The organism is Pseudomonas sp., assembly GCF_049300855.1.
GTDB lineage: Bacteria > Pseudomonadota > Gammaproteobacteria > Pseudomonadales > Pseudomonadaceae > Aquipseudomonas.
In genome coordinates, this window is record NZ_JBAQKH010000045.1 from 57,672 (window position 1) to 112,664 (window position 54,993).

Sequence of the window (54,993 nt, forward strand, 5' to 3'; positions counted from 1 at the left end):
GAAACTGTGGGCCATTTCCGCAAGTTCTGGCGGCATTTGCGCTTCCGGCAGTCGGGCATTCAGCGATTGTGCAGAAATCCCACGGGCGACCGCGCTCATACGCCGCAACGGACGCAGACCGCTGCGGGCAGCCCAAGCGCCGAGTAATGCGGTGGCCAGTGCCGAGAGGCCGACGGTCAGCCAGATCAGATGCTGCATGCGTTGCAGGAAGTGCTGGTGATGGGTGATATCCAAAAGCAAGGTCAATTGCGGCGAAGCGGGTTTGTCCGGGTAGAGCGGGGCGTTGAGCACGCGATAGTCCGCGCCGTCGTTGGTGATCGTCGACAGACCTGTTTGCTGCGGTAAATCCTTGGGGATTTGCGTCGAACTGTCGTACCAGCGCTGGCCGTCTGCACCGGTGATGCGCAGCGACAAATCGGCCTGACGGCTGAGCTCATCCGCCAGTCGAGCTTCACGCTGAGCAGGCTGAAGATCCTGCAGCGCGCGGCGCAGACCGATCAGTTTGCCATCCAGTTGTTGCTGGTCGAGTTCGATGAAATGCGCCTCGCTGGCGCGGCTGAACAACACCCCGGCGAACAGTGAAACCACGGCGGTGCAAGCGGCAAACAACAAGGCCAGGCGTGAGCTGAGGGACAAGCGGCGCATCAGGCGCTGCGCTCTTCAAGCACGTAACCCATGCCGCGTACGGTGTGGATCAGCTTGTTGGGGAATTCGTCATCGATCTTCAGGCGTAAACGGCGGATCGCCACTTCGATGACATTGGTGTCGCTGTCGAAATTCATGTCCCAGACCTGTGAGGCGATCAGCGATTTCGGCAGCACTTCGCCTTGGCGACGCAAGAGCATTTCCAACAAGGCGAATTCCTTGGCGGTCAGGTCGATGCGCTGGCCGCTGCGCTCGACCCGGCGGCGGATCAGGTCCAGGCGCAGATCGGCCAGTTGCAGGCTGGTTTCCTGTGGCGTGGCGCTGCCGCGACGCAACAGGCTGCGCACCCGCGCCAGTAGTTCGGAGAAAGCGAAGGGTTTGACCAGATAATCATCAGCGCCCAGTTCGAGGCCGTGAACCCTGTCTTCCACGGCGTCTTTGGCCGTGAGAAAAAGTACCGGCGTATCCAGCCCGGCGCTGCGCACTGCGTGCAAAATCTGCCAGCCGTTGCGGCCCGGTAGCATCACGTCGAGGATCAGCAGCGCGTAATCACCGCTCAGCGCCAATTGCTGACCGCTGTTGCCGTCGGCCACCAGTTCCGTGTTGAACCCGGCCTCGGTCAGGCCCTGGCGTAGGTATTGGCCGGTTTTCGCTTGGTCTTCGACGATCAACAGTTTCATGGACGACTCGGTTTTGTTCGGGGGGGTAAAAACGCAAGCTTTATACAGTGAGCGCAGGCGACAAACGCCAACCTGACAAAGTTGTAATCTGCCTGTCAGGTAGATGCCAGCGCAGGCCGGCTAAAGTTTCCCACAGGCTGAACTTTATCTTGTTGGAGAACGACCATGTTTTTACGCCAATCCCTGACGTTGGCTGCCTGTCTGTTGGCGCTGAGTTCATCAGTGTGGGCCGCGCCAGCTCACACCTACGAGTTTGGCCAGCCAGCGCCTGTCGCCAAAGCCACGCGCAGCATTGAAGTGGTATTGAACGACATGTCGTTCGACCCCAAGGCGATTCAGGTCAAGGCTGGTGAGACCGTTCGCTTTGTGCTGGTGAATAAAGGTCAGTTGTTGCACGAATTCAACCTCGGTGATGCAGCGATGCATGCCAAACACCAGCAGGAAATGTTGCAGATGCAGCAAAGCGGCGTGCTCACGCCTACCGGCATGAAGGAAATGTCCCACGATATGGCGGGTATGGATCACGCGGCGATGGGTCATGGCATGAAGCACGACGACCCGAACAGCGTGCTGGTCGAACCGGGCAAAACCGCCGAGTTGACCTGGACGTTCAGCAAGGCAACCAGCCTGGAATTTGCCTGCAATATTCCCGGGCATTATCAGGCGGGCATGGTCGGCAAACTGACTGTCAGTCAGTAAGCACTCAAAGGCGCGGGCAAAGGCTGGTAGAATCCGCTGATTCTTCAGTCAGGTTTCCGCCATGCATCCCGCAGCCGAACACTCGCCGCTGGGCAAATCCAGCGAATACATCGCCACCTACACGCCGTCCCTGCTGTTCCCGATTCCGCGCACCGCGAAATGGGCCGAGCTGGGCCTGACCGCCGACACCCTGCCGTATAAAGGTGTGGATTTCTGGAATTGCTTCGAGCTGTCGTGGCTGCTGCCGTCGGGCAAGCCGGTGGTGGCGATCGGCGAATTCAGCATTCCGGCGGATTCGCCGAACATCATCGAATCGAAGTCGTTCAAGTTGTATTTGAACTCGCTGAACCAGACGGCGTTTGCCGACATCGCCACGTTGGAAGCGACGCTGGTCAAGGATTTGTCGGCCGCTGCCGGCAAACCGGTGGGCGTGCGGGTTCGCAGCTTGAAGGACGTTGAAGCGGAAGGCGTGGTGGCGTTGCCCGGCGTGTGCATCGATGATCTGGAGATCAGCGTCAGCAACTATGAGCATCCGCGCCCGGAACTGCTGCGTTGCGATGATTCGCGGGTTGTCGAAGAGACGGTGTATAGCCACCTGCTCAAATCCAATTGCCCGGTAACCAGTCAGCCGGACTGGGGCAGCGTGGTGGTGGAATATCGCGGCTCGGCGCTGGATCATGCGAGTCTCTTGGAATATATCGTCAGCTTCCGTCAGCATTCGGACTTCCATGAGCAGTGTGTGGAGCGGATTTTCCTCGATTTGCAGCGTCTTCTGAAACCAGAGAAGCTGACGGTATTTGCCCGTTACGTGCGTCGTGGTGGTCTGGATATCAATCCGTATCGCAGCACTGAAAGCGTACAGCTGCCGAACCACCGGCTGGTGCGTCAATAAAGATCCGGAATGTGCGATATCCCCTGTGGGAGCGAGCAAGCTCGCTCCCACAGGGAAGTGTGTTTCAAGTCCGGAAATGAAAAAGCCCTGCCAGTGATGGCAGGGCTTTTTTGTATTTCGGAGATCTTAAATTCCCATGCTGACCAGCGACTGCACAATGTTGCGCAGGGTGCCAGCGATGGTGGGATGGGCAACTTCAAAGCGTTCAACGGCGAGGTTCACGCCGTCGGCAATGTTCGAATCTTTGGTCTTGGTTTCGAGTTCAAGTTCCAGTTCAATCTGCGCCATCAGCGCATGCAAATCCTCACGCTCGACTTCCGACAGCGGCGGATTCTGCTCCAGCTGCTCGCGCAGGGTTTCGAGCTGTTTTTGCAGTTCTTGGGCGGGCATGGTGTTTTCCTTTTATCAGTAGGCACTGGCATTGACCGCAGCCGCGCGCCAAAGGTCTATGGCTGACCTTTAGATTAATCCACTCCCGGCAAACCTGCATGATCCCGGTCAGGGCTTTTCGCCTTTGAGCCGACGCAGATTGATGTCGGCGAGACAGGTGCCGAGCTCGCCCAAGTGATCGATCACTGAATGCACGCCTAGGGCGAATAGCTGCATCGTCGCCTTGCCACGCAGTTGTTCGCGTTCTTTCTGGCTCAGCGCTTGCCATTCTGCCGGCGCCAGGCCGCACAGCGAGCCGCAGGAGGCGAGGCCGATGGTCCACAGTCCGGCATTCAGGCCGGCTTGCAGCAGACGCGGTTCACCGCTGACCAGAACGCAACCGTCGAGACTGCTGACGTTGAGATCCATCAAGGCTTGCCAGCAGGCGTTCGGCGCGGGCCACGGGTTGTTTGTTGCTGAATGTTGCGCGGGTTTGATCCACGCCGGTAGCGAGGCCGACAACGGTTGGGCGAGGGCAGGGGGCAGTTCATCCAGCCAGGCGCAGGGAATGTGCTGGCGCTGCAAGCTCTGCAGGCTGTCGAGTGCGCCCGGCGTGGCCTCGGCGTACTCGGGCAGGGCGATGGTCTGTTGCCGGGCACGGGCGCCGAAATCCACCAGACAACCGCTGAGTCCGAACAGCACAGCGGTCAGGCTGGACGCGGTGAGGGGCAAGGTTTCAGCGTGTGTCATGGCAGCGTCCCTGAAATAACGATCAGGCTAGGGCGTGTCAGTGACAGTTGGATGACAACGGTGTGAAGGGCAACTCAGGAAGCGTCCTACAGACAGCTTCATTGCGCGCACTGTCCAAACGGCCTTTTGCGCTTATACTAGCGGCCTGAACACCCGGACCCAGATGTCCGCGACAGTACAAATCCAAGGAGTTTTTCTATGCGCTGGAGCAATCCGCTCGCTCAGCTATCTGTATGTGCCGGCCTGTTGCTGGCTCCGTTCGCCACTCAGGCGGCAACGGAAGAAGACCCTTGGGAAAGCGTCAACCGTCCAATCTTCCAGTTCAACGACTTCGTCGACACCTACGCGCTGAAGCCTCTGGCGCAGGGCTATGAGTTTGTCACGCCGCAGTTCCTCGAAGATGGCATTCACAACATGTTCCGCAACGTCGGTGACGTCACCAACCTGGCGAACAACATTCTGCAGGCCAAACCGGCTGCTGCGGGCGTCGATACCGCGCGCCTGATCTTCAACACCACGTTCGGTCTGCTCGGTTTCTTCGACGTCGGCACCAAGATGGGCCTGAACCGCAGCGATGAAGACTTCGGTCAGACCCTCGGTTACTGGGGCGTGGGCAGCGGTCCGTATGTGATGCTGCCGCTGATGGGCCCAAGCACCCTGCGTGATGCGCCGTCGAAGTACGTCGACAGCTACACCGGCATGTATCGCTACATCAACGATGTACCGGTGCGTAACTCGATCTTCGGCCTGAACATCGTCGACACCCGTGCCAGCCTGCTGTCGAGCGAGAAGCTGATCAGCGGCGACAAGTACACCTTCATCCGCAACGCTTACTTGCAGAACCGCGAGTTCAAAGTGAAGGATGGCCAGGTCGAAGACGATTTTTAATCTCGACCGGTAAAAACAAAGGCGACCTTCGGGTCGCCTTTTTTGTGTGCAGCTATTTCATTTCAAGGATGCTCAGGCCGAGCCTCTGGCTGTCGCCTTCCTGCGCCTTGACCCACACCACTTCGGTCTCCGCCTCGAGGCCGCTGAGCGCCGCGTGATCGGAGTCGATGCGCACGCGCAAACGGTCTCCAACCGCGAACTGGCGCGGTGCTTCGACCTGCATGCCGCTGCTGGACAGATCGATACAGGTCGCTGAAACCTGATCGCCTGCATGAATCAACACGACATCGGCATCGACCCGCATGCGGATGAAATCGCGCTTTTCGCTGTAGTCCCGACCGGTTTGACTCATGGTTCCGTCCTTCCATTGGGTTACGGTTTGAGCTGTTCTTATAACTCTCGGTGATTTGACAAGTAAAGTCGTCAAGCGACCATCGGCGCATGCTTGAAACGCTCTGCGGATGGGAGTACCGTCTGCGCCTTAGAAGGGCACCTCTGGTGCAACCGCGTTTGCAGACAATGCTCGAAAGCGGTGCAGCAGAGAGGCTAGAAAGCGAATCCAGTAGTCTGCGCAGGGCCCGATGCCCCGCCAACTACGCCAACCTAATTCTGGCGCCGTTTGCCCACATGCCAAAAACCAGTGCCACGCTGCTGATAATCGATGATGACGAAGTAGTGCGCGCGAGCCTCGCGGCCTATTTGGAAGACAGTGGTTTCAGCGTCCTGCAGGCCAGCAATGGCCAACAGGGTCTTCAGGTATTCGAGCAAGACACGCCCGACTTGGTCATCTGCGATCTGCGCATGCCGCAGATGGGCGGTCTCGAACTGATCCGTCAGGTCACCGAGCGGTCGCCGCAAACGCCCGTCATCGTGGTGTCGGGTGCCGGCGTGATGAACGACGCGGTCGAGGCCCTGCGCCTGGGCGCGGCGGATTACCTGATCAAGCCTCTCGAAGATCTGGCTGTGCTCGAGCACTCCGTGCGCCGGGCCCTGGATCGTGCGCGCCTGCTGCTGGAAAACCAGCGCTACCGCGAGAAGCTGGAAAAGGCCAACCGCGAGCTTGCGGCCAGCCTGAACCTGCTCCAGGAAGACCAGAACGCCGGTCGCCAGGTGCAGATGAACATGCTGCCGGAAAGCCCGTGGAGCATTGACGAGTTCAAGTTCGCTCACCAGATCATCCCGTCGTTGTACCTGTCGGGTGATTTTGTCGACTATTTCCGGGTCGACGAGCGCCGGGTTGCGTTTTACCTGGCGGATGTATCCGGTCATGGCGCCTCTTCAGCCTTCGTCACCGTGCTGCTGAAGTTCATGACCACGCGCTTGCTGTTCGAATCCAAGCGCAACGGCACCTTGCCGGAATTCAAGCCTTCGGAAGTCCTTGGTCATATCAACCGGGGGCTGATCAGTTGTAAGCTGGGTAAACACGTCACAATGGTCGGTGGAGTCATCGACGAGGAGACCGGTTTGTTGACCTATAGCATCGGCGGCCATCTGCCGTTGCCTGTGTTGTACACGCCTGACAGTGTTCGTTATCTGGAAGGACGTGGTCTGCCGGTGGGGCTTTTCAACGAAGCCACCTACGAAGATCACGTGCTTGAGCTGCCACCGACGTTCAGCCTGACGCTGATGTCTGATGGCATTCTGGATCTTTTGCCAGAACCTACGCTCAAAGAAAAAGAAGCCGCTTTGCCTCAACGGGTGAAGTCGGCGGGCGGCAGCCTGGATGGTCTGCGGCAAGTGTTTGGATTGGCCACGCTAGGGGAGATGCCGGATGATATCGCCCTGTTGGTGTTGAGCAGGAATCTTTAATGAGTACCGGTAGAATCCAGTTCGCCGAGCAGGATGGCACCTTCGTCCTGAAGTTCGTCGGTGAAGTTCGCCTGACCCTGTGTTCGGCGTTGGATGCGACTATTGAGAAAATCTTCACCGCGCTGAATTTCAACGCGATCGTGATCGATTTGACCGAAACCCGCAGCATCGACAGCACGACGTTGGGCTTGTTGGCCAAACTGTCGATTCTGTCGCGGCAGAAGGTCGGCCTGTTGCCGACTGTCGTCACCACCCACGATGACATCACCCGTCTGTTGCAATCGATGGGGTTCGAGCAGGTGTTCAATATCGTCAACCACCCGGTGCCATGCCCGGAGTGCCTGGACGACCTGCCGGATCAGGACCAGTCGGAAGAAGTGGTGCGGATCAAGGTACTCGAAGCGCACAAGATCCTCATGGGCCTGAACGATTCCAACCGGGAAGCGTTCCATGACCTGGTGAATGCCCTCGAAAGACACTGATCTGATGAAGTGATGTTGTCTGGGCTGGCCCCTTCGCGAGCAAGCTCGCTCCCACACTGGATCAGCGTCGTTCACAAATCCCCTTGTGGGAGCGAGCTTGCTCGCGAAGGCTCCAGATCAGTCAGCGCGGCTCTCAATGCAGAATAAAAAAGGGCGAACCTGTGAAGGTTCGCCCTTTTTGCATGTCGCTAACTCAAATCACAGCTTGGCCTGCAACAGCGCCTCAAGCTTCTCCTGATCGCGAGCAAACTGACGAATGCCCTCAGCCAGTTTCTCGGTGGCCATCGCGTCTTCGTTGGACAACCAGCGGAACTGCGCTTCGTTGAGGCTCAGACGGGCTTCACCGGCGTTGCCCGGTGCCAGTTTGCGCTCCAGCTTGCCGGTATCGGCGGCCAGTTTGTCGATCAGGTCCGGGCTGATGGTCAGGCGGTCGCAGCCGGCCAGTTGCTCGATTTGATTGAGGTTGCGGAAGCTCGCGCCCATGACCACCGTCTTGTAGTCATTGGCCTTGTAGTAATTGTAGATGCGGGTGACCGACTGCACGCCCGGATCATCGGCGCCGGTGTAGTCGTTGCCGTTGGCCTTCTTGTACCAGTCGTAGATGCGGCCCACGAACGGCGAAATCAGGAACACCCCGGCGTCAGCGCAAGCGGCGGCCTGAGCGAAAGAGAACAGCAGGGTCAGGTTGGTCTGGATGCCTTCCTTCTCCAGCACTTCGGCGGCGCGGATGCCTTCCCAGGTCGAAGCGATCTTGATCAGCACACGGTCGCGGCCAATGCCGGCCTTGTCGTACAGTTCGATCAGGCGATGCGCGCGTTTCAGCACAGCATCTTTATCGAACGACAGGCGCGCATCCACTTCGGTAGAGATGCGGCCGGGGATCACTTTGAGAATTTCCTGACCGACCGCAACGCCGAAACGGTCGCTGGCCAGGCCGACATCGCCCTTGCAGTCGCTGACGCAAGCGTTCAGCAGTTCGGCATAAGCGGGAATGGCGGCCGCTTTGAGCAGCAGGGAAGGGTTGGTGGTGGCGTCGACCGGTTTGACTCGGGCGATCGCTTCGAAGTCGCCGGTATCCGCAACCACGGTGGTGAATTGTTTGAGTTGTTCCAGCTTGGAAGTCATGGGCGTGCTCTATCCTATGGGTCTGATGACATTACCCGAGCGCTGACGGTCACTCAAGGGCGTGTACGTGTATCGATGGCCCCTGCGGCAACAACCTGAAAACGATTGTTTGAAAGGTGGGGCGGGCTATCGATGAATACGATGCCAAAACAACCAACAGGTTCAAAGCAACCGACCTGCGTACAGGCCGGTTGTGCACGCATTATTGGGCGTTCAACAGGGCTTCGACCGACATGCGTGCCGGTTTCGGCTGCCCGTCGGACGTCAGCAGGCCGAAGTTCTTCTCGCGTTCGTTGCTGCCGGTGTCGCTGTTTTTCCATTCGTAGATGGAGGTCAGCGGGATGTTGAGTTTTTTAACATCGCCGATAAACGCGTTGATCTTGCTCGCTTGCCCTTCAGGCCCGCCATTGGACGCGAGCGCCGAGATCCCCCATTCACTGATGACCCCCGGCAGGTGGAAGTTCTGCTGAATGAAGTTTTGTGCGTTGCTGATCTGCGTGGCGGTCATGCCATAGGGGTGATAGGACACCGCGCTCAGGCATTTTGGGTATTCGCTGACGATGCGATTAAGCGCCACCGTAGAGGCCGAGCCTGCGCTGGGTGGCCGGGCGAAGCCGAAACCGATCACCGGCGTCGATGGCGGTTGCCCTTGCAGCGTCTTGCACACGGCGCTCATGAACGGCACAAACGTGGTGTCGAACTTGCCCGTCGGCCAATAGGTTTCCAAGTCCGGCTCGTTCCATAACTCAATTGCGACCATTTGCGAGCCGTACGACTGTTCCAGGCCGGTCACGGCTTTGGCGAAGCCTTCACCGGCGCGGGCCAGTTCGGCGTTTGAGGTGGCGGGCAACGGCTTGATCGCGCGGACCGTCAACAGCACCTCCAGTCCCGCAGATTTGGCCGCTGCAAAAGCGTCGCTGACTTGTTGCTGATAAGCCTTGGCCGTCAGGCTTTCGCTCCACACGCCGAAGCGGACAAAACCGAAGCCTGCCGTTTTGATTTGTGCGGCGTCGGCCGCCGTGAAGTTCTGGATCTTCACCTGAACGCCGATGTTTTTGGCGGGAAGGTTAGGGAACAGTTCGCTGGCGTGGACCTGCGTTGCACCCAGCACTATCAGCGCGAGGGCGCCGAGTTTTTTGAGATGTACGGATTTCATGTCTGCTCTCCCGAAGAGAAGTGACAACTACGAATGTTTTATCTCGTTACTCAATTTTCGAGTGAGGTGATGGCACTTAGTGCACGAATGTTATTTTTTGTCGGAAAACAATTACCCGAAAATCACAGTTATTTTTAGTCCGTTAATTGTGGTTGGGGCGCTTTTAAACGCTGTGGTACTTAATGCTTCGGTACTAACAGGGCGAATCTATTTCTGAGTGCAGGAAGATCTTGAGGGTTCATTCAAATGCTCTCGGGATGTTGGCCGTTTGACATTACACAGGAAAGTAAAACCTTGTTCAGAAAGATCCTTGTTGTTTGCGTGGGCAACATATGCCGAAGTCCAACGGCAGAACTGATGCTGCGCAACGCGCTGGCCCCCTCGGCCATCACCGTGTCCTCCGCAGGCCTGTCGGCGCGGGTTGGCGAGGGTGTCGAAGCCTCCGCCCGCCAAGTGCTGGAAGACCATGGGCATAGTGCCGAGGGCTTCACGGCACGGCAATTGACCGCGGACATCGTCAATGAATCAGACCTGATTCTGGTGATGGAAAAGCAACATGTAAATCAAGTATTGAAGATTGCCTCTCACGCCAGAGGCAAAGTGTTTTTGCTCGGCAAGTGGCAGAGCGAGCGCGAAATACAAGACCCGTATCGTCAAGGCAAGGCCGCTTTTATTCATGCCCATGCATTGATTGAAGATGCTGTCAGCTCATGGGCACAACGCCTCGCGCGTTGATGAATATTCTTCAGATCAATGAATGGTAAGAACAGACTTATGCAGTTACCGTCCGTCATCGGCACCCGCGACAATGATCAAGACAGTATTGATCTTCTCGGCATATTCGGCAGTTTGATCGATCAGAAGTGGTTGATCGGTGCGCTCACCGGCGCCTTCATGGTCACCGGGGTGGCCTACGCAGTGTTGGCCACCCCGGTTTACCTGGCGAACGCGCTGGTGCAGGTCGAGCCGAAAAAGAACGACATGCTCGGCTTCTCCGACCTCAACAGCATGCTCGGTGGGCAATCGCCGTCGGTGACCGAAATCGGCATCATCAAGTCCCGCGCGGTGATCGGCAAAACCGTCGATGACTTGCGCCTGGACATCGATGTCACCCCCAACACCTTCCCGATGATTGGCGGTTTTCTCGCCCGCCGTTATCGCGGCGAAACCGAGACCAGCGTCGCTGCGCCGCGTTTCGGCTTGAACAGTTATGCCTGGGGCGGTGAGCGTCTGGAGTTTGCCCGGCTCAATCTGCCCAAAGAACTGCTCGGCAAGAAACTCACCCTGATCGCGGGCGAACAGAAACACTTCCAGTTGCTCGATGACAACGACAACCTGCTGGTCGACGGCGTCGCCGGTGAAGCGTTCGCGCAGGACGGCGTGGAAGGGCAGATCACCCAGTTGCAGGCCAACCCCGGCACGCGTTTCGAAGTGGTGCGCAACCCACGGATCGTGACCATTCAAGGTTATCAGGACGCGCTGGATATCTCTGAGCAGGGCAAGGAGTCGGGGATCATTCGTCTGGCGCTGGCCAGTTCCGACGCCGCGGAAGCGGTGAAAATCCTCAACAAGATTGCCGCGCTGTACGTCGATCAGAACGTGCGTCGCACTTCGGCGGAAGCGGCGCAGAGCCTGGCCTTTCTGCAAAGTCAGTTGCCGCAGGTCAAGCGTGATCTGGCCAAGGCCAGCGATGCGCTGAACGCCTATCAGACCCACGGCAAGACCGTGAACATCTCGCTGGAAACCCAGTCGGTGCTCGGTCAGTCGGTGGCTCTGGAAACACGGATCTCCGAGCTGAAAATGCAGCAGGCGGAGATGGACCGCAAGTTCACCAAACAGCACCCGGCCTATCGCGCATTAATGAGCCAGATCGGCGAGCTGACCCAGCAACAGAAGTCGCTGGAAGGCAAGGTCGGCGATCTGCCCGCGACCCAACAAGAGCTGCTCAACCTGACCCGCGATGTCGAAGTCGCCTCGCAGATCTACACGCAGTTGCTGAACAAATCCCAGGAGCTGGACATCGTCCGCGCCGGTGCCGTGGGTAACGTGCGTCTGGTCGACGCGGCAGATGTCGACCTGACCAGCCCGGTCAAACCGAAAAAAGCCCTGATCGTGATCATCGCCACATTCCTCGGTGCCTTCGTCGGTGTGGCGCTGGTGCTGCTGCGTAAATCCCTGAGCCGTGGTCTGGAAGGCCCGGAAGCCATCGAGCAACTCGGCCTGCCGGTGTACGCGTCGATTCCGTACAGCGCCTTGCAGCAGGAAGAGGACAACAAAAAAGGTCGCGCCCGCGACGGCGTCGACAAACCGGCGTACCTGTTGGCGCTGCGCAACCCGACCGATCTGTCGATCGAATCGATCCGCAGCCTGCGCACCTGTCTGCACTTCGCCGGCCTCGATTCGACCAACAATCGCATCATGATTTCCGGGCCGAGCCCGCAGGTCGGCAAGACTTTTGTTTCGTCCAACCTCGCGGCGGTCATGGCCCTCAGCGGCCAGCGCGTGGTGCTGATCGATGCCGACATGCGCAAAGGGCACCTGCACAAAACCCTCAACACACCGATCACCAACGGTTTGTCCGACCTGCTGGTCAAGCGTTGCAGCATCGATCAGGCGATCAACAAAGTTGAAGTCGACAACCTGCACTTCATCAGCCGTGGTCAGGTGCCGCCGAATCCGTCCGAACTGCTGATGCACGCCAACTTCCGCGAACTGCTCGCCGAACTGAGCGAGCGCTACGACCTGGTGATCATCGATACACCGCCGCTGCTGGCGGTGACCGATGCGGCGATTGTCGGCCGTGAAGCGGGGATCAGCCTGATCGTTACGCGTTTTGGGGTGAACCCGGCCAAAGAGATCGAACTGACCATTCGCCGCTTCGCGCAGAACGGTATCGAGTTGAAAGGCGCGGTGTTCAATGGCGTCGAGAAGCGTGCTGCCAGCTATTACGGCAATGGCGGCTACGGCTATTACAACTACGAATACGCGTCCGACAAATCCTGACTGTCAGCGACTGTTTTTCCTCTTTGAAGTGGGTGAGTTGTGAAAAAAATACTGCACGTGGCAGAGACGATCAAAGGTGGCGTTGCGACGGTGATCCGGACGATTTCGGCCTCGCCGGAAGGCGATGCGGCGAACTACGAGCTGGTGTATCTGGTCCCGGAGGATCAGGCCAAAGAGTTGCACGACATCGGCGCGCAACAGATCCGCACCTTCCCGCGTACCGGGCGCAATGTGCCGTCGCTACTGCGTTTCGCCTGGCGCCTGACCCAGGTGATGCTCAAGGAAAAGCCCGACGTGGTGCATTTGCACAGCACCTTTTCCGGCGTCATCGGCCGGTGCGTGTGTGTGCTGTTGCGACCGTGGCGCAAGCCGAAAATCGTCTACTGCCCGCACGCGTTTTCGTTCCTGATGGAAAGCTCGCCGAACAAGCAGAAAGTCTATGCGTGGATCGAGCGGGTGCTGCAGAAAGTCACCGACGTGATCATTTGCGTCAGCCAGTACGAACTCGACAAAGCCGCGCGATTCGGCATCGAGCGCAAGCGCATGACGCTGATCTACAACGGCATTCATCGTAAGGACGTCGAACCGAAAGCGGCGAGTCCGGAGCCGATTCAGCTGCTGTTCGTCGGTCGCCTCGATTACCAGAAAGGCTTCGACGTGTTGCTCAAGGCCTTCGCCAAGGTGCAGCGCAGTGACATGAAGCTGACCGTGGTCGGCAGTGCCGTCAACGAGGACGCGGTTGAGTGCCCGCCGATGGACGGCGTCGAATATCTGCCGTGGGTCACCCCGAGCGAAGTACAGGCGCTGTATCAACAATCCGATGCGCTGATCGTGCCGAGTCGCTGGGAAGGTTTCGCCATGGTGCCGCTGGAAGGCATGGCCATGGGCTTGCCGGTGATCGCCAGCAACTGCACCTCGCTGCCTGAGTTGGTCACCAACGAAGTGTCCGGCTACGTCTTTCCCTCCGGCGATCACCAGGCGCTGGCCGATGTGCTGACCATCATCCAGAAACCACGCCTGCTCGACCTCGGCAACCAAGGACGGAGCATCGTCCGCGAGCGCTTCAGCGCCGCGTTGATGATTCGCCAGACCTACGACCTGTATCGCGCTCCCACTTTTTAAGTAGAACTCAAGCATATGAACGTAACGATTTTGCATGGCTACAGTGCGTCCAACTCCGGTGATGGCCTGCTCGTCGATCTGGCCATCGCGCTGGTGCAGCGCAACTTTGGTGAAGACACTGCGATCAGTGTGGTGGCGTCTGACCCGGATTCTTTCAGCTACTTGCCGCACCCGCGTTTCGACGCCCCGGTGATGGCGGCCAAGGGTTTGGGTCGGGTCAAGCAAGCGGTGTTTCTCAATCAGTCCTATGTCGGACTGGCGGATCTGTTGAAGAAAACCGATCTGATCGTCGGTGTTGGCGGCGGCTACATGCGTTCGAAAAGTGCCTTCGAACACATCAAGCTGAAACTCGGCCACGCCAAGCAACTGGAAACAGCGATCCTCAGCAAAGTGCCGTCGGTGTACCTGCCGCAGAGCATCGGCCCGTTCCACGGCGAGAGCAGCAAGATCGTCGAGCACTACGCCAGCGCCGATGCGGTGTTCGTGCGTGACAATCGTTCTTCGGCGATTTTCGATGCCTGCGCCAACGTCTACCGCGCGCCGGATCTGGCGGTGCAGTCGCTGGCGAGCAAAATCCTTCAGCAAGCGAAATTCACCCGTTGCGCGTCGTCGCCAGCCACGGTCTGCGTGGTGCTGCGCAAGCCGCCGGAGTGGAGCAAGGAAAAGAAGGTCGCCTACGTGGCCAATCTAAAAGTGCTGCTGCAGCGTTTGAAGAACAAGAGCAAAGTCGTGTGTGCGGTACAGAGCGCGGTGCGTGGCAACGATGACGGTGCGTTCTATCGCGAGCTGGGCATTACCGAAGACCTGTTGTCGCTGAAGGCGACGATTGCCAAATACCAACCGGACCTGGTGATTTCCGTGCGTCTGCACGGCGCCATCGAGTCGCTGCTCTCGGGCGTGCCGGCGTACCACATCAGCTATGAACGCAAAGGCTTCGGCGCCTATCAGGACATGGGCGTGGATGACTGGGTGATCAACGGCGGCGACATCAATGTCGACACCATCATCGACACGGTTTACGCGCCGAATGCGCTGGCGGATTTCGGCAAACGCCTGACCGACACCTGCCGTGAAATCGAAGCAAAAACCGTGGCCATGGACGAGATCATCAAAGGTGTCGTTCGATGATATTTCGGCTGCTGCTTCGCGGCGGAGCATTAGGCGCGAAGTTTTTGCTGGTGTTGGCGATCACCCATTACCTCGGTTATGAGGCGCTGGGTTTCTACGGCGTGGTGGTCGCGGCTTCGTTGATCGCCTCGAAGTTCTACAGCGTCGGTTTCAGTTCCGAGATCAATCGCTTGATCAGCGTCGGCGGCAGTTCGCGCCGGGTGGTCGACAAGGTGCTGCTGCTGTACCTCGCCGTTGGCGTGGTGTTGTCCGTGCTGACGGTGCTGATTTACTCGCTGTTCCAGCAAGTTGAAGCAGCGGCCGCGCTGATCCTCTGCGTGACGCTGGTATTGCTCACTGAGCACCTGTCGTTCGAGATCAACTCGTTCGTGTTTTCCGCGCAGAAGGCGACGGCGGGCGCATTGCTGTTCTTCATCAAGACCGGCCTGTGGGCGTTGTTGGCGGTGGGTGGGATGATGCTCGGCTGGGTGTCTGGAATCGCCAGCGTGTTGTGGCTGTGGGTCGCCGCCAACGTGCTGGTGATCATCGCCGGTTACCTGATCGTGGTGAATGTGCACAAGGGCCGCGAGGCCGGCACGCTGGCCACGGCCACGGTGTGGAAAGCCGGTTTGCCGTTCTACCTCGGCACCGGACTGATCGCGTTGAGTCAGTACGCCGAGCGTTTTCTGATCGCCGATCTGGAACCCTATGCTGCCCTCGGTAAATACGTGTACGCGTGGTCGGCGGCCAATACCTTGCAAGCGTTGTCGTACGCGGTGGTGGCGGTGGTCGGGATTCCGCTGCTGGCCAAGCGTTTTCAGGCCGAGCAACAGGCGTTCACGGTCAAGCAATTGTTCGTTAACAAGTGGGTGATGCGCTCGCTGCTGGTGTCGGCTGCGGTGGCGGTGGCGATCTATGTGTTTTTCAACGTGGTGCTCGATTACGTCGCCACCAGCGTGCCGCGTCCGGACAATGCGATCCTCGGCGTGCTGATTTTTTCCTTCGCTTTGCGCGCGATTGGCGACATCGTCTGGGGCGGCTTGATTGCCTCGAAAAACAGTCGCGTATCGCTCGCCAGCGCGGCGATCTGTCTGCTGGTTTCGGTGCCGGTCAGCTATGTGTTGATCAAGCACTATTCGATTTACGGCGCCGCTTGGGGCAACGTCTTCGCGATCATCGTGCAACTGCTGGTGATTGCCGTTCTGACCCGCGCAACGGCCGGGAAAAAGGCTGCGTTGTCATGGGCCTGAAACTGCCGTGCATCGAGTTTCGTGGCAAGCGACTCGATTCGTATGTGTCGTTCCTGATCCTCTTCACCGGGCTGTTTCTCTCGGTGGCGATGCCGCTGCTGATCCCGCGTGATCCGGGGCCGGATGCGATGACTTTGTGGTCGTCCTACGCCCGTGCCGACAACTGCAACTTCTGGAACCCGTTCTCGCCGGATCGCTCGTCCTACGAGTGTTCGGCATTCCTGCTACGGCCCACCGGGATCAACCTGACCAATGCCTGGGCCTACGGCATGTTCTGCAATTTTTTCCTCACGGCGATTCCGGTGGTGGTGTTTCGGCGCATGCCGTTGGCGATCTTCGGCACCCTGTGTCTGTGGGGGATTGTTCGCTCGTTTTTCCTTGAGAACCTGACCAAGGAAATCATTGTGTCGGTGGCGGTGTTGAGCATTCTGCTCAGCTCGCTGACGCGTAAATATCGCGGCGGTTTTTTTCTCTCGGCAGTGATCTACGGCGTGCTGATCCGGCCTTACTGGATTCTGTTTTCGCTGTCGTGGGTTGGCGTCTGCGTGATGAAAAAGTACGTGTCGCGCCCGACCTTCTTCCTGATGTTGTTCCTGTTCTACCTCGCGGTGGCGATGTCGATTCAGCTCGCGCTCGGGTTTCCGGTGTCGTCGATCCGCGCCAGCAACAACGAACTGCGCACGGCGGGCGAGGAGGGCTCGAAATCGTTGATCGTCTCGTGGCTCACGGGCAGCGATTTCGTTTCGCAGGCGCTGGACTCGATGATCATTTTCTTCCGCTTGTCGTTTCCGGTGGAGCTGATTCTGCTCTCGGGGCCAGGCCAGGTGATCTTCGTCGCGTTGATGATCATGACCGCGTTGTTGCTGTTCAAAGTCATCACCTCGACTGATTACAAAGGCGCGCCGATCCAGACCAAACCCAAGGAACTGATCGCGATTCCGCTGGCGTTTCTGCTGGTGCAAGGTCTGTTCGAGCCGGACTTCGGCTCCTTCGCCCGGCACTTCTCGATGGTGGTGCCGGTGTTGTTTGTCGGCCTGGGCTTGATGCTGCGGGCAAACAAACCGGTGCAGGTTGAATCAAGAATTCTGAATTGAGGCAGGTGCTTTATGTCGAGCAAGAAAAAGTCCCTGGAGATTGAAACCCTGCGAGGCCTGGCGTGCCTGCTGCTGGTGCTGTATCACGTCATCGGCCCGCTGGGTGGCGGGTTGAAGATCGACATCGGCTCGCCGTTCCGGGTGATCGCCGATTCGATGGTGTACGTGCGCATGCCGCTGTTCACCTTCATCTCCGGGTACATCTATTCCATCTACAAGATTCGTGGCAATGACTTTTCCGCGTTCTTCAGCGGCAAGGTGCGGCGCTTGATCGTGCCGCTGTTTTGCGTGGGTGTGCCGTTCTCGGTGTTGCAAGCGGTGGGGCCGGGGGTGAACAAGGACGTCGGCGTGATCGACGCGTTGCTGTCGTTCTGGGTGCCGATCAACCACTTCTGGTTCCTGCAGGCGGTGTTCATTATTTTCATGTTCGTCGGGCTGCTGGAGTGGCGCGGGATGCTACGTTCGGCGACGCGGTTGTATGGGCTGTTTGCGTTTGCCGCTGTGTTGTTTTTATTGCCACCGTTCAAGTTCGATGCGTTCGGGATCAACGGGGCGATTTATCTGTTGCCGTTTTTTGTCGCGGGGATGATTGGTCAGGAGAATGTCGACCGGTTGAAGCAGACGTTCAAAGTGATCGGGCCGCTGGTGTTTGTACTGATCTCGCTGACGCTGCTGTATGTGGCGGCGATTGATCGCGAGTTGATTGTCGATCGGCGCAGTTTGATTGGTTTGACCGTGGGTTGCGTGTCGTGCATCGCCTTGCTGTCGAGTGATATGCGCTCGAAGGCGCTGACCTGGTTGGGCGGTTATTCCTATGCGATTTTCCTGTTTCATGTGCTGTTCGCGGCGACGTCGCGGTTTGTGCTGGGGCGGCTGGGGGTGAAGGATGAGAGCTTGCTGGTGCTCGGTGGGCTGAGCTTTGGCTTGCTCGGGCCGGTGGTGTTGTCGATGGTTTTCAGTCGGTTCAATTTCACTTCGGTGCTGTTCCTCGGCGAGCGGGCGGCGAAGAAGAAACCGGTGGCGCCCATCGTCCCTGTGGTACAGACGCAAAACAGCTAAAAGCTTCGCGAGCAAGCTCGCTCCCACAGTGGATCTCTGCAATTCACACCATCCCTGTGGGAGCTGGTGTACACAGATTTAGCGAATGTTCACAACTCCTGTGGGAGCGAGCTTGCTCGCGAAGGGGCCATTCCAGACTGAAGGAAAATTTTGCATGTTGGCAGTAGATGACGCGCAACCCGTGGCAGCGTCGGTGGTTCAGGTGGGTGATGCCCGTGAGCGTTTTGCGCAATGGCGTGAAGGCAAGGCTGGCAAGGTCTTGTCGGTCTCGGTGATCGGTGACAGCTACAGCGCCGGGCAGGATTTCTACCTGAACAAACTGGTGCAACGCGTGGCCGGGGAGGTCGGTTTTGCCGGGCCGGGTTATGTCGGTTTCAACCACGGCGCGGCGTTGGGCGGCACGCATTTCAAATACACCCGCAGCAGTGACAAGTACTTTGGCGGCGACTGGAAGGTCTCAGACCTGGGCCAGGCGAGTCCGGACAGTCGCACGGTAACAGGCCGGCCCGGCGCGTGGTTGCAAGTGGACGCGAGTCCTTCGCCGCGCATCGATACCGCTGTCACTCAGGCGAAACTGCTTTATCTGGGCAACGGGGAATCCAGCGAGATCCGTTACCGCTGGTCACCTTCAGAAGATTGGCAGCCGATGACGCTGACAGGCGCCGGGGTTCAGGAAGTGCAATTGGCAGGTCTCTCGGCAGCGAAAAACTGGTCATTCAAACTGGAAGTGGTGAAGGGCGCGCCGACATTGTTCGGGCTGTGGATGAGCAACGATCAGAACGGCGTTCGTGTCTCGAAACTGGCGGCCTCCGGTGCGGCGTCTGCGGATTTCTATCACAAGGACCCGCAATGGCAAGTGCAGTGGAAAGCTGCGGTGTCGAAGATTCCCGCTGATGTTTACCTGATCATGCTCGGTGGCAATGACCAAGGCTTCGGCGTGAAGCCTGCGCAGTACTTGCAGAACGTTCAGGGTCTGGTGGGCATGCTGCGTGAGATTCAGCCGCAGGCGAGCATCAACCTGATCATGCGTCAGGACACTACGCGCTCCAGTGCCTATCCGATGTCGGCGTACGCGCAGGTGCTTGAGCCTTGGGCGCGCGAGCAGCATCTGGGGTACGCCAATCTTCAGTGTGCGTTTGGTCCCGACGTCAAACGCTACGCGGCGGCGATGATCGGCCCGGACAAGATTCATCCGGTACCGGCCACGGGCGGGAAGGTGATTGCCGATTACTTTTATGGCTGGATCATGGGCGCCAAGGATCGTTGCGACGCCGCCCCTAAATAACACGCAAACCCCAGAGCGGTGATCGTTCCCACGCGGAGCGTGGGAACGATCAGGTGAGGGGAGTTATTCGAAGGCGTCGACCTGCTCGAGCAACTCCGCCATCTTCTGCGGCATCAATCGCGTGTCGCACCGCGTCTCGACGTTGATGATGATCGCCGGGTCGTTGCAGCAAATCCGCACCCGGAAGCGCCAGTCGCTGAAGATCACTTTCAGCCCGTCGCGGTCGTCCATCTCCAGCGCCTGCTCGCCGTAGAGCTTTTTCAAATGCGCGAGCAGCGGATACGGATCGCGCAGCGGCCGGCGGATATCACCGGACGCCGGAAACACGCCAATCCGCTCCACCAGCAGAATTGTGCCCAGCCATGACTCGTTGGCACTGGGCAATGGCTGATGGCGTGACAACCAGCTCATCACCCCGAGGTTACCCACCTCGCGTTCAATCTCTACGGAATGTTGTGCAATGTTCATGGTCGCCTCGTTGGGTGGGGGAGCCGTCTCAGCGGCCCTTGAGATAGACGTTTTCGTAGCAGAAATTGGTCGCCTGCAAGTAACCTTCAGCATCACCGCAGTCAAAGCGCAGGCCTTTGAATTTGTAGGCCAGCACGCAACCGTTCTGCGCCTGTTTCATCAGCGCGTCGGTGATCTGGATCTCGCCGCCCTTGCCCGGTTGGGTGTCGGCGATCAGGTCGAAAATATCCGGGGTGAGGATGTAGCGGCCGATGATCGCCAGGTTCGACGGCGCGTCCTGTGGGGCCGGTTTTTCCACCATGTTGTTGACCCGGTAAATGCCGTCGGACATCAGCTCGCCGGCGATCACCCCATACTTGTGGGTCTGGTCGGCCGGGACTTCCTGGATGGCGACGATCGAGCAGCGGAATTTCTTGTACAGCTCAATCATCTGCGTGAGCACGCCGTCACCTTCCAGGTTCAGGCACAGGTCATCGGCCAGCACCACGGCGAAAGGTTCATCGCCGATCAGCGGACGACCGCTGAGAATCGCGTGGCCCAGGCCCTTCATTTCCACCTGACGGGTGTAAGAGAAAGTACAGGTGTCGATCAGCTCACGGGTGCCGGCGAGGAATTTCTCTTTCTCGGTGCCACGGATCTGGTGTTCGAGTTCGTAGCTGATGTCGAAATGGTCTTCCAGCGCACGCTTGCCACGCCCGGTGACGATGGCCATGTGTTGCAGACCGGCGTCCCGCGCTTCTTCAACGGCGTATTCGATCAACGGCTTGTTGACGATCGGCAGCATTTCTTTCGGCATGGCTTTAGTGGCCGGCAAGAAGCGCGTGCCGTAGCCGGCAGCGGGGAACAAACATTTACGAATCATAAAAGTATCCTGGACAGTCATGGAACACAGGCGACAAATGCACGCACTAAATGAGGGCGTGCAAGTTTGAATAATATTGAACGACTGCTTTAATACCTGAGTAAGGTTGTTAATGGCAATTAATCGAGGGGGTAAAAGCTGACAATGTTATGAGATGTCGGTTAACCCGTTGTTAGTTATTTTTAGTCGGTATCCGTTGATAGTGATTGGTGCACTTGCAGTGCTAATAAGTAGCGGGCAATACAGTTTGAACTGGCGAAATAATTATTGCCAGTCATTGAACTAATTTTGTTTGAGGTTGTTGTCGGCTTGTTTGTGTGGATTGTGACACATCTCCAGCACAAGACGCTTGACAGCTACTTGGCACTTATCCAATGACGGACCGCGCTATGAAGATTCTGGTAACGGGGGGCGCCGGCTATATCGGCTCGCACACCACACTTGCACTGCTTGAAGCAGGTTATGAAGTTGTCGTACTGGATAATCTTTGCAACAGCAGCGAAGCCGCGTTGCACGCCGTTGAAAGCATCTGCGGCAAGAGTGCGTGGATGATCCGCGGCGATGTCTGTGATCGGACATTGCTCGAGCGGATTTTCCGCGAACACAACATCGAAGCGGTGCTGCACTTTGCCGGCCTGAAAGCGGTCGGCGAAAGCGTGCGCAAGCCGCTTGAGTACTACGAAACCAACGTCAGTGGCAGCATCACGTTGTGCCAGGCGATGGCGGCGGCGGGGGTATTTCGGCTGGTGTTCAGTTCGTCGGCCACCGTATATGGCGAGCCTGAGCAGATGCCGATCCGCGAGGATTTCCCCACCGGCAACCCGACCAATCCCTACGGCCAGTCCAAGCTGATCGTCGAGAACGTCTTGCGTGATCTAAGCCTGGCCGAACCGCGCTGGAGCATCGCCTTGCTGCGCTACTTCAACCCGATCGGCGCGCACGCCAGCGGGCACATGGGCGAAGACCCCAACGGCATCCCGAATAATCTGGTGCCTTACATCAGTCAGGTGGCGGTCGGCAGCCTTCAGGAGTTGTCGATCTTCGGCAACGATTACCCGACCATCGACGGTACCGGAGTGCGCGACTACATCCACGTCGTCGATCTGGCGGACGGCCATTTGAAGGCCTTGCAGTCGATCTCCGGGCGCACCGGCATTCATACCTGGAACCTTGGCACGGGCGATGGCTACAGCGTGCTGCAAGTGCTCCACGCCTTCGAGCAAGCCTGCGGGCAACCGGTGCCGTACCGGATGATGCCGCGTCGTTCCGGGGATATCGCCGAGAGTTGGGCCGATGCCTCCAAGGCTGCAAAAGAGTTGGGCTGGAAAGCCACGCGCAACTTGCAGGATATGGTCACCGACACATGGCGCTGGCAATCCAGTCACCCCAAAGGCTACTTGCAATGATGGCCATTTAGTCCAATGTTATTTTCAGTCAGGTTGTTAGATAACGTCGGGAAATTACACTGGCAATGCCTTTTGCAAGTCCGTAGATATAAACCTGCCGTTCGACTTTTATCAGTTGGGTATGACTGTGAAAGAACAACGGATCTTGTTCGCGCTTTTTGCGGACTTGAACGCTACCACCTCTAACTCAGACCGTTTTTTAACAGGTCGAATGTTAGAAAGGAGTTGTTATGAAAAAAGTGATGGCAGTTGCCCTGTTGACGATGTTGAGCAACTGGGCTGCCGCCGCTGAAGCACCGCTGACAGCGGTGACCAATGTAGGTGGCAATGTGGCGGCTTCTCAAGCGCCGGCAGCCAGTACTGCAATGGTCGCCAGTGCAGTAGCGGCGTCTAACAGCGGTGGCAGTGCCAATGGCGGTACTACCGGTACCACGGGTACCACCGGTACAACCGGCACGCATAACTAACAGGAACATTTGTTAGTGCAGTACAAGGTCGCCCGACGCAAGTCGGGTGACTTTGTTTTAGGATTCGCCCTTGAATAGCGTAGTGCCATTATGACTCGTAGTGTTTATCTTTTAATGTTGGCAAGTCTCGCTTTGCAAGGTTGCATGTTTTCCCCCGGTCAATACCTCAGCACCGGGAGCATTACCCGCCAGGGCGCCAGCGAAAGCAGCCGGGTCGAGCTGATTCCGATCACGCCCAAGCTGATCGCCATGAACCGCGCCACGCAAAAGCGTGAGTCGCTGCCGGCGGAACTGCTGGCGACCCCGGCCGAATACCGCATCGGCAACAACGATGTTCTCTACATCACCGTGTGGGATCACCCCGAGCTGACGGCGCCATCGGGCGCGCAACAACAGATCGATGCCAACGGCCGACTGGTGCGTTCCGACGGCACGCTGTATTACCCGTTCATCAAGGAAGTTCAGGCCGCCGGCCGGACTATCCAGCAACTGCGCTCGGACATCGAACAGCGGCTGTCGGCGTTCATCGCCGAACCGCAAGTGGATGTCGCGGTGTTGCGTTTCGCCAGCCAGAAAGTCGTGGTCACCGGTGCGGTGGCCAAGGCTGGCCCGCAGGCGATTTCCACCAACCCGCTGAGCGTGGTCGAGGCCCTTGGTTCGGCCGGTATCGATACCAACAACGCCGATCTGTCCGGGCTGCTGCTGACACGTAACGGCCGCACCTATCCACTGAATCTCGACTCGCTCAATCAGCAGGATTCCGAGTTGCAGAACGTCTACCTCAAGGGTGGCGATCAGCTGTATCTGCCGTACAACGACAACAAGCGCATCTACGTGATGGGCGAGGTCAACCAACCGCGTGCACTGAGTTTCAAGACCGCGACGATGAACCTCACCGACGTGCTCGGTTCGGTCGGCGGCTTGAGCCAGACCACCTCCAACGGCAACGCGGTGTACGTCATTCGCGGCGTGGAAAACCTCGATGTCGAACCGGCGAAGATTTACCAGTTGGAAGCCGAGTCGCCGACCGCCATGGCGCTCGCCTCGCACTTCGAAGTCCGCCCGCAGGACGTGGTGTATGTCGGGCCTGCCAACGTGACTCGCTGGAACCGTCTGATCAGTCAATTGGTGCCGTCGGCATCGATTGTCGGCACTGGCGCTTCCGCTGCGAAGAACTGGAGCGAATACAGTAACAACAGCAAATAGGGCCGCCGACTTTGAACATTTTGAAAGTTGGCCTGTGCCTGCTGGCGGCCGCGTTGTTGTGTGGCTGTAACCCGCTGATGAGCGCTTCGTTGAATAACCTCAAGGCCGCGGTCGTCGGCCCGGATGAAGTCGACGTGTCGGCGGCCGAAGTGGCCGGGGTCAATTACCCGCAACTGAAACTGACCACGCCGTCCGGCTCCGGGGTGCTGGCGCTGGTGCGCGAGCGCGAAGACCTGCAGTTCTGGGTCGCTTCCGGCAAACAGGTTCTGTTGCTGCGCAATGGCCTCGCCGTGCGCAGCATTGGCCTGGGCCTGGAAGGTGATCTGGATGGCACGCGGCTGGCCGATGACTCGCCGTTCAAGCAAGGCCTGCACCACGTCGCGGACGGTTTCACCACGCGGCGTTGGATCGACCTCTACAAGGGGCAGGAAGTCGGCGTGATTGTCAACAGCCGCTTCTCCCGCCGCTCGGAACAGACCCTGCAGATTCTCGACAAGGAATACACCGTGCTGCGTGTCGATGAGCAGATTGACGCCCCGGCCATCGGCTTGAGCGCGACCAATCGTTACTGGGTCGATCCGCGTGACGGTTTCATCTTGCAGAGCGAGCAGCAACTGACCTCGCAGTTGCGCGTCAAGCTTGTGCAACTGACCCCAGATCGCAGGCACCTGCCGTGATGCGCCTGAAACTGTTATCGGCGAGCCTGATGCTGGTCGCTAGCGTGAGTCAGGCGGCCGTCACCGTGTCGGGTGATGTCGCCAATCCCGGGCCGGTCGCTTTGCCACCGGGCGGGCGCTTGCTTGATGTGATCAGCGAAGCGGTGCCGAATGCCGAAGGCTATTGGCTGGCGGGCGGGTTGCTGCGGCAGTCGCTGATAGAAGAGCAGACACGGCTCAAGGTCGGTGTGCTGTTTGATCTGGATGTGCTGCAACGCATGTCGATGCTTTTTGACCGGCCAAGTCGGGCGGCGCTGGCGCGGCGCATTGCCGAAGAAGTGCGGCAGATGCCTGTGACCGGACGGCAGATTGCCGATCTCGATCCGGTTGCGTTGGAGGTTGGCTTCGCGCGCAACATTCGCCTCGATGACGGCGATCGTCTGATCTACCCGAAACGTGTCGACGAAGTGCAAGTGCTCGGTGCTGTCGCCGAACCTTGCCACTTGCCGTATCAGCCGTTGCAGGAGGCCCGTGAGTACCTGCAAGGCTGCTCGATCCTGAGCGATGCCGAAGCCGATTACCTGTGGCTGATCCAGCCCAACGGCGTGTCGCGGCGCGTCGGCATTGCCCACTGGAATCGCGAGAGCGGGCAATTCCCCGTGGCCGGCAGCAAGATTCTGGTGCCGGTGAAAAATGATGATCTTGATCCGCCTATCCCTGAGCTGAATCAGCAGTTGGCTGAATTTATTGCCACGCAGCTGGCCGAGGTGGTTCGTTGAAGTTACGTTTTGCAGCTGTGTTGTTATTGCCGTGTGGTTTGGCTCATGCAGAGCCGCGCATTACCCAGAATGACTTCGGTGGCACCGGTCTGTTGCAGACGCCGACCGCGCGCATGGCCCCGGCCGGCGAGTTGAGCGTCAACGCCAACCGCACCGATCCGTACAGTCGCTACAGCGTGTCGTTGCAACCGCTGGACTGGCTCGAAGGTTCGTTTCGTTACACCGCGATCACCAACCGGCCGTACGGCTCGGAGGCCCTCAGCGGTAGTCAAAGCTATAAGGACAAGGCGGTCGACGTCAAAGTCCGGCTGTGGCAGGAAAGTCACTGGCTGCCCGACGTGGCCCTGGGCTTCCGAGATGTCGGTGGTACCGGTTTGTTCTCCAGTGAATTTTTCGTCGCCAACAAACGCTACGACAACTTCGATTTCAGCGCCGGGATTGCCTGGGGTTACCTCGGTAATCGCGGCGATATCGACAACCCGTTGGGCTACGTCAGCGATCGCTTCGATACCCGGCCGGCGCTTGAAGGGACCGGTGACGTCAACTCGGGTTCGTACTTTCGTGGCCGGCCGTCGTTCTTCGGTGGCGTGAGCTATCAGACGCCGTGGGACCGCCTCAGCCTGAAACTCGAATTTGAAGGTAACGACTACAAGCACGAGCCGAAGGACAACGAGATCAAGCAGGACTCGCCGATCAACCTCGGCGCGGTGTTCAAGGTCACCGATTCGGTCGATGTCAGCGCGGCGTGGGAGCGCGGTAATACGGCGATGTTCGGCGTGACTTTCCACACCAATTTCGTCAGCCGCAAAGCACCAGCGAAGACTTATGATCCGACCCCGGAACCGCTGCCGGCGAAGGCACCGACCACGGCGATGGATCAGGTCAACTGGGCCAACGTCTCGCAGCGATTGCAGCAGAATGCCGGCTACAAGGTCGAGCGCATCACCCAGCGTGATTCCGAGCTGATCGTGTATGGCGAGCAGCAGCGCTACTTCCATTCGTCCAAGGCTGTCGGGCGGGCGAGCCGGATTCTCGACAACAGCGTCAACGACGACATCGACTGGTTCACCGTGGTCAACAAGCGCTACGACTTGCCGCTGGAAGAAACCAGCGTGCCGCGCCAGACCTTCCGCGAAGTGATCAACAACGAAGAGCCACTTGAATCGTTGCACCGCACCACCGAGATCAACCCGGCGATGCCGCACAACGAGAAGACCCTTTACACCGAAGCGCCGCAGCATTTCAGCTATGGCGTGGGGCTGGGCTTCAAGCAGAACGTCGGCGGCCCGGATGGCTTGCTCTATCAATTGAGTGCTGATGCCGACGCCGAATACCGTTTCAATCGCAACACTTGGTGGAGCGGTTTGCTCAGTGCCAACCTGGCCAACAACTTCGACAAATTCAGCTACGACGCGCCGAGCGGTTTGCCGCGTGTGCGCACGGATTTGCGTCAGTACCTGACCACGTCCAACACGACCATGCCGTTGTTCCAGGTCAGTCATGCCGAGCAGTTGGATAAAGACTGGTATGGCATGGTGTATGGCGGTTATCTGGAGTCGATGTTTGCCGGTGTCGGCGGTGAGGTGTTGTTCCGCCCGACCGGTGAGCGCTGGTCGGTGGGCGCGGACCTGAACTGGGTGCGGCAGCGCGATTTCGATCAGGGTTTTGCCCTGCGTGATTACTCGGTGGTGACCGGGCATGTCACGGCGTATACCGATCTGCCGTTCGATACGTTGGCGGCGGTGAGCGTCGGGCGTTATCTGGCCGGGGATTGGGGCGGTACGCTGGACATCTCGCGCGAGTTTTTCAATGGCGTGCGTTTTGGCGCGTGGGCGACGATCACCACGGCGGGCAGTGCCGAGTATGGCGAAGGTAGTTTCGACAAAGGCATCTACCTGTCGATCCCGTTCGACGAAATGATGAGCATGTCGACCATGCGCCGCGCCAACCTGGTCTGGGCCCCGCTGACCCGTGACGGTGGTGCGCGACTCAATCGCAGCTACCAGTTGCACTCGATGACCGATAGCCGGGAAGGGGATATGTTTTATCGGAATTTCGAGAAGATTACCGAGTAAGCGCGGATCTCCCGAACACCTCGCAAACCTGTGAGAGTGAGCTTGCTCGCGAAGGCGCCAGATCAGCCAGCATCATCGCTGCCTGACCCTCCGCTTTCGCGAGCAAGCTCGCTCCCACAGGTTATGTGTCGAGTCACTAAGCCCGAGCCAATCCTAAACCCCTGTGGGAGCTGGCTTGCCAGCGAAGAGGCCGGCACATTCAACATTGATGTTGCCAGACCCACCGCCATCGCTGGCAAGCCAGCTCCCACAGGTTATGTGTCGAGCCACTAAGCCTGAGCCAATCCCAAATCCTTGTGGGAGCTGGCTTGCCAGCGAAGAGGCCGGCACATTCGACATTGGTGTTGCCTGACCCACCGCTTTCGCTGGCAAGCCAGCTCCCACAGGTTATGTGTCTAGCCACTAAGCCTGAGCCAATCCCAGATCCCTGTGGGAGCGAGCTTGCTCGCGAAGGCGTCACCACAGCCAGCATCATTGTTGCCTGACCCAACGCTTTCGCGAGCAAGCTCGCTCCCACAGTTTTTGCACTCACCCGCAATCCAGCGCCACTCCCAAATCCCACGCACAAAAAAGGGGACTTTCGTCCCCTTGCGGTATCCAGCTTTGAACCTCAGTAAATATCCTTCGACAGCAATGTAAACGGCGTCTTCACCAGGATCTTCAAGTCCAGCCACAGCGACCAGCTGTTGATGTACTGCAGGTCAATTTCCACACGCCTCTGCATCTTGTCGAGGGTGTCTGTCTCACCGCGGCAGCCGCTGATCTGGGCCAGCCCGGTGATCCCCGGTTTAATCCGGTGACGCGCCATGTACGCGAGGATTTTCCCCGAGTAGAAATGGTTGTGCGCAACAGCATGCGGGCGTGGCCCGACCAGTGCCATGTGCCCTTGCAGCACGTTGAACAGTTGCGGCAATTCATCCAGCGAAGTGCGGCGGATAAAGCGCCCGACCGGGGTAATGCGCGAGTCATTGCGGCTGGCCTGCTTCACTTCACGGTCATCGTGAACACGCATCGAGCGAAACTTCCAGACCTTGATCACCTTGCCGTTCCAGCCATGGCGATCCTGCTTGAAAAACACCGGGCCGGGCGAGTTGATCTTCACCGCCAGCGCAATGATCAGCAGGATCGGACTCAACGCGATAATCGCCAGCAAAGCCACGGTTTTCTCCACCAGACTTTTGCTCAAGGCAGCGGTAGGGCGGCTGGTCAGCGGACTCTCGTTGAGGTAGATCGCCGGCAGACCGTCCACGACTTTCACCGAGTGATTGAGCAGGGTCAGACTGTTCAAGTCCGGCACCCACACCACATCGACGTTGGCACCGAGCAAGTCGCTATAAATCGCCTCGATTTTCGCGGCTTCACACAGCGGCAGGGTGATGTACAAGCGGCGGATGTCATGCGCCTCGATCAGCTCCAGCAACTGTTCCTGATCGCCGACCACGCGCGGTGCATCGGAACCCAGTGCAGACACATCACCATTGCTGACCAAACCTACCAACGGCAGATTTTCCAGTTGGCTGAGCTTCTTCGCCAGGCCCAGCGCCAGTTCGCCGGTGCCGACGATCAGGGTCTTGTGTTCGCTTTTACGCGAGCGCTGGTAGTACTTGGAAAACGCATGCAGCGGAGCATAGAGAAACGCCTGACCGAGGAAGCCATACACCGCCCAGCTCAGAATCACCTGCCGCGAAAACAGCTCATCGGCCTGGCAGACAAAGGCGATGCACGCCAGCGCCGCCATGGTCATCGACCAACCCATGAACAGTCGACCGAGACCGGTCAGGTAATTGTCACGCTTGCGATAAACACCGCTAAACGTATAAGCCGGCACCGACGCCAGTACCGCCAGCGTTGCACACATTCGGTAGTAAAACGCGACTGTCCCGGTGTGCTGCTCGGCGAGTATGAACAGCAGCGTTACCACAAAGCCCTGTGCCAGCGCCCATTGGCCCCAAAAGGTCAGTCCCTTGAGGCCTGTGCTTCGATTGATACTTAGAGAAAGATCCATACGGTATCCCCAAAAGACGTCCATTCAGGTTTCAACAGTTGAAATCCGAGTTGTTATGCAGACTTATTGTTTTTGTTGTAGCGAGTGTCCTGAGGTAACAACATCGATATGCCGAACTGTCGTCAGTCAATAGACTAAGTTATTGGCTGGAATGGTGTCTGACGAGTTCTAACAAGATGGCACAGTGCCAACTTTTTTAATAATTAAATAGAAGGGTGTTAGAAAAGGTCGTAGAGCGAGGGGTGAATAAAGTGTGTTGTATTTGTTACTGTTGCAGGGTGGAGGCAGGGAATGTTTATTTCAGGGAGGAGGATGAAGCCAAACAGAGTGCTCTTGTTGTTTTTGTAATCGCACATTTATCTGTTTGTTCTGTTCGTGGAGGTCCTGCGTAATTACGCGACGATTTCCTGAATCAGGCAATAACCGCGGTTTCTGACGGCACGAAACAGTCGCTCTCCATTACTGGCGCTTTTGAATTTGTCTTGCAGGCGACTCAGGCACATTTCCAGGCCGCGATATTGTTCCGGTTCTCGACCGATGCTGAGGATCAGCTCGTCACGACTGACAACACGCTCTTCATGGCTGAGCATTTTTCTGACCAATGCTGTTTCCAGGCCAGTCAGGCTGATTTCAACCCCTTCTTTGACCAGTGCGCCCTGATCAGGGTGGAGATGCCACGTTTCATTGCCGGGCATATCACCTTCAACGGCAGGCGGCATGTTGCGGGTTTCCCCGTTAATGGTCGGAACATTCTGGAAAGGATTAGCCGATTGCGCCGCCCGCCATTCGGACTCGAGCGTGGCCAATATTCGCTGAGTATCGTGTTCGATACTGCGCGGGGCGTTTTTACGACTGATGCCTGGATATGTGAACTCCATCACCATTGGAGCGGAAGAGGGCGAATCAATCCCTTCAAACGAATTGAAACGTTCACTGGACAGCATGCGCTCCAGTTCGCGTTGCGACGTTGTACTGTGAGTCACGACAACAAAATATTTCCTTGGGAGGGTTGTACTAGTTTCCATGTCTCTCTCCTAAATACACACCAAAATTGGCTAAAAGAAAAATCGGCAGGCGAGCAATGACTTCCTCGGAAGTAATCGATAGGCAGGGTCTGGGCCCAAGATTGGCCCTCGATAAATTCCACTCGATCTGCTGCTATGTTATGGAGTTTTATTGTTATGGGGCGTGTTGTCGCGCTCATTCAATTGCTTGATTTCAAACAGGCGTGAAGCAGAACGGGAGCTATATGGTTGCATCAGACGATCCTTCGTACGTATGCAAAAGGGAAGGCTGCCCGAGAGTCAGGCAGTCGATATCAGACCCCGCAGCAGGCGATAGCCATAGCCGCGAATGCTCTGAATCGCGTTTGTACCATACATGTCCTTGATTTTTCCACGCAAGCGACTGATTGATTTTTCCAGTGCGCGAGGGTCGTAGAAATTGGTGTTGAGGCCCATGATGCTGGCGATTTCATCATGGCTCAGAATGTGATTACCGGTTTGCGCGAAGGCTTCGAGGATCTTCATTTCGGCAAACGAGATGTCGAGTTTCTTGCTGGTGCCCATCAGGCAGATACGGGTTGGATCAAGCGTCAGATCGATATCGCGCTGCCATTCTTCACTGTTGAAGAACTCGCCCAGCAACTCGGCGCTATCGTCGGAAAGGGTATTGAGCTTGATACAAACATCCGCGCCAGCCAGATAATATTTGATCTTGTTGAAGGCGCCGCGACCGGTGATCACCGCACAAATGATCGGCTTCAAGTTGTCGCTGCGCAGGTTCTCGACCAGCGCAAGATTGTCTTCGAGGGCCTGTGGGCTGTCGATAACCAGGAAGATGGCTCGATACGAACCAGACTGTTCATTCAACTGATACGAACTAGTGTACGCATTGGCTTCGAGCGCCATATCACTGCGTAAATGCTGGGCGACTAGCGCTTTGAAATGTTCAGCCACGCCACGGGTACGACCCAGAGTAAGAACACCGGGTTCGTCGTTTGTCGGGCGCGGACTTCTAGTCGCTAAGTTCCCTGAGAGCATCATGCATTGACTCGAATTAAGTGCTGACATCGGGATGTTAAAGCACCGGTTCTCATCTGTGACTGACAATTGGTAACATTCACGCGATTTTTAGACGTGGCTCCCGAGTTTTCTAACAATAATTAAGCTTTTCAAGCTTTTAGTTGATTTTCTCGGAGGGGTGAACTACTGCTTAGATGGTGGCGATATGCAATGGTGCCACTATTTTGAGCTTATTGCGATAGCCATGTCCATGTCTAATTGCCACTGTCTGGCCATCGCTGAATAATGTGATATTGATCACACTTTATTGCCAGAGCAACTTTTTTCTGCAAAAAGGCCTAAATATTTTCTGCGTAGTTCGTCAGCCGACGATTACTAACATGGCTTGAGTGTGTCTTTTAATAAGACGTAATCTTTGTGGCTGATGAACTTTTGCGTTTATGTATGTCAATGGTCTCACTGCAGATACTCAACCCCTGAGTGTTATTACCCGGTCGCTCGCCAAGAGCGCTCTGACGGAGGATTAATGGATTTCTGGACCCTTTTCCAGGTGTTGATATTAGGTGCGGTAGAAGGCCTGACCGAGTTCTTGCCGATCTCGAGTACCGGCCACCAGATCATCGTCGCCGACTTGCTGGAATTCGGCGGTGAACGCGCCATGACCTTCAACATCATTATTCAACTGGGTGCCATCCTTGCCGTCGTCTGGGAGTTCCGACCGAAGATCTTCGAAATCGTCAAAGGCCTGCCGACTCAACGCAATGCACAACGTTTCACCCTCAATTTGCTGATCGCCTTTCTGCCCGCCGTGGTCTTGGGCGTATTGTTCGCCGACGCCATCCATGAATACCTGTTCAACCCGATCACCGTTGCCGTGGCACTGGTCGTCGGCGGCATCATCATGTTGTGGGCCGAGCAGCGCAGCCATGTGATCAGCGTCGAACACGTCGACGACATGCGCTGGTCCCACGCACTGAAAGTCGGATTCGTACAATGCCTGGCGATGATTCCCGGCACCTCACGCTCCGGCTCGACCATCATCGGCGGTCTGCTCTTCGGCCTGTCGCGCAAGGCCGCCACCGAGTTCTCGTTCTTCCTCGCCATGCCGACCATGGTCGGCGCCGCCGTCTATTCCGGCTACAAATACCGCGACCTGTTCCAGCCCAACGACCTGCCAGTCTTCGCCCTCGGCTTCGTCACCGCATTCATCTTCGCGATGATCGCCGTGCGTGGCTTGCTCAAATTTATTGCCAACCACAGCTACGCCGCGTTCGCCTGGTATCGGATCGCGTTTGGTTTGTTGATTCTGGCGACGTGGCTGTTTGGCTGGGTCAACTGGACCGCAGCAGCGGCCGCCTGATGGCAGAAGCCAGGCGGAACAATCCGCCTGGCTCAGTACGGGAGGAGGGGATTAACGACCTTCAAGCAGCTCCGCCGCCTGATCCAGCAACGCCAGCGGATCCTTGGCCTTGTGAATATCCACCGACAACAACTGACGAAATTTCCGCGCCCCCGGGAACCCCGTGCCCAGGCCCAACACATGCCGCGTGATGTGATGCATCGAACCACCGGCCAGCAAATGTTCGGCTATATAAGGACGCAACTGCGCCAACGCCTCAGCCCGACTGATCACCGGCGCCGAACTGCCGAACAACTGCTGATCCACCTCCGCCAGCAAATACGGATTGTGATAAGCCTCACGCCCCAACATCACACCGTCAAACGTCTGCAAATGCTCATGGCAAGCCTCCATCGTCTTGATCCCGCCATTCAGCACAATCTCCAACTCAGGAAAATCCGCCTTCAGCTGCGCCGCCACGTCATAGCGCAACGGCGGAATGTCGCGATTCTCCTTCGGCGACAACCCCTCCAGAATCGCAATCCGCGCATGCACGGTAAAACTGGTGCACCCGGCATCGCGGACGGTGCCGACGAAATCACACAACTCCGCGTAACTGTCCCGACCGTTGATGCCGATGCGGTGCTTTACCGTTACCGGAATCGACACCGCGTCTTGCATCGCCTTCACACAATCCGCCACCAGTTGCGGGTGACCCATCAGGCACGCGCCGATCATGTTGTTCTGCACACGATCGCTTGGGCAGCCGACGTTCAGGTTTACCTCGTCGTAGCCGTGTTCCTGTGCCATGCGGGCGCAGGCTGCCAGATCCAATGGAACGCTACCGCCCAACTGCAGCGCGAGAGGGTGCTCGGCTTCGTTGTGACGGAGGAAACGCTCGTGATCGCCGTTGAGGAGAGCGCCGGTGGTGACCATTTCGGTGTAGAGCAGGGCGTTCTTCGACAGGAGGCGTAGGAAGAAACGGCAATGGCGGTCAGTCCAATCCATCATTGGGGCGACGGAGAAGCGGCGGGAGAGTGGGGCGGGTTGTAGAGGCATTTGGGGAATCTGAATCAGAAGGGCGAAGGTGGGGGAGTTTATCAGGATTGGGATAGGACGGAGGCTTACGCGTATTTACTACGTGCCCTTGCTCGCCAATGAAGCGAGACGGATCGACTGAATATTGTGGTCTGGCCCCTATTGTTGCTTGGCCATAGATCCAGCCAGCTTCGTCCGCTACGACTTCGCTGAGCACGTGGTCAGAAGGGCTGAAAGCCCGCTTTATCATTCTGCCCAAACGGCGAGCTCCCTTCATCATCATTACGAAAAACCAGATCAGGGGGATAAGCGGAATCGAGATCAGGATTCCACCCCACACGTTGATCTGATGTACAACCCAGCGCAAAAGGCCACCTTGGTGTGGTGCCCGGTGCCACTCTCAATGCCGTCTGCAGTTTTGTAAGCAAAGCCGAACACCGTGATGCCGCCGCGCCAGTGAGCAAAGACAGCATCATGAAAAGCCCATTGCTCAGGCATCGGTGGGCTTCTCGTGTAAAAAGCTTAGAGCAAAGAGGTGATGTAAGTTACCGGCAAGTGATCCTGGATTGTCGTCAAGGCTGAGGATCATGTACTCATGCCCTTGCATACCTTTGACGCCGATTCCCATGTCATCAATCCACGCATTTCGTATGTGATAAGTCTGATGCCGCTCACCGTCAAACTCTTCACCGTCTATTACGCCATACATAAGCCCTGCAACATCCATGACGTTGTCGGTACAAAGGATGTAGGCTTCATATATAAGTGCATTTATTGCCATCTAGCCTCCTTAAAGCCTTATTGTACAGCTTGCTAGAGTAGTCGATAAATCGTATGATGCTTTTTCTGCGCTGAAACCAAGGACAAGGAAGAATGTTTAGAAGTTACAGAATATCTAATTACACGGGACTAGCCTGCACCTTTTCTTTTTTGATTCGCGAGCACGGCGTACAAACCGTTTATGATGCCGTCTTGAGTTTGTCGAAGTCTCTTTCATCGGGATCTGACGAAGATCGCGAACTCTCAGACGCGCTAGGGAAGTTGGCAATTGCTATCAACTCTAAAGGTATTAAGTCTGTAGTTGAGGGGATTCCTAGCGTCAAAAAAGCGTGGCGCAAGAAAACTGAAGCAAGGGTGGAAGCGTGGCACAAATTACTGGAAACAGCTGATCAAATTAATTATAGAAATCTCGCGTTCTTCAAGTTCATGGAGGTTCCGCAGCTGCCATTCAATCTACCCGCTAGAACGCGATTCATAATCCCTGAGCCAGTTTCAAGAATCGATGTTCGCCTTGAAAAGTTCGCTCAAGATCGAGATGAGCATTCCTGGTATCCGTTCGAGAAATTCATCCTGTCGGAGTACCCAGCGTTAATTCAAAGCCAAATTGAACTTTATGATCAGTTAGTTGAGATACTGCAAACAGGACGAAACGACACCAATAACCATGCGCTTTCGATCCTAGAGGTTCCAAAGGGGTCTATACATAAGGTTGCTGATCTAGGGCAGCACTATGATCTCGCCCGAGATACTCTACCAAGGCTCAGGGCTGAAATTGAGAAGTTCGAAGGCGCATTAAAAGAAGAACTGAATGGGAGTAGGTTCTGGGATGAAGCTCGTTCGGAAATTGAAAAAGAACTACCTGATCAACTTGGACACATTATTGTCTACGAGACTGTCAAAGGCATAGAGTCCAAGATAGAGGGGGCAGTAAAGGAAGGCTTACTCAGCCCTCCTGCGTACTAAGTGAGTAACGAGATCTTATAACGCTGGAGCCAGTTCCTCTTCTAGCTCCAGCGGCTTACCAGGTATGTACTCTATGTAACTGCGCCTCAACCTGCATTCCCTTGGCTTAAATAGCGCATCAAAAATAGCGTCGAGGAGCTCGAGAATCTCCTGAATCATTTTCTGGACTTCATAGTCCCTAGCTGTGAACTTGACGTAGATCGGGCTTCTTCTCTTCCTTGAGGTTGCAACGAATTCATAGTAATAGATTCGAGCTCTTTCTTGTTCTTCACTATCTCTTCTTGCAATTTCAATCTGAAGTTCACGAATGGTTTCGGGGTCATAATGTGTTCCTTTCTGCGTAGTTAGTTTGTGCCATGTGAGCCTGGAGCGCTTGAGCTGTCTGCCACTTATATGTTTGCCGTCAAATTCGAAGCTAATGCCTTTCGGTTGCCCTTCATCATTGAGCGTGAGGTTGATGTAGACCTTTTGCTTCCTTAGTGCCCGGACGAAGTCGAACATGTCGCCTTGGGCCTAGTTGGTGGCTTCGATAGCGCCTGCGATTTTTGCGATCATCTTGTGCTTCAAGGGTAAGTCGTTGTCGCGGATCGATGCCTGTAGCTCTGCGTGAGTGATCGAAACGCCCCACGTGTCCTTGGGCTTTGGTGCCTTGGACAGCCTGAAGCGGTCTTCGATGCCGGACACTGACTCAAGGCTGATCAAGCGTTCGTTGCTGTCCTTGACCATCGAGAAGTCGTCATTGAGCCGGATGCGATTTGCGACGATGTGGACGTGTTGGTGGTCTTTGTCTTGGTGCATAACGGCGACGTACTGATTCGTTTCGTCGAAGCCTAGATCTGTCATGTACGTCTGGACTGCTGTGCGCCACTGCTGGGTTGTCAGGGACTCTCCGGGCCTCAGGGATAGCATTGCGTGAAAGACGGGTTTGATTGGCTTGTCAGAGTCGATTGAGAAGCGCCTGAGGGTTTCGACTTGGTCGAACTCTTTAATCATCTCCGACAAGTCCGTCTCGTTGCCCTGGAGCACTCCTGGCAGCGGGTCTTTGCTCATGGTGTTGTGGCTGATCGTCCTGATGCCACTGATCTCATGGTCGTGCTTAGTACAGCCGAAAATGTAGCGGATGCGGTTCTTGAAAGAGCCTGCCAACTTCGGGAAGATTTTGCCGATCATTTGATTTCTCCCAGGTTGATCTGGGCGATGTACTTCACTTTCTCAAGGAGTTCGCTTCCTGGGCGATCCGCATTGATCATTGATGCTAGGTTCATAAGCTCACGAGCGATCTGAACAACGTCTTGGCCAACTTTAGGTTTGACCTGGCCGTTAGCAACGAAGTCGCGAATGAACGCTCCAGCGGACTTGTAGCCTGCCTCAGCGACTTTGGCATTCAAGGTGTCGAGTTCAGTTTTGTTTAGCCGCAGAGTGATGCGGGATTCTTTATTCTGCCTCTCAATAGTTTTCATCTTGGCTCACCTTTATTGTTTTTATATGAGCTTTGCTCTAACGCAACACCCGAAGGGATGTGAGTATCTAGTCGTACTTGTCTGACATAGACACAACTGGCTAAAAAGAAGCTCTAGACTCATTATGCTAATGGAGCTTTAGGTGGTTCTAGTGCTTTTGCTATTTGTTTTGATTTATTTGTTTGTATAGCTAAACCTTCGCAAGGTGTGAATGCGAAATCGCAGTATGGGAGTGCGAAACCACTCTGGTTGACTGCGGTTTTGCTTTAGTTGAGTGCGGAATTCGCAAGGGGAAGAGCGAAATCGCAGTATGGTCTTGCGACTTCGCTTTCACAATGTGCAATATGTCAGTTGTAAAAGGTTATGCTCGGGAAAATGCCTGTCTCCTTTCCTTCTGCAACGATACTGTCAAATGCATCAAAGAACTTCTCTGGCGTACTTAGCTTCGCAGTCCATGTCACTAGCTCTGGATATCCCATTACGTAACATGAAGCACCCATTTCATTATCTAGCCCAAGAACTCGATCCGAGTAGCTTTCCCATTCATTGACGAAAGTTTCTTGGACAACTATTAGGTTTCGGATCACCTTGTCGTGCGTTTCAATCTCAAAGATATCTTCGCCAAAGTGAAACTGCAGGTTGTCACCACGTCTCAGGTACTTAATCGCTCCTCTCGTCTGATCAATAGCTTTATCCAGAGCCTTTGAAACTGTCGAGATCTTTCTTTTTAGAGTTCGATCTAAGGACTTCTCAGTGTTTGGGCTGTCCTTGGCCTGAATCAACAGCAAATATTCATCGGAGGCAACTAAAACGTCGACGAACTCTTCATTGTTATCTGTGCGAAGTGGGTTGAGGAATATTGAGTCTTCATGAAATACTTTTTGAAGTAGCCTTACAATATCCATCTCCTGAAAGCTACCTGGCTCTAGCCTCTCAAGGGTCGAGTGGCTCACAGGTGGGCCTTTTTGAAAAAGGTTGTTCATGGGTACTGCGTCTAGAATGAATAAGTCCTCGACCATAAGTGGTTCAAGGAAATTAACCTTGATCGAGTTCTTATCATCCTGAAGCGATCTGCGCATGAACCAGTGATTAGTTAAGTCACGAATTTCATAAGCAGCCTCAAGGCTTGATGGGGCAAGTTTATATTGGCTTTTATCGAATTCTGCGAATTTTGTGTTCTGCGACCTGTAGCCAAGAAGTTCGCGATTGTTGTCGTCAAAGAAATGAATGTCGAAGCTTTCCGATGAAAGCAGGTCAAATATGGAGTGTCCCATTTCATCGTCTAGCAGGGGAGTAACAACCATCAGTGGGTTGAGCTCATCATCTTCATATGTAGTGACCAGGCCGTGGTAAGTCTCTCCGTTCATCCGACATGGGGCTAGATAGAACCCGATGCGCTGCTTGGCTTTTGCGGCTAGTACAGCCTCCTTGGGCACTTTGATTATGAGGAGGAACCTACCTTCCTTGTCGTTTGCAATCGTACTTATCCCGTGATGAAGGTTTCTCACGTGCTGCATAAGATGCGGGTGCTGGATTGTCAGCATTTTGTCTCCCTGGCGCTGGCCTCGATCAATGTGCCACTACTCATAGCACGAAATTGGCAGCTATTCACGGCGCTGGGCGGGGAGAAAAGTAGGTAGTGTCAGTCGGTAGTGCCATGGCTGGAGGTAATGGCGCTCAGCGTGGAGTCCAATCAGTCTGTCCAATAATTTGGGCATTAGGGTACGAGGGCGGTATCAATCCCTGCACACAGAATGTACACGACTACAGGAAAGGCCAATGGATTTAGGCTTTGGCGATCCGATCCATTAGCGGAGCGACGGATAGCGCTTGAAAAAGGAACGCAGTGCTCTGTGTTGTTGCACAGTATTTGGATCGGTGATTGCGCCAGTAAATCCTTTCCAAACGGAAAAAACGTGTTTGTTTAAGTGAAACCTGTTGCTGCAGTCCTCAGCCTACACCACCTTGCGCCTCCCCCTACACCTAAGACAGAATCCCCCGGCTTGTACGTCTAGCCCGCACGCTCTATCGTCCCCACATCACTGACAACCAGTGATCGGGTTTGGTAGCCCGCTTCGTGTCTAGATGCATCGCATCACCAATTTCAGTCGCTTCCCCAGGACTCGGATTTCATGGTGGTCATGCGTGGGGCCCATTCGTGGGCGCCGGGTTCTAGTGCGACCGGTCTACCAACCCGCGTATGGCCGCCACCCATCGTTTGGTAGCGTGGGTGATGGCTTCTTTTAGTAATCGCGCTAGAGGTTCCATCTATGTTCAAAGTAACGCCCAACCCTCCAGAAACCGATCCCGCATCCCCCTACGATTCCCTCAACCCCAAAAAACTCCACGAAGCCGCCGAGCGCGCGCTCGATCACTACCTCCTTCCCGCCGACCACATCATGGCCAGCGTCAACGAACCCGAGCGCATGTACCTCGCCAACCCCAAGTACGACTCGGAATCCCTATTGGCCAATGCCAGTGAAACGCTGAGTTCTGCCTCGGAAATGCTCAACAACTTTGCCGCGACGCTTGAACCCTCGCACCGCAAAACCGCGCTGGGCATTGCGCAGGTGGTGATGTTGGGTGAATTGGCGGTGAATCAGGCGTTGGATAACGTTGAGGTGAAGGCGTAAAGCCTGTCCCGCCGTGGGCAGGTGAAATGCTCGTTCACTGATAACCAAAAGCCGTCATTTTTCAGGTGACGGCTTTCGTTTGCAGCTCTAGCCAAACTGACTAGCCGACTCAACCGCAGATTTCGGCTTCCTCAACCGCGTCAACTGGTAAGCAATCGCCAACCAGACAAACCACCCCGGCATCACCATCAGCGCAATCCGCGTGTCAGGCCGCAACGCCAGTAACCCCAGCACAAACCCCAAAAACGCCAACGAAAACCAAGCCATCGGTACACCACCGGGCATCTTGTAAGCCGACTTCGCATGCAGATCCGGACGTTTTTTGCGGTAGGCGATGTAAGACGCGAGGATGGTCGACCAGGTGAAGATCACCAGAATCGCCGACACGGTGGATACGATGGTGAACGCGGTCATGACTTCCGGCACGATGAACAGCACCAGCACGCCGACCAGCATCAACAACGTGGTGAACGCCAGGCTCAGCAGTGGCACGCTGTTGCTCGACAGTCGGCGGAATATGCCGGGGGCGTTGTCCTGATTGGCCAGCCCGAACAGCATACGGCTTGACGAGAACACGCCGCTGTTGGCCGAGGAGGCCGCTGAGGTGAGGACCACGAAGTTGACGATGCCGGCCGCTGCGGGAAATCCGGCGACGAGGAACAGTTCGACAAAGGGGCTTTTGACTGGGGAGACCTGTTGCCACGAGGTCACGGCGATAATGCAGGTCAGTGCCAACACGTAGAAAAGGATGATCCGCAACGGAATCGAGTTGATCGCCTTGGGCAGGGTTTTCTCCGGCGAGCGGGTTTCGGCGGCGGCGGTGCCGATCAGCTCGGTGCCGGCGAAGGAGAAGATCGCCATTTGAAATCCGGCGAAGAAGCCGAACAAGCCGTTGGGGAACGCTGCCTGTTTGTCCACCAGGTGACTCAAAGATGCGGTGACGCCACTGGGCGAAACGAAGGAGCTGGCAATCAGCACGGTGCTGACGCCGATCAGGGTGACGACGGCGATTATCTTGATGATCGCGAACCAGAATTCCACCTCACCGAACAGCCTGACGGTCAGCACGTTGAGCGCGAACAGGGTTGCCAGCATGCCGACGGCGGGGATCCACGCCGGGACGTCGGGGAACCAGTACTGGAAGAATCCGCCGACCACGACGGCGTCGCCGATCACCGCCACGCTCCAGCTCAGCCAGTACGACCAGCCGAGGAAGAACGCCGCGCGCGGGCCGAGGTAGGCGCCGGCAAAGTCGGCGAAGGTTTTGAAGTTGAGGTTGGACAGGAGCATTTCGCCCATGGCGCGCATGACGAAAAACACGAACAGGCCGATGATCATGTAGATGAGGATGATCGATGTCCCGGAGAGGGCGATGATCTTCCCGGAACCCATGAACAGGCCGGTGCCGATGGCGCCGCCCATGGCCATTAACTGGATATGACGATTGCTGAGCGTGCGCTGCAGCGCGGGCTGTTCAGGCAGCCCGGAAGGGGTCGATTTCATTGCAAAACCTCTTGATTTTATGTTTTTTAGTTTTGGCAGAAAGTAGGTGTCGAGCGTTCTTGTTAGAGGTGCAGCGGCTAATCACAAGGTGAGTCGCCCCCTGTGGTGGGGGCGGCGATTGCGATCAACTGACGGTGCGCAGACGCGAGGCTTTGGCCGGTTGCGGATCGAGCAGTTGGAAGAGGTTTTTTATGTTGGCCGGCGTCGGCACCAGGTGGATGCGCTGGCCGATTTGCTGTGCCTGCGCCAAGTCGTTGAGGTAGCGCAGTGAGGAAAAGTCTTCCAGGGCAAAACCCACCGAATCGAACACCGTCACCTGCGCATCGTTTTCGCGTCCGGCCACTTCGCGCTGCACAATGCGGAAAAACTCGATCACCGGGGAGTCGGCTGCCAGTTGCTGAATCTCGCCCTCGATGCGCGTTTGCGGCTCGAACTCGACGATGACCTGGGCGTTGCGCAGGATGTCGGCGTGCAGTTCGGTTTTACCCGGGCAGTCACCGCCGACCGCGTTGATGTGCATGCCGGGCTCGATCATCTCGGGCGTCAGAATCGTTGCGTAGGCTTTGTCGGCGGTGACTGTGGTGACGATGTCCGCGCCCTTGACCGCGTCCTTCACCGAGCTGGCCAGAATCACGTCGATGTCCGGGAACGCGGCGAGGTTGTGTTTCAACTTGAGCGACGCTTCGCGATCAATATCGAAAATGCGGATTTCAGTGATGCCCAACATTTCATGAAAGGCCAGCGCCTGGAATTCACTCTGTGCACCGTTGCCAATGAGGGCCATCGAGGTCGCACCCGGACGAGCCAGCAATTGCGCCACCAGCGCCGAAGTGGCTGCGGTGCGCACGGCGGTGGTCAAGGTCAGTTCGCTGAGCAGCGTCGGATAGCCACTCTGCACATCGGCCAGCAGACCGAAGGCCATGACCGTGAGCAAGTTCTGCTGGCCGTTGTTCGGGTGGCCGTTGACGTATTTGAACGAGTACTGCTGGCCGTCGTCGGTGGGCATCAACTCGATCACGCCGTCCGCCGAGTGATTGGCCGTGCGCGGCGATTTATCAAACTGCGCCCAGCGTGCGTAGTCCGCTTCGATGTAGCCGGCCATTTCGCGGATGGCGCGGCGAATACCGACTTGGTTGAACAGGCGTGCGGCATCATCGACATCAATAAAAAGCGTCATGGTCTTATTCTCCGATCCAGTCATTGAAAGGTTGTAGAGCGCGAGCTGGCTCAGCTGCGTTTGCTCTCGAAACCGTGCAGCACGTTGACCGCATTGATGCCGATTTCATCGACCATGTACCCGCCCTCCATGACGAACAGGGTCGGGCAGCCGACGCTGGCGATCAGTTCGCCGATGCCGATGAAGTCCTCGCTTTCCAGCAGGAAGTGGCTGATGGGGTCGTCCTTGAACGTGTCGACACCGAGGGAAATCACCAGCACTTCAGGCGCGAACTGCTGGAGTTTTTTGCAGGCGTGGAGCAGGGCGTTGCGATAGCTCTCCCACGTGGTGTTTTTCGGCAGTGGATAGTTGAGGTTGTAACCCTCGCCGACACCCGCGCCGACTTCGTGGCTGTAACCCGAGAAGTACGGATAGGACACCGCCGGTTCACCGTGCAGCGACACGAACATGACGTCGCTGCGCTGGTAAAAAATGTTCTGCGTGCCGTTGCCGTGGTGGAAGTCGACGTCGAGCACCGCGACGCGTTTGGCGCCCTGGGTGATGGCTTGTTGCGCGGCAATCGCGGCGTTGTTGAGGTAGCAATAACCACCCATGTATTCGCGTGCGGCGTGATGGCCGGGCGGGCGGCACAGGGCGAAGGCGCTGTCGTGGCCTTCATCGAGCAAGGCCAGGCCGGTGAGGGCGATGTCGGCGCTGGTTTTCACCGCTTGCCAGGTCGTCGCGGTGATCGGCGAACCGGCATCCATGGCATAGAAGCCGAGCTTGCCGTCGATGAACGTCGGCACCTCTTCGCCGGCCAGATCGCGCACCGGCCACACCAGCGGCAAGGCGTCGTGAGTGCGACCGGTTGCGCTCCATTCGGCCCAAGCGCTTTCGAGAAAACTGACGTAGCGCTCGCTGTGTGCGTTGACGTAGCACGAGCGATCAAACGCACGCGGTTCGACGATCTGCCCGAGGCCGACCTGTTTGACGCGGTTGTGCACGGTATCGGCCCGACTTGGTTGTTCGAACGACGGTTTGAGCACGCCGTCTTTCAATTCGGTGCCGTGGTGCAACCGGTGGGAATCACTGAAAACTGTAAACATTCTGCGCATCCGTTATTGTTGGCCAGTGCAAATATTCTGTTCCGGCTGGGCTGCGCTTTCTTTGCTTTGTGTTCGGGATTCAAGCGATTATTCGGGCGTTTTTACTCAGGAATGGCGTCATGCAGAAAAAAATATCCAAACGCATCAGCCTCGACGAAACCGATCTGGCGATTCTTGAGTTGTTGCAGGAAGACGCCAGTATTTCCAACGCTGAACTCAGCGAGCGGCTGTCGCTGAGCCTTACGCCGTGTTGGCGGCGGCGCAAGCGCATGGAGGAGGCGGGAGTCATCAAGGGCTATCAGGCCAACCTTGATCGGCGAATGCTCGGCCTGGATATCATGGCGTTCGTGCACATTCGTTTTTCCACCCATGCCGATCACGCGCCGGACGCTTTCGAGGCGGTGATTGCGCAATTGCCGCAGGTGGTGGCCTGCCACAAGATCACCGGCGATGCCGATTATGTGTTGCAGGTGTTGGCCGAGGATCTTGATAGTTACAGCGACTTTATCGAGCAGGTGCTCAGGCGTCAGGTGGGGATTGCGTCGATCCAGTCCAGCCTGGCGTTGCGCGAGGTCAAGACTGGTAGCCGGATTGCGATTCCCAAACCGGGGAAGGACTGAACGGGCAGAGGGGCAATCATCTTTTCAGTTTAAACGCGTTGTTAGCCGTTGATGCGCTATTGCCACGCAGGGCTGTATCAACTCCAGCCTTTGCAGTGAGCGGTAATCTCTGCCCAGACTTCCCGATAGCTGAATCGCAACCACGCGGTGTGCAGCTTATGCAGTTGCCGCCGAATCCAGCTGTTCGTGTTTGCGAGCAGCATTTGCTCGATGTCCCTGTTCAACGCATCGGGTTCGAAACCTGTCCAGACCGGCGGGAGCACACATTCCAGGTTCCAGGCGCAGACGACGGCAACTTCGGCATACAGAATGTCTTTAACCTGTTCCGGATCATAGCCTTCGATTTGCCGGGCGATGTAGGGGTAATCGACGCCGGTGTCGACGAAAATATCGGAGAGGGCTGCGCGGATTTTGTATAGATCGGCAGGGTTCATTTCACGTTTCAAACGCAATGCTCCAGACCTTAAACGGCGTTGAGCCGCTCTATCACAGGCGCCAAAGCAGGGCGCTTGTGTTGCCATTCGTCTTTGGTAATACCTAGCAGAACAACGTCGATCCGCGCGCCATCCCTGAAGATGTTCTGCCGCCGGACGCCTTCAATCTCAAAGCCGAATTTCTGATGCATCTTCACCACCGCCGCGTTCATCGCCAGTACTTCACAATTCAGCTTCTCCAGCCCCGCCACGCCAAACGCGTAATCGAGCATCCAGAATTCAACGACACTGCCCAAGCCCTTGCCCTGCAACCCCACATCCAGATAAAACGCCCAATCTGCGCTCTTGTGCAGCACGTTGATCGCATTCAACGAAACAACTCCCACCGCTTGCTCATCCTTGATCACCACAAACACTTGCTGGCGCGGATTACCCTGCAAAGAGTTCAGCCATTTGGCATGTTCCTGCTCACTGATTTCATGCGAGGTGTACATGAATTTGCGCACGTCCGGTTGATTGCGCAGGGTGCGGACGTGGGCCTGGACAGCGGGGCTGGCGTCGGTGAGGGGCAGGAATTGCATGGGGATGTCCTTGTCGGCGGATAAGCGATTCTGAACCAGCGCTGTCGATCAGCAAAGTTTCATCTTGCCGTGTGCGGCGCAGGCCTAGGATGTTGGCACAAGATCGTCGTTTTCCATCCCGAGGGGAATCGTGTCATGCGCCTTAATGTCGTCAAAGTGCTGTTGATCGCTGCAGCGGTATCGGTGTTGAGTGCCTGTTCGGGCGCGGGTGGTTTGACCACCACCAGTTGTTTCTCCAGCGATTGTCAGTCGCCGGAGGGGCACAACGCCAATACGTTGAAGTTCGGTGGCAACAGTATCGGCAGCAGTCTCAATCAATACAGTTCCGGCATGTTGCATGACGATTGAGGATTACGGCGCGGCAGGGACGGCAATCCACTCGCTGAGGGTTTGCTGATATTTGCCTGTCTCCTTGCTTAGATGCAGCCACTGATCGACGTACAGTTTCCAGCTGATGTCATCGCGCGGCAGCAAGTAAGCCTTTTCCCCGTACTGCATGTACTGATGCGGATTCACCGCGCACAGGCCCGGTTTGAGTTTCTGCTGATACAGCGCTTCCGAGGCGTCGGTGATCATCACGTCGGCCTGGTTGTCGAGCAGTTGCTGGAAGATCGTCACGTTGTCATGCAGGGCCAGTTGCGCCTTGGGCAGGAAGGCGTGGACGAAGGCTTCGTTGGTGCCGCCGGCGGGTTCGACCAGGCGCACGTTGGGCTGGTTGATCTGTTCGACGGTCTGGTACTTGCTGACGTCGGCGCAGCGCACCAGCGGGATCTTGCCGTCGGTGTCGAGGGTGTTGCTGAAGTAGGCTTTTTTCTGCCGCTCCAGTGTCACTGAAATACCGCCCATGCCGATGTCGCATTGGCCGGCCTGCATGTCGGGCATCAGGGTTTTCCAGGTGGTTTGCACCCATTGCACTTTGACCCCGAGGCTGTCGGCCAGTGAACGGGCCATGGCGATGTCGATGCCTTCGAAGTCGCCGTCGGGGCGCTTGAAGGTGTAGGGCTTGTAGTCGCCCGTGGTGCAGACGCGCAACTGGCCTTGTTGCTGGATGCTGTCGAGGTGCGAAGGGGCTTCCTGCGCTTGAACGGCAGTGGCCAATGTGAGCGCACCGCAGAAGATCATTGTGCTTTTTAGAATTGTCATCGAGATCGGGTTTCCGAGAAGCAAGGGTGGCCCAGTGTAGTGAAAGGCTTTCGTGGGTGTCACCCGGCCCGCACCAGGCGATCTGCCAGATCCCGCGCCTGTTGTGAGGCCAGCAGCCGCGAGTTGCGGTCGAGGTCTTCCCCCAGAATGGTCTTTTCGACGATCAGCGCGTGCACATCAGTGATCCCGACAAATTCGAGCCACGCTTGCATGTAGGGTTTCTGAAAGTCGAACCGTTCGGCGGGCGTGGTCGATTGCGCAGAAAAATCCAGGCCGCGGGCATAGGCCACCACCGCGGTTTTGCCGTGCAGCAATCCTTGCGGGCCACGCACCGGGTCGAAGCTGAAGAGAATGTCCTTCTGCGACACCAGGTCGATGTAGTGCTTGAGTTTGTAAGGAATGCTGTAATTCCACAGCGGTACTGACATCACCAGAATGTCGGCACGGTGCAGGTGGGCGGCGAGTGTCTCGAGTTCTTCCCAGGCCGTTTGTTGGGCCGGTGTTCGCGCAATTCCGTTGAGGCCAGCGTACTTGGCGTTCATCGCCTCTTCGCCGAACTCCGGCAGATGCAAGCTCCACAGATCCAGGGTTTCGACGTGGGTCTGCGGCTGATGCTGCAGATAGCGGTCGATAAAGCTGCGGGCCACTTGCAGTGACGCGGAGCGTTGTTTGCGCGGTGAGCATTCAATGTGCAGAAGGGTGGTCACGGTAAGCCTCGGCAGTCGGTTGGAGGGTGCGAGGCATTGCAACATAGCTCGCTTCAAACTATAAATCGTTAATAAATCAGCCACTGATCACGAATCTCACTATGTTTGACGCCCTGTTGCTCAAGACCTTTGTCACCGTTGTCGATGAGGACGGCTTCAGTCGTGCGGCGGAAAAACTGCATCTGACCCAGTCGGCGGTCAGCGGTCATCTGCGCCGACTCGAAGAACAAGTCGGCAAACCGCTGCTCAAGCGCACCACCCGTTCTCAGCAACTCACCGCTGATGGCGAGCGTCTGATCGCTTATGCGCGGACGATTCTGGCGTTGAATCGCGATGCCTGGGCGCAGCTCACGCGCACGCCGTTTCAGGGGCGGGTGCGGATTGGCGTGTCCGAGGATTTTATCGAGGCGCGGTTGTTGCGTGCGTTGCAGGATTGCGCGGCGCAGCATCCGGGTATGCAGATCGATGTGCAGGTGAACATTCCCGGGACGTTGTTGGGCCAGATGCAGCAGGGCGATCTGGAGATGGTCATCGGTTCGCAGTGTGAAACCGGCGAGGCGGGGCGTTTACTCTGGCAGGAGCCACTGGTGTGGGCGTGGGCCGCGCAGCCTGTCACGCAATTGCCGACGCCATTGCCGCTGGCGTTGTTCCCTGAGCCGTGTCCATATCGCGAGGCCGCGTTGACGCGCCTGGCTCAGGCCGGTATCCCCCAGCGTACCGCCATGCAGTGTTCGAGCACCGCCGGTCTGCGCGCTGCGGCATTATCCGGATTTGCCGTGGCAGCCATGCCGGCGAGTCAGTTGGGCCAGGGATTGGCTGCGCTGGGCGCGGACCAAGGCCTGCCGGCGTTACCGGATGCGCAGTTCCGCATGTTTGTAGCGTCTCATGCCGATCCGCAGATGATCGACGCGCTATCGCAGGCGATCATCGAATTTTGCTCGGCGCGGCGGCAGTGAGAGGTTTACAGACCAAGACCTTCCTGCACCGCCAGCAACAGATTGTTTTCGGTCAGCGCGATGGCATCCAGTTGCTGACCGGTTTCAATCGACTGCATCCACCAATGGCTTTCACCGTGCTCATCCACGGTACGCAGCAGATAGGTATCCGTGGCTGACGGAATGATCTGCACCCGCCCGGCGCCATCCTCGGTAAACCGCGCAATGGGATCGAATGTCAGGGTTTGATGATTGGCTTCGATTACCAGTTGATCGATCGCGTAATCGTGGGTTTGGCCATCCGGTGAGCTTTCGCAAACGTGAGTCGGATTACGCCGAATCTTCAGGCCGACTTCAGTCACCGGCTGCAGCCACGCCTCGATGCGGTGGTACAAGTCGTACACCTGCGCCGGCCAGCAATCGATCTCCAGCGTGGCATCCGCGTGGGTGTGCCGGGTTTGCTTGAGTTTGGCGGCGAGTTCGTCTGCTTTACTCATTTCGGATCCCTTGGTTTGATGTCTGCCTGTTAATCGTAGACCTTTCAACGGCGTAGGGCGTTGCCTTGCGTCATGCGCTTGCAACACAAACATGGCGAAATTAGCCCTGGCCAAGTCTGGCCGGGATCGAAAACCACGGACGCAGGCGTCCCAAGGAGCGGGTAGATGAAAAAGCTGTTTACAATTTTGGCAGTGATTGCGCTGACGGCCGGTAGCATCGGTCTGAGTTCGGCGCGCCAATCACAGTCGAGCAAGGCCCAGGCGGAATCGGTGGCCGGGGTGTTCGATTACTACCTGCTGACGCTGTCCTGGTCGCCGACCTTTTGCCTGACGCATAAAGATGACGTGCAGTGTTCCGGCAAGGGCTATGGCTTTGTGTTGCACGGCCTGTGGCCGCAATACGCCAAGGGTGGCTGGCCGGAATCCTGCCCGCCGCTGACCACGCTGAACGCGGCGCAAACCAGCAAAGGCCTGACGCTGTTCCCGACGAAAAAACTGCTCGACCACGAATGGTCCAAGCACGGCACCTGCAGCGGCCTCGGCGCGATGGGTTATCTCGATGAAGCGGACAAAGCGGTCGCGGCGGTGAAAATCCCCGATGAACTGCAACCGTTCAGCAGCTCCTATTACTTCGAAGCGCAGGAAATCGCCGACTTGTTCCGCAAGGCCAACCCGGGAATTCCGGCCGATGGCATCGCGGTCATTTGCAGCGGCCCGGAGCTGTCGGAAGTGCGCGTGTGCATGGGCAAGGATTTGCAGTTCGGTGCGTGTGGCAAGGGCGTGAAAACCCAGTGCCGGGCGGGGGATATTCGGGTGCCGCCGTCGCGCTGATACGAGCAGTTTCCATGAACAGGAAAGGCGCCCGATCGGGCGCCTTTTTTGGTCTGAAGGTTTGAAGTACCCGACAAACTCCCGCATGCTTGCGCCCCCGAAAGGATGGACACGTTACATTGCAAGGAGCTGTTCATGAGCGGAAAACCCGCCGCCCGCGTCACCGATCCAACCGCCTGCCCACTCCCGGGACATGGCACCAATCCTATTGTCAGTGGCTCGCCGAATGTCAATTTCGACGGCTTGGCGGCTGCGCGGATGACTGACAAATCCGCCTGCGGCAGCCCGATTACCGGCGCTGTGGCTTCGACGGTGTTCATCAATGGCTTGAACGCCGAGCACTGGTGGTCACGGCAATGTCGTCATCGGCGGTTCAGGCACGGTCATCATCGGTGACACGGTGACGTCGGCTCCCTTCAGTGGTTTGCTGCCGATGCCGGTGCATTTCACTGACAGGTTGAAACTGGTCAATGACGTGACCGGTGAGCCCATGCCTGATCATCCTTACGTTATTCAGCGCGCTGACGGACGTCTGGAACATGGGGTGTCTGACGCGAACGGATTTACTCACCAAGTCAGCTCGCATCTGCCGGAAACCATCAAGTTGTTTTTGGAGGAGTAAGGGATGACGGCTGAAACGGTAACGTGCGCGAAGGGCAACAATTACAAGCTGCACAAGGAACATGCGCTGACGGACAAGAAGGATGTCAGTGACAAGCCTGTGCCGGTGGAGAGTACCAAGGCGATTGTTCTATTTGTTGGTGGCGCTGGCGATAAAGAGAGTTATTACTTTTCCGGACCATTTGGCAACGTTAACGAGGCAATGACCGGTTTTGATAATCGCAATCTGGACCTGACCAAGCTAGGCAAGTACAAATCTCAATGGCTTGGGTATAACGAGGTGCGGGGAAAGAAAGATATCCAGAAAAATGTTCTGAACATCATTCCCTACAAATCATGCCCTATCTACATTGTGGGGCACAGCTTGGGGGGATGGAACGGCGCGCATTTGACCAGCGTCATGTCTGAGTGGGGCTACAGGATTAACATGCTGGTCACACTCGACCCAGTAGGTGAAGGTGCTTTGGTGTGGCTGGGATCCGATATTTATGGCGATCAACCGACACCGGTGGCTGACTTTTGGATAAATATTAAAGCTATGCCCTCCAAGCCTGACCAATCCGACTCGGTGGCGGATTTTGGTGAGAAATGGGAAGTACTGTGTGGGCCTGACATTAATGTAACCATGGACACAAACCATGCTAATGCTCCAGCGATGTTTACCCGTCCTGTTGCTGAAGGAAAATCGGCGAGCGATCTCATGTTCGAAGCCATTCGCATAGGCAATCGCTGAAATGAAAAGAATGTCTGTTCTTCTGCTGGCCATATTGTGTTCGTCATGTGCCAAAGACCACTCAGTGCCCCCAGCGAATCTCGACTTTCTGTCAATAGAAAGGTCAAGTATTGGTCTGCTCTACAAAATTCATTATGACTCTGATGTAAATCTCCTGGATTTGTTCGGGAGAGGTATGGGAGTGGGCGCAGCATCGACGATGCTCGAGTGTGCGCTGGGGGATGATCAGAACTTTTCCATCACTAACCGATTCAGATACTCGGCGTATGGACTGATTGAGGTGGATGAGGCCAGTCATGCAGGCGGTAAATTCAACTACATGACGAGTGCTTTTCTGCGGCAGACCCAAAACAACGGTACTTCGCGCGAGGATCTCACCGTACAGGAGTTGAATGGCCTTCTGTCTGGTAAACAACAAATCCCCTGCAAAGTCGTCGTCACCGCCTACGGCTACAAACCCTACTACTCAAACACCATGAACATTCCCGTCGCGGATCTGCTGCGGGAAATCAATAAACCCCGGTAGCAGAAACGGGGGAATTTCAGGCGAATCCCCCCGCATCCACGCCCAACTCCTGCCCCACGCGATGGCGCAACGGGCCTATGAGCAGATGCGCGAAGGTGATCCGCAGAGCGCGCGGGCGCATCTGCACAGTGCAATGCAGCGCCAAGCCCTTCACAACTGACTAACCCTAAAGAGGCAATCGAAAATAATTTTGCGAACAGCGATCATCCAAACTCGCTGCGCGCCGATACAACTGGGCGGGACCGTGGCGTTTGCCCCGTGCATCCCGGTGGGCTACGCTCACAAAACATAAGGGTTACGGGCCTTTGCCCTTGTCGTACCTGCCCAGGACATGCTTTTGCCTATCCCCATTCACGATCCGCACCAAGCCCCCGGAGGCACGCTTAAACGCCTGCCGTTGCGCAAAGCGGCGGCGCTGTTTGTCGTGGCCGTGGGGTTGTGCCTGTTCGGTTTGCTTTACCTGCAACTGGAACAGTCGCGGCGTCAGGATCTGGCGGTGGCGCAAATGGCTTCGAGCAACCTCACCCGGGCCATGGCGCAGCAGGCCGAGGACACCTTTCTGGCGGCGGATCTGGTGATGACCAGCCTGGTCGACTGGATTCAGGACGACGGCTACGGCGCGGCGCAACGACCACGGCTGCAAAAAACCTTCGCCCGGCGCGTGCAACAACTGGAGCAGTTGCACGGCATGTTCCTCTTCGACACGCAGGGCCAATGGGTGATTACCTCGTTCGCCGACCTGCCCCGTGGCAACGGCGTGGCGGATCGCGAGTACTTCAAGTTTCACCAGCAGAACGCTTCGACACTGGCGCACATCGGCCCGGCCATTCGCAGTCGCGAGAACGGCGAGTGGATCATCCCGATTTCCAAACGCATCAATGATCATGCCGGCAATTTTCAGGGCGTGTTGCTGGCCGGGATCAAGATGTCGTACTTCGACCGCTTCTTCGAAAGCTTCGGCCTCGATGACAAAGGCATCATGTTTCTCGGCCTCAGCGACGGCACGTTGCTCGCCCGCCGACCGTTTGATGAAAACCTGATCGGGACGTCGCTGGCGCAGGGCCGGATCTATCAGAAGTTGCTGCCCGAGGCGGCGGCCGGCACCGCGATGATCAACTCGGTGGTCGATGGCGTGGTGCGGTTGTACGGTTACCGACGCCTGTCGGCGTATCCGTTGGTGGTGTCGGCGGCGACCTCGCGCGACACGATTCTCAAGGGCTGGCACGAGCGCGCCTTCCAGTCGAGTGTGATTGTGGCGCTGGTAGTTCTCGGCGTTGGCCTGTTTGGCTGGGTGTTCATTCATCAGGTGCGCGACGGCGAGCGGATCGAGAGAAACCTGCGCAAGGCCCAGCGCACACTCGAGCAGATTGCGACACACGACAGCCTGACCGGATTGGCCAATCGGCGGCTGTTCGAGCGCTCGCTGGAGATCGAGTTCGCCCGGGGCGCGCGGCAGGTCAGCCCGGTCAGCCTGATCATGCTCGATATCGATTTCTTCAAGCGTTACAACGATGCCTATGGCCATGTTGCCGGCGACCATTGCCTGACTCAGGTCGCTCAGGTGTTGCGGACGTGCTGTCAGCGCAAGGCGGATCTGGCGGTGCGTTATGGCGGCGAGGAGTTTGCGGTGCTGTTGCCGGACACCGACATCAACGGCGCGTTGGCGATTGCCGGGCAGATTCGTCGTAGCGTGATCGACAAACACATCATCCACAGCGGCTCGCCGACCGGTTACCTCACCGTGAGCCTGGGCTGTTATTCGTTTATCCCGAGCGGCAACGACAGCCCGGAAGTGTTTATCCAGCGCGCGGACGCGGCGCTGTATCAGGCGAAAAATGCCGGGCGCAATCGCGCGGCGGTGTTGTCGCTGGACAGTGGTTTGGCCGAGCTGATGCGCTCGGACCGCTGATCTGCATACCTACACAAAAACCTGTGGGAGGTGGCTTGCCAACGATGGCGGTCGGTCAGTCAAGGAAGATGTCGACTGTGCTGACGCTATCGCTGGCAAGCCAGCTCCCACAGGGATTTTCGTCAAGCCAAGGTTATGTGAGTACCCAAACAATCAAGGGTCTTCACCAAGGATGGCTCTTGTTCGTTCAGCCGCCAGTGCCACCGCCCGCACCGCCAGTGCCGCCGCCGGCCGAACCGGTGCCGCCGCCAGCCCCCGATCCCGAACCGCTGGCGCCGCCATTGGTGCCCGTCCCGGAACCGGCACCGGCACCGTTGGAGCCATTACCGCCCGAAGGCGCGCCCGGCGTGTTATCGGGTGGCATGGTCGAACCGCTCGTAGCACCGGATTTGGTGCCGGTGGCGTCAGCGCCATCGTTGGCGGCGAAGCTGGCGGCCGAGGCGCTGGCCAGCAGCCCGGCCAGTAACAACGAGGTAAGTTTGCGCGTGATCATGATCCGTCTCCAGAAAGGGCATGTACCTGATATTGGTCTGACGCGCACAAGTCTTGGTGCCCAGCGCCTGACGAGCGGTCAGCGGCGAACCCGAGTGGCCTCCTGATCTTCTGGAATATTGGCTATTTGCCGAACCCGGTACGAGGACTAACGTAGCCACACATTCACTTGCTGCCCGGAGCCACCATGAAACCTCGTACCGATTTCTACACCGCCTCCCCAGACGCCCTGAAAGCGATGATCGCCCTGGAAACCGCCGTCTCCAAACTGCCGCTGGAAAAGACCTTGATCGAACTGGTCAAACTGCGTGCTTCGCAGATCAACGGCTGCGCGTTCTGCATCGACATGCACACCACCGATGCGATCAAGGGCGGCGAAACCCCACGTCGTTTGTTCGCAGTGACTGCATGGCGTGAAGCGCCGTTCTTCAGCGACCGCGAACGCGCTGCGCTGCTGTGGACTGAATCGCTGACCCAACTGAGCCTGACCCACGCCCCGGATGAAGATTACGACGTGGTCGCGGCGCAGTTCACGCCCAAGGAAATGGTCGACCTGACCGTGGCGATCAGCACCATCAACAGCTGGAACCGTCTGGCTGTGGGCTTCCGCAAAACCCCGCAAGCTTAAGCCCCAGCGCATAACCCCTGTGGGAGCGAGCTTGCTCGCGAAAGCGATGTATCAGTCGCTAAATTGTTGCCTGATACACCGTATTCGCGAGCAAGCTCGCTCCCACAGAGGGCGGTGGATAGTTTCAGAATAGTGATCAATGCCCATCCGCACTCGGCGCCGCCGGTGGTTGCACCTTGCGCATCAAGGGCACCATCGCGGTGGCGATGACGAAGCACACGCCGATCATCAGAAAGGTGTCGCCGTAGGTCTGCGTTTGCGCCTCGCGGTAGGTCAGCAACCACAACTGGCGCAGGCTGGCGGTGACACCGACGTCGCCGCTCTGGCCCAGATTCGCGAGGTTGCCGCCGACCTGCGACAGCCACTGATTCATCGCTTCATTGCTGCTGTTCAAGTGTTCGGCCAACCGCGTGAAGTGCAGGTTGGTGCGGTCATTGAGAATAGTCGCGCACGCCGCAATACCAATCGCCCCACCCAGATTACGCATCAGGTTGAACAGCCCCGACGCATGCTTCAACCGCGCCGGCGCCAACCCTCCCAGGGTCAACGTCACTGCTGGCGGCACCGCCAGTTGCTGGGCAATCCCGCGCAAGGCTTGCGGCAACATTAATTGCCCCGCGCCCCAGTCGTGGGTGATCGGGCTGAACTCCCACATCGACACCGCAAACAGGCCCAGACCGACCATCATGATCCAGCGCAGATCGACGCGATTGGCCAAAAAGGCATACAGCGGAATCGCCATGATCTGGAACACGCCGGTGGAGAAAACCGCCAGACCAATGTCCAGCGCGCTGTAGCCACGTACGCGGCCGAGGAACAGCGGCGTCAGGTAAATCGTGGCGAACAGGCCGATGCCGGTGACGAACGAAAAGAAGCAGCCGAGGGCGAAATTGCGATCCTTCAAAGCACGCAGATCGACGATCGGATTGGCCACGTGCAAGGTGCGGCCAATGAACGCCAATCCTGCCAGCCCACTGATCCACGCCGTGGTCAGA

Annotated in this window: 58 protein-coding genes and 1 pseudogene (2 of these 59 running past the window's edge); 31 read left to right on the forward strand and 28 right to left on the reverse strand. The window is 57.0% G+C overall.

Going from position 1 to position 54,993, the window contains the following annotated elements; all coding sequences use genetic code 11:
- Window positions 1-645: the 5' end (the start) of a heavy metal sensor histidine kinase gene (locus WA225_RS23610; protein WP_422609859.1), read on the reverse strand. 705 nt of this gene lie to the left of the window's left edge; 645 of the gene's 1,350 nt are visible here — the first part of the coding sequence; it begins with the start codon at window positions 643-645; its stop codon lies beyond the left edge, outside the window.
- On the reverse strand, window positions 645-1,325 hold the full coding sequence (locus WA225_RS23615; protein WP_422609860.1) for a heavy metal response regulator transcription factor: 681 nt from the start codon (window positions 1,323-1,325) through the stop codon (window positions 645-647). The genes WA225_RS23610 and WA225_RS23615 overlap by 1 nt, the downstream gene beginning before the upstream one ends.
- Before the next feature lie 165 nt (window positions 1,326-1,490).
- Here WA225_RS23615 and WA225_RS23620 point away from each other — a divergent pair, with 165 nt between their 5' ends.
- Together WA225_RS23620 and queF are read left to right on the forward strand one after the other, a co-directional pair.
- Window positions 1,491-2,024, forward strand: a complete 534-nt coding sequence (locus WA225_RS23620; protein WP_422609861.1) for a cupredoxin domain-containing protein — start codon at window positions 1,491-1,493, stop codon at window positions 2,022-2,024.
- 61 nt (window positions 2,025-2,085) lie between these two features.
- Window positions 2,086-2,916, forward strand: a complete 831-nt coding sequence (gene queF, locus WA225_RS23625) for an NADPH-dependent 7-cyano-7-deazaguanine reductase QueF (RefSeq protein WP_422609862.1) — start codon at window positions 2,086-2,088, stop codon at window positions 2,914-2,916.
- Window positions 2,917-3,042: 126 nt separating this feature from the next.
- Here queF and WA225_RS23630 read toward each other — a convergent pair whose 3' ends face one another.
- Window positions 3,043-3,306: a DUF4404 family protein gene (locus tag WA225_RS23630; RefSeq protein WP_422609863.1), complete on the reverse strand. Its 264-nt coding sequence runs from the start codon at window positions 3,304-3,306 to the stop codon at window positions 3,043-3,045.
- A gap of 108 nt (window positions 3,307-3,414) precedes the next feature.
- Entirely contained in the window at window positions 3,415-4,035 is a 621-nt protein-coding gene (locus WA225_RS23635; RefSeq protein ID WP_422609864.1) for an HAD family phosphatase, read from the reverse strand.
- Window positions 4,036-4,233: 198 nt separating this feature from the next.
- On the opposite strand from WA225_RS23635, the gene WA225_RS23640 reads away from it, so the two are divergent.
- Entirely contained in the window at window positions 4,234-4,923 is a 690-nt protein-coding gene (locus WA225_RS23640; RefSeq protein ID WP_397482448.1) for a VacJ family lipoprotein, read from the forward strand.
- Window positions 4,924-4,975: 52 nt separating this feature from the next.
- Here WA225_RS23640 and WA225_RS23645 read toward each other — a convergent pair whose 3' ends face one another.
- Window positions 4,976-5,275, reverse strand: coding sequence for a PilZ domain-containing protein (locus WA225_RS23645; RefSeq protein ID WP_064117870.1), 300 nt, complete (start codon window positions 5,273-5,275; stop codon window positions 4,976-4,978).
- A gap of 275 nt (window positions 5,276-5,550) precedes the next feature.
- Here WA225_RS23645 and rssB point away from each other — a divergent pair, with 275 nt between their 5' ends.
- Together rssB and rssC are read left to right on the forward strand one after the other, a co-directional pair.
- The gene (rssB, locus tag WA225_RS23650) at window positions 5,551-6,732 is read left to right on the forward strand and encodes a two-component system response regulator RssB (protein WP_064117871.1); all 1,182 of its coding nucleotides are present in this window, start codon (window positions 5,551-5,553) and stop codon (window positions 6,730-6,732) included.
- Window positions 6,732-7,214 carry an anti-sigma factor antagonist RssC gene (rssC, locus tag WA225_RS23655; protein ID WP_042560140.1) on the forward strand — a complete coding sequence of 161 codons (483 nt, stop codon included), beginning with the start codon at window positions 6,732-6,734 and terminating at the stop codon, window positions 7,212-7,214. Before rssB ends, rssC begins: the two co-directional genes overlap by 1 nt.
- A gap of 198 nt (window positions 7,215-7,412) precedes the next feature.
- On the opposite strand, the gene tal is transcribed toward rssC, so the two are convergent.
- Window positions 7,413-8,339, reverse strand: a complete 927-nt coding sequence (gene tal / locus WA225_RS23660) for a transaldolase (protein WP_016986723.1) — start codon at window positions 8,337-8,339, stop codon at window positions 7,413-7,415.
- A gap of 202 nt (window positions 8,340-8,541) precedes the next feature.
- Entirely contained in the window at window positions 8,542-9,495 is a 954-nt protein-coding gene (locus tag WA225_RS23665; RefSeq protein WP_422609865.1) for a cellulase family glycosylhydrolase, read from the reverse strand.
- A gap of 294 nt (window positions 9,496-9,789) precedes the next feature.
- Between WA225_RS23665 and WA225_RS23670 the strand changes: the two genes are divergently transcribed.
- The 8 genes from WA225_RS23670 to WA225_RS23705 all read left to right on the forward strand — a co-directional run bounded on the left by WA225_RS23670 (window position 9,790) and on the right by WA225_RS23705 (window position 19,415).
- Window positions 9,790-10,230 carry a low molecular weight protein-tyrosine-phosphatase gene (locus tag WA225_RS23670; protein ID WP_064117874.1) on the forward strand — a complete coding sequence of 147 codons (441 nt, stop codon included), beginning with the start codon at window positions 9,790-9,792 and terminating at the stop codon, window positions 10,228-10,230.
- 39 nt (window positions 10,231-10,269) lie between these two features.
- A complete protein-coding gene (locus tag WA225_RS23675) occupies window positions 10,270-12,498 on the forward strand; it encodes a polysaccharide biosynthesis tyrosine autokinase (RefSeq protein ID WP_422609866.1) in 2,229 nt (742 codons plus the stop codon).
- A gap of 39 nt (window positions 12,499-12,537) precedes the next feature.
- Complete coding sequence (locus WA225_RS23680; protein ID WP_422609867.1) at window positions 12,538-13,620, forward strand: glycosyltransferase; 1,083 nt, start codon at window positions 12,538-12,540, stop codon at window positions 13,618-13,620.
- Window positions 13,621-13,635: 15 nt separating this feature from the next.
- Window positions 13,636-14,748, forward strand: a complete 1,113-nt coding sequence (locus WA225_RS23685; protein ID WP_422609868.1) for a polysaccharide pyruvyl transferase family protein — start codon at window positions 13,636-13,638, stop codon at window positions 14,746-14,748.
- On the forward strand, window positions 14,745-15,977 hold the full coding sequence (locus WA225_RS23690) for a polysaccharide biosynthesis C-terminal domain-containing protein (RefSeq protein ID WP_422609869.1): 1,233 nt from the start codon (window positions 14,745-14,747) through the stop codon (window positions 15,975-15,977). Before WA225_RS23685 ends, WA225_RS23690 begins: the two co-directional genes overlap by 4 nt.
- Window positions 15,968-17,071 carry a hypothetical protein gene (locus tag WA225_RS23695; protein ID WP_422609870.1) on the forward strand — a complete coding sequence of 368 codons (1,104 nt, stop codon included), beginning with the start codon at window positions 15,968-15,970 and terminating at the stop codon, window positions 17,069-17,071. The genes WA225_RS23690 and WA225_RS23695 overlap by 10 nt, the downstream gene beginning before the upstream one ends.
- Window positions 17,072-17,083: 12 nt before the next feature.
- Window positions 17,084-18,130, forward strand: a complete 1,047-nt coding sequence (locus WA225_RS23700) for an acyltransferase family protein (protein ID WP_422609871.1) — start codon at window positions 17,084-17,086, stop codon at window positions 18,128-18,130.
- Window positions 18,131-18,284: 154 nt separating this feature from the next.
- Window positions 18,285-19,415 carry a GDSL-type esterase/lipase family protein gene (locus WA225_RS23705; RefSeq protein WP_422609872.1) on the forward strand — a complete coding sequence of 377 codons (1,131 nt, stop codon included), beginning with the start codon at window positions 18,285-18,287 and terminating at the stop codon, window positions 19,413-19,415.
- Window positions 19,416-19,478: 63 nt separating this feature from the next.
- Here the strand turns inward: WA225_RS23705 and WA225_RS23710 are convergent, their stop codons facing one another.
- Window positions 19,479-19,883, reverse strand: a complete 405-nt coding sequence (locus tag WA225_RS23710) for a mannose-1-phosphate guanylyltransferase (protein ID WP_422609873.1) — start codon at window positions 19,881-19,883, stop codon at window positions 19,479-19,481.
- A gap of 28 nt (window positions 19,884-19,911) precedes the next feature.
- Entirely contained in the window at window positions 19,912-20,745 is an 834-nt protein-coding gene (gene galU, locus WA225_RS23715; RefSeq protein ID WP_007910549.1) for a UTP--glucose-1-phosphate uridylyltransferase GalU, read from the reverse strand.
- A gap of 389 nt (window positions 20,746-21,134) precedes the next feature.
- On the opposite strand from galU, the gene galE reads away from it, so the two are divergent.
- The 6 genes from galE (at window position 21,135) to WA225_RS23745 (ending at window position 27,334) form a co-directional block, all read left to right on the forward strand.
- Window positions 21,135-22,151 (forward strand): UDP-glucose 4-epimerase GalE, encoded by a 1,017-nt coding sequence (gene galE, locus WA225_RS23720; RefSeq protein ID WP_422609874.1) that lies wholly within the window; start codon window positions 21,135-21,137, stop codon window positions 22,149-22,151.
- Window positions 22,152-22,381: 230 nt separating this feature from the next.
- Window positions 22,382-22,618 (forward strand): hypothetical protein, encoded by a 237-nt coding sequence (locus WA225_RS23725; RefSeq protein ID WP_007910552.1) that lies wholly within the window; start codon window positions 22,382-22,384, stop codon window positions 22,616-22,618.
- Between the two features lie 144 nt (window positions 22,619-22,762).
- On the forward strand, window positions 22,763-23,824 hold the full coding sequence (locus WA225_RS23730) for a polysaccharide biosynthesis/export family protein (protein WP_422609875.1): 1,062 nt from the start codon (window positions 22,763-22,765) through the stop codon (window positions 23,822-23,824).
- Window positions 23,825-23,835: 11 nt separating this feature from the next.
- On the forward strand, window positions 23,836-24,501 hold the full coding sequence (locus WA225_RS23735) for a YjbF family lipoprotein (RefSeq protein ID WP_422609876.1): 666 nt from the start codon (window positions 23,836-23,838) through the stop codon (window positions 24,499-24,501).
- Window positions 24,501-25,259 (forward strand): capsule biosynthesis GfcC family protein, encoded by a 759-nt coding sequence (locus tag WA225_RS23740; protein WP_422609877.1) that lies wholly within the window; start codon window positions 24,501-24,503, stop codon window positions 25,257-25,259. The genes WA225_RS23735 and WA225_RS23740 overlap by 1 nt, the downstream gene beginning before the upstream one ends.
- Window positions 25,256-27,334, forward strand: a complete 2,079-nt coding sequence (locus tag WA225_RS23745) for a YjbH domain-containing protein (RefSeq protein ID WP_422609878.1) — start codon at window positions 25,256-25,258, stop codon at window positions 27,332-27,334. Before WA225_RS23740 ends, WA225_RS23745 begins: the two co-directional genes overlap by 4 nt.
- A gap of 610 nt (window positions 27,335-27,944) precedes the next feature.
- On the opposite strand, the gene WA225_RS23750 is transcribed toward WA225_RS23745, so the two are convergent.
- The 3 genes from WA225_RS23750 to WA225_RS23760 all read right to left on the reverse strand — a co-directional run bounded on the left by WA225_RS23750 (window position 27,945) and on the right by WA225_RS23760 (window position 31,384).
- Entirely contained in the window at window positions 27,945-29,339 is a 1,395-nt protein-coding gene (locus WA225_RS23750; protein WP_422609879.1) for an undecaprenyl-phosphate glucose phosphotransferase, read from the reverse strand.
- Between the two features lie 392 nt (window positions 29,340-29,731).
- The gene (locus tag WA225_RS23755) at window positions 29,732-30,364 is read right to left on the reverse strand and encodes a winged helix-turn-helix domain-containing protein (protein WP_422609880.1); all 633 of its coding nucleotides are present in this window, start codon (window positions 30,362-30,364) and stop codon (window positions 29,732-29,734) included.
- A gap of 279 nt (window positions 30,365-30,643) precedes the next feature.
- Complete coding sequence (locus tag WA225_RS23760) at window positions 30,644-31,384, reverse strand: winged helix-turn-helix domain-containing protein (RefSeq protein ID WP_422609917.1); 741 nt, start codon at window positions 31,382-31,384, stop codon at window positions 30,644-30,646.
- A gap of 505 nt (window positions 31,385-31,889) precedes the next feature.
- Here WA225_RS23760 and WA225_RS23765 point away from each other — a divergent pair.
- Complete coding sequence (locus tag WA225_RS23765; protein WP_422609881.1) at window positions 31,890-32,723, forward strand: undecaprenyl-diphosphate phosphatase; 834 nt, start codon at window positions 31,890-31,892, stop codon at window positions 32,721-32,723.
- A gap of 51 nt (window positions 32,724-32,774) precedes the next feature.
- Here the strand turns inward: WA225_RS23765 and dusA are convergent, their stop codons facing one another.
- On the reverse strand, window positions 32,775-33,761 hold the full coding sequence (dusA, locus tag WA225_RS23770; RefSeq protein ID WP_422609882.1) for a tRNA dihydrouridine(20/20a) synthase DusA: 987 nt from the start codon (window positions 33,759-33,761) through the stop codon (window positions 32,775-32,777).
- Window positions 33,762-34,230: 469 nt separating this feature from the next.
- Window positions 34,231-34,521, reverse strand: coding sequence for a hypothetical protein (locus WA225_RS23775; protein WP_422609883.1), 291 nt, complete (start codon window positions 34,519-34,521; stop codon window positions 34,231-34,233).
- 92 nt (window positions 34,522-34,613) lie between these two features.
- Between WA225_RS23775 and WA225_RS23780 the strand changes: the two genes are divergently transcribed.
- The gene (locus WA225_RS23780) at window positions 34,614-35,483 is read left to right on the forward strand and encodes a hypothetical protein (RefSeq protein WP_422609884.1); all 870 of its coding nucleotides are present in this window, start codon (window positions 34,614-34,616) and stop codon (window positions 35,481-35,483) included.
- 15 nt (window positions 35,484-35,498) lie between these two features.
- On the opposite strand, the gene WA225_RS23785 is transcribed toward WA225_RS23780, so the two are convergent.
- The 4 genes from WA225_RS23785 to WA225_RS23800 form a co-directional block, all read right to left on the reverse strand.
- Window positions 35,499-35,984, reverse strand: coding sequence for a hypothetical protein (locus WA225_RS23785; protein ID WP_422609885.1), 486 nt, complete (start codon window positions 35,982-35,984; stop codon window positions 35,499-35,501).
- A 12-nt stretch (window positions 35,985-35,996) separates the two neighbouring features.
- Window positions 35,997-36,653, reverse strand: a complete 657-nt coding sequence (locus WA225_RS23790; protein WP_422609886.1) for a relaxase/mobilization nuclease domain-containing protein — start codon at window positions 36,651-36,653, stop codon at window positions 35,997-35,999.
- Window positions 36,650-36,943 carry a plasmid mobilization protein gene (locus WA225_RS23795; RefSeq protein WP_422609887.1) on the reverse strand — a complete coding sequence of 98 codons (294 nt, stop codon included), beginning with the start codon at window positions 36,941-36,943 and terminating at the stop codon, window positions 36,650-36,652. The genes WA225_RS23790 and WA225_RS23795 overlap by 4 nt, the downstream gene beginning before the upstream one ends.
- Before the next feature lie 347 nt (window positions 36,944-37,290).
- The gene (locus WA225_RS23800; RefSeq protein WP_422609888.1) at window positions 37,291-38,487 is read right to left on the reverse strand and encodes a hypothetical protein; all 1,197 of its coding nucleotides are present in this window, start codon (window positions 38,485-38,487) and stop codon (window positions 37,291-37,293) included.
- A 726-nt stretch (window positions 38,488-39,213) separates the two neighbouring features.
- Here WA225_RS23800 and WA225_RS23805 point away from each other — a divergent pair.
- Window positions 39,214-39,576: a DUF6124 family protein gene (locus WA225_RS23805; protein ID WP_422609889.1), complete on the forward strand. Its 363-nt coding sequence runs from the start codon at window positions 39,214-39,216 to the stop codon at window positions 39,574-39,576.
- Between the two features lie 87 nt (window positions 39,577-39,663).
- On the opposite strand, the gene WA225_RS23810 is transcribed toward WA225_RS23805, so the two are convergent.
- The 3 genes from WA225_RS23810 to WA225_RS23820 form a co-directional block, all read right to left on the reverse strand.
- Window positions 39,664-41,079 (reverse strand): amino acid permease, encoded by a 1,416-nt coding sequence (locus WA225_RS23810; protein WP_095121091.1) that lies wholly within the window; start codon window positions 41,077-41,079, stop codon window positions 39,664-39,666.
- Between the two features lie 124 nt (window positions 41,080-41,203).
- Window positions 41,204-42,256 carry an ornithine cyclodeaminase gene (locus WA225_RS23815; RefSeq protein ID WP_422609890.1) on the reverse strand — a complete coding sequence of 351 codons (1,053 nt, stop codon included), beginning with the start codon at window positions 42,254-42,256 and terminating at the stop codon, window positions 41,204-41,206.
- Window positions 42,257-42,306: 50 nt separating this feature from the next.
- Window positions 42,307-43,341, reverse strand: a complete 1,035-nt coding sequence (locus WA225_RS23820) for a histone deacetylase family protein (RefSeq protein ID WP_422609891.1) — start codon at window positions 43,339-43,341, stop codon at window positions 42,307-42,309.
- 119 nt (window positions 43,342-43,460) lie between these two features.
- On the opposite strand from WA225_RS23820, the gene WA225_RS23825 reads away from it, so the two are divergent.
- The gene (locus WA225_RS23825; protein ID WP_093433799.1) at window positions 43,461-43,961 is read left to right on the forward strand and encodes an Lrp/AsnC family transcriptional regulator; all 501 of its coding nucleotides are present in this window, start codon (window positions 43,461-43,463) and stop codon (window positions 43,959-43,961) included.
- A 77-nt stretch (window positions 43,962-44,038) separates the two neighbouring features.
- On the opposite strand, the gene WA225_RS23830 is transcribed toward WA225_RS23825, so the two are convergent.
- Together WA225_RS23830 and pseH are read right to left on the reverse strand one after the other, a co-directional pair.
- Entirely contained in the window at window positions 44,039-44,407 is a 369-nt protein-coding gene (locus WA225_RS23830) for a DUF7079 family protein (protein ID WP_422609892.1), read from the reverse strand.
- Window positions 44,408-44,424: 17 nt separating this feature from the next.
- Window positions 44,425-44,976 (reverse strand): UDP-4-amino-4,6-dideoxy-N-acetyl-beta-L-altrosamine N-acetyltransferase, encoded by a 552-nt coding sequence (gene pseH, locus WA225_RS23835; protein WP_422609893.1) that lies wholly within the window; start codon window positions 44,974-44,976, stop codon window positions 44,425-44,427.
- Window positions 44,977-45,111: 135 nt separating this feature from the next.
- Between pseH and WA225_RS23840 the strand changes: the two genes are divergently transcribed.
- Window positions 45,112-45,324: a hypothetical protein gene (locus tag WA225_RS23840; protein WP_095121094.1), complete on the forward strand. Its 213-nt coding sequence runs from the start codon at window positions 45,112-45,114 to the stop codon at window positions 45,322-45,324.
- A gap of 3 nt (window positions 45,325-45,327) precedes the next feature.
- Here the strand turns inward: WA225_RS23840 and WA225_RS23845 are convergent, their stop codons facing one another.
- Together WA225_RS23845 and WA225_RS23850 are read right to left on the reverse strand one after the other, a co-directional pair.
- The gene (locus WA225_RS23845; RefSeq protein WP_422609894.1) at window positions 45,328-46,119 is read right to left on the reverse strand and encodes a transporter substrate-binding domain-containing protein; all 792 of its coding nucleotides are present in this window, start codon (window positions 46,117-46,119) and stop codon (window positions 45,328-45,330) included.
- A 59-nt stretch (window positions 46,120-46,178) separates the two neighbouring features.
- Window positions 46,179-46,826: an FMN-dependent NADH-azoreductase gene (locus WA225_RS23850; protein ID WP_422609895.1), complete on the reverse strand. Its 648-nt coding sequence runs from the start codon at window positions 46,824-46,826 to the stop codon at window positions 46,179-46,181.
- A 101-nt stretch (window positions 46,827-46,927) separates the two neighbouring features.
- On the opposite strand from WA225_RS23850, the gene WA225_RS23855 reads away from it, so the two are divergent.
- The gene (locus tag WA225_RS23855; protein ID WP_422609896.1) at window positions 46,928-47,782 is read left to right on the forward strand and encodes a LysR substrate-binding domain-containing protein; all 855 of its coding nucleotides are present in this window, start codon (window positions 46,928-46,930) and stop codon (window positions 47,780-47,782) included.
- 5 nt (window positions 47,783-47,787) lie between these two features.
- Here WA225_RS23855 and WA225_RS23860 read toward each other — a convergent pair whose 3' ends face one another.
- Window positions 47,788-48,258, reverse strand: a complete 471-nt coding sequence (locus WA225_RS23860) for a hypothetical protein (RefSeq protein ID WP_422609897.1) — start codon at window positions 48,256-48,258, stop codon at window positions 47,788-47,790.
- Window positions 48,259-48,423: 165 nt separating this feature from the next.
- On the opposite strand from WA225_RS23860, the gene WA225_RS23865 reads away from it, so the two are divergent.
- From WA225_RS23865 to WA225_RS23885, 5 genes and pseudogenes are all read left to right on the forward strand, one after another.
- Complete coding sequence (locus tag WA225_RS23865; RefSeq protein WP_422609898.1) at window positions 48,424-49,089, forward strand: ribonuclease T2; 666 nt, start codon at window positions 48,424-48,426, stop codon at window positions 49,087-49,089.
- Between the two features lie 135 nt (window positions 49,090-49,224).
- Window positions 49,225-49,711: pseudogene (locus WA225_RS23870) on the forward strand (PAAR domain-containing protein).
- Between the two features lie 3 nt (window positions 49,712-49,714).
- Window positions 49,715-50,443 (forward strand): alpha/beta hydrolase, encoded by a 729-nt coding sequence (locus tag WA225_RS23875; RefSeq protein ID WP_422609899.1) that lies wholly within the window; start codon window positions 49,715-49,717, stop codon window positions 50,441-50,443.
- 10 nt (window positions 50,444-50,453) lie between these two features.
- A complete protein-coding gene (locus tag WA225_RS23880) occupies window positions 50,454-50,969 on the forward strand; it encodes a hypothetical protein (protein WP_422609900.1) in 516 nt (171 codons plus the stop codon).
- A gap of 337 nt (window positions 50,970-51,306) precedes the next feature.
- Entirely contained in the window at window positions 51,307-52,878 is a 1,572-nt protein-coding gene (locus WA225_RS23885; RefSeq protein WP_422609901.1) for a sensor domain-containing diguanylate cyclase, read from the forward strand.
- A 187-nt stretch (window positions 52,879-53,065) separates the two neighbouring features.
- Here the strand turns inward: WA225_RS23885 and WA225_RS23890 are convergent, their stop codons facing one another.
- Window positions 53,066-53,371: a hypothetical protein gene (locus WA225_RS23890; RefSeq protein ID WP_422609902.1), complete on the reverse strand. Its 306-nt coding sequence runs from the start codon at window positions 53,369-53,371 to the stop codon at window positions 53,066-53,068.
- A gap of 186 nt (window positions 53,372-53,557) precedes the next feature.
- Between WA225_RS23890 and WA225_RS23895 the strand changes: the two genes are divergently transcribed.
- Window positions 53,558-53,998, forward strand: a complete 441-nt coding sequence (locus WA225_RS23895; RefSeq protein WP_064120688.1) for a carboxymuconolactone decarboxylase family protein — start codon at window positions 53,558-53,560, stop codon at window positions 53,996-53,998.
- Between the two features lie 136 nt (window positions 53,999-54,134).
- Here WA225_RS23895 and WA225_RS23900 read toward each other — a convergent pair whose 3' ends face one another.
- Window positions 54,135-54,993 carry the 3' portion of a DHA2 family efflux MFS transporter permease subunit gene (locus WA225_RS23900; RefSeq protein ID WP_422609903.1) on the reverse strand. It continues 734 nt past the right edge of the window, so 859 of the gene's 1,593 nt are visible here — the last part of the coding sequence; its start codon lies beyond the right edge, outside the window; its stop codon occupies window positions 54,135-54,137.

What these genes read in the sequence shown, in the direction of transcription:
- WA225_RS23615 (WP_422609860.1), bottom strand. Translation starts at nt 1,325, where the DNA reads ATGAAACTGTTGATCGTCGAAGACCAAGCGAAAACCGGCCAATACCTA.
- WA225_RS23620 (WP_422609861.1), top strand. Translation starts at nt 1,491, where the DNA reads ATGTTTTTACGCCAATCCCTGACGTTGGCTGCCTGTCTGTTGGCGCTG.
- queF (WP_422609862.1), top strand. Translation starts at nt 2,086, where the DNA reads ATGCATCCCGCAGCCGAACACTCGCCGCTGGGCAAATCCAGCGAATAC.
- WA225_RS23630 (WP_422609863.1), bottom strand. Translation starts at nt 3,306, where the DNA reads ATGCCCGCCCAAGAACTGCAAAAACAGCTCGAAACCCTGCGCGAGCAG.
- WA225_RS23635 (WP_422609864.1), bottom strand. Translation starts at nt 4,035, where the DNA reads ATGACACACGCTGAAACCTTGCCCCTCACCGCGTCCAGCCTGACCGCT.
- WA225_RS23640 (WP_397482448.1), top strand. Translation starts at nt 4,234, where the DNA reads ATGCGCTGGAGCAATCCGCTCGCTCAGCTATCTGTATGTGCCGGCCTG.
- WA225_RS23645 (WP_064117870.1), bottom strand. Translation starts at nt 5,275, where the DNA reads ATGAGTCAAACCGGTCGGGACTACAGCGAAAAGCGCGATTTCATCCGC.
- rssB (WP_064117871.1), top strand. Translation starts at nt 5,551, where the DNA reads ATGCCAAAAACCAGTGCCACGCTGCTGATAATCGATGATGACGAAGTA.
- rssC (WP_042560140.1), top strand. Translation starts at nt 6,732, where the DNA reads ATGAGTACCGGTAGAATCCAGTTCGCCGAGCAGGATGGCACCTTCGTC.
- tal (WP_016986723.1), bottom strand. Translation starts at nt 8,339, where the DNA reads ATGACTTCCAAGCTGGAACAACTCAAACAATTCACCACCGTGGTTGCG.
- WA225_RS23665 (WP_422609865.1), bottom strand. Translation starts at nt 9,495, where the DNA reads ATGAAATCCGTACATCTCAAAAAACTCGGCGCCCTCGCGCTGATAGTG.
- WA225_RS23675 (WP_422609866.1), top strand. Translation starts at nt 10,270, where the DNA reads ATGCAGTTACCGTCCGTCATCGGCACCCGCGACAATGATCAAGACAGT.
- WA225_RS23685 (WP_422609868.1), top strand. Translation starts at nt 13,636, where the DNA reads ATGAACGTAACGATTTTGCATGGCTACAGTGCGTCCAACTCCGGTGAT.
- WA225_RS23690 (WP_422609869.1), top strand. Translation starts at nt 14,745, where the DNA reads ATGATATTTCGGCTGCTGCTTCGCGGCGGAGCATTAGGCGCGAAGTTT.
- WA225_RS23695 (WP_422609870.1), top strand. Translation starts at nt 15,968, where the DNA reads ATGGGCCTGAAACTGCCGTGCATCGAGTTTCGTGGCAAGCGACTCGAT.
- WA225_RS23700 (WP_422609871.1), top strand. Translation starts at nt 17,084, where the DNA reads ATGTCGAGCAAGAAAAAGTCCCTGGAGATTGAAACCCTGCGAGGCCTG.
- WA225_RS23705 (WP_422609872.1), top strand. Translation starts at nt 18,285, where the DNA reads ATGTTGGCAGTAGATGACGCGCAACCCGTGGCAGCGTCGGTGGTTCAG.
- WA225_RS23710 (WP_422609873.1), bottom strand. Translation starts at nt 19,883, where the DNA reads ATGAACATTGCACAACATTCCGTAGAGATTGAACGCGAGGTGGGTAAC.
- galU (WP_007910549.1), bottom strand. Translation starts at nt 20,745, where the DNA reads ATGATTCGTAAATGTTTGTTCCCCGCTGCCGGCTACGGCACGCGCTTC.
- galE (WP_422609874.1), top strand. Translation starts at nt 21,135, where the DNA reads ATGAAGATTCTGGTAACGGGGGGCGCCGGCTATATCGGCTCGCACACC.
- WA225_RS23725 (WP_007910552.1), top strand. Translation starts at nt 22,382, where the DNA reads ATGAAAAAAGTGATGGCAGTTGCCCTGTTGACGATGTTGAGCAACTGG.
- WA225_RS23730 (WP_422609875.1), top strand. Translation starts at nt 22,763, where the DNA reads ATGTTTTCCCCCGGTCAATACCTCAGCACCGGGAGCATTACCCGCCAG.
- WA225_RS23740 (WP_422609877.1), top strand. Translation starts at nt 24,501, where the DNA reads ATGCGCCTGAAACTGTTATCGGCGAGCCTGATGCTGGTCGCTAGCGTG.
- WA225_RS23750 (WP_422609879.1), bottom strand. Translation starts at nt 29,339, where the DNA reads ATGGATCTTTCTCTAAGTATCAATCGAAGCACAGGCCTCAAGGGACTG.
- WA225_RS23755 (WP_422609880.1), bottom strand. Translation starts at nt 30,364, where the DNA reads ATGGAAACTAGTACAACCCTCCCAAGGAAATATTTTGTTGTCGTGACT.
- WA225_RS23760 (WP_422609917.1), bottom strand. Translation starts at nt 31,384, where the DNA reads ATGATGCTCTCAGGGAACTTAGCGACTAGAAGTCCGCGCCCGACAAAC.
- WA225_RS23765 (WP_422609881.1), top strand. Translation starts at nt 31,890, where the DNA reads ATGGATTTCTGGACCCTTTTCCAGGTGTTGATATTAGGTGCGGTAGAA.
- dusA (WP_422609882.1), bottom strand. Translation starts at nt 33,761, where the DNA reads ATGCCTCTACAACCCGCCCCACTCTCCCGCCGCTTCTCCGTCGCCCCA.
- WA225_RS23775 (WP_422609883.1), bottom strand. Translation starts at nt 34,521, where the DNA reads ATGGCAATAAATGCACTTATATATGAAGCCTACATCCTTTGTACCGAC.
- WA225_RS23780 (WP_422609884.1), top strand. Translation starts at nt 34,614, where the DNA reads ATGTTTAGAAGTTACAGAATATCTAATTACACGGGACTAGCCTGCACC.
- WA225_RS23785 (WP_422609885.1), bottom strand. Translation starts at nt 35,984, where the DNA reads ATGTTCGACTTCGTCCGGGCACTAAGGAAGCAAAAGGTCTACATCAAC.
- WA225_RS23790 (WP_422609886.1), bottom strand. Translation starts at nt 36,653, where the DNA reads ATGATCGGCAAAATCTTCCCGAAGTTGGCAGGCTCTTTCAAGAACCGC.
- WA225_RS23795 (WP_422609887.1), bottom strand. Translation starts at nt 36,943, where the DNA reads ATGAAAACTATTGAGAGGCAGAATAAAGAATCCCGCATCACTCTGCGG.
- WA225_RS23800 (WP_422609888.1), bottom strand. Translation starts at nt 38,487, where the DNA reads ATGCTGACAATCCAGCACCCGCATCTTATGCAGCACGTGAGAAACCTT.
- WA225_RS23805 (WP_422609889.1), top strand. Translation starts at nt 39,214, where the DNA reads ATGTTCAAAGTAACGCCCAACCCTCCAGAAACCGATCCCGCATCCCCC.
- WA225_RS23810 (WP_095121091.1), bottom strand. Translation starts at nt 41,079, where the DNA reads ATGAAATCGACCCCTTCCGGGCTGCCTGAACAGCCCGCGCTGCAGCGC.
- WA225_RS23815 (WP_422609890.1), bottom strand. Translation starts at nt 42,256, where the DNA reads ATGACGCTTTTTATTGATGTCGATGATGCCGCACGCCTGTTCAACCAA.
- WA225_RS23820 (WP_422609891.1), bottom strand. Translation starts at nt 43,341, where the DNA reads ATGTTTACAGTTTTCAGTGATTCCCACCGGTTGCACCACGGCACCGAA.
- WA225_RS23825 (WP_093433799.1), top strand. Translation starts at nt 43,461, where the DNA reads ATGCAGAAAAAAATATCCAAACGCATCAGCCTCGACGAAACCGATCTG.
- pseH (WP_422609893.1), bottom strand. Translation starts at nt 44,976, where the DNA reads ATGCAATTCCTGCCCCTCACCGACGCCAGCCCCGCTGTCCAGGCCCAC.
- WA225_RS23840 (WP_095121094.1), top strand. Translation starts at nt 45,112, where the DNA reads ATGCGCCTTAATGTCGTCAAAGTGCTGTTGATCGCTGCAGCGGTATCG.
- WA225_RS23845 (WP_422609894.1), bottom strand. Translation starts at nt 46,119, where the DNA reads ATGACAATTCTAAAAAGCACAATGATCTTCTGCGGTGCGCTCACATTG.
- WA225_RS23855 (WP_422609896.1), top strand. Translation starts at nt 46,928, where the DNA reads ATGTTTGACGCCCTGTTGCTCAAGACCTTTGTCACCGTTGTCGATGAG.
- WA225_RS23860 (WP_422609897.1), bottom strand. Translation starts at nt 48,258, where the DNA reads ATGAGTAAAGCAGACGAACTCGCCGCCAAACTCAAGCAAACCCGGCAC.
- WA225_RS23865 (WP_422609898.1), top strand. Translation starts at nt 48,424, where the DNA reads ATGAAAAAGCTGTTTACAATTTTGGCAGTGATTGCGCTGACGGCCGGT.
- WA225_RS23875 (WP_422609899.1), top strand. Translation starts at nt 49,715, where the DNA reads ATGACGGCTGAAACGGTAACGTGCGCGAAGGGCAACAATTACAAGCTG.
- WA225_RS23880 (WP_422609900.1), top strand. Translation starts at nt 50,454, where the DNA reads ATGTCTGTTCTTCTGCTGGCCATATTGTGTTCGTCATGTGCCAAAGAC.
- WA225_RS23890 (WP_422609902.1), bottom strand. Translation starts at nt 53,371, where the DNA reads ATGATCACGCGCAAACTTACCTCGTTGTTACTGGCCGGGCTGCTGGCC.
- WA225_RS23895 (WP_064120688.1), top strand. Translation starts at nt 53,558, where the DNA reads ATGAAACCTCGTACCGATTTCTACACCGCCTCCCCAGACGCCCTGAAA.